The following is a 57,671-nucleotide window of genomic DNA, read 5'->3' on the forward strand; positions in this document are numbered from 1 at the left end:
GGTTTGGGGGCCTGCCATGATGAAATTTGGTGCGGCAATGATGATTGGCGGCGTGGTTCAAATGCTCTCACCGCAGGCCAAGGGCCTCGCTTCTCGTCAGGATCCGGACAACATGCCGTCATATGCGTTCGGTGGCCCGGTGAATACGGTGGCAATGGGTAATCCGGTTGGTGTGGCTTACGGGTTACGTGAGCGCGGCGGGGCCATTATCTCAGCCGGGATTTATACCGACGATTACAAATAACCTTCTCAGTCCCCAATAATCTGAGGTTCGCCAATGTTAAAGCACAAAACTATCGAGGCTACAGTCATAGAAGCCGCCAGGCTGAGTGGCCATGAGCTTAACGGGCAGGAAAAATTGCTGATTCGTACGGGTGTGTCTGCATCACTGACGGCTAAAGAACGGCACCGCCAGCGGATGAGTGCTAGACCGTACCAGTGGAAGAAGCCGGAGCCTGTGCGACAAAAAACTAAATAGCGATCTGTTATTTAAGTGTGCCTTTGTTCGTCGATGTTCACAGTTATGTGCAGTCAGTGGTGCAGTCAATTCGTTAAAAAAGGCGCTTCCCCATGCCGAGTAGCGCCTTTTTAAACAACAAGTTAACTGATTAATATCAGTTCATGCCGTATTTTTTCAATTTTTTACGCAGCGTGCCACGGTTGATGCCCATCATCAGGGCAGCGCGGGTTTGGTTGCCACGGGTGTATTGCATCACCATGTCCAACAATGGCTGCTCTACTTCAGCCAATACCAGCTCATACAGATCGTTAACATCTTGACCATTCAGTTGAGCAAAATAGTTCTTCAGTGCTTGTTTCACGGAGTCACGAAGAGGTTTTTGGGTAACCTGATCCTGTGAGTTAACGGTAGAAACGGTTAGTACGTCAGAATTTACGCGTTGTTCGAACATAGTTCTGTCAGCTCTTTATTTCTAATTACGCAAGATTTTCGAAGTATGCCTCCAACGCCTCAAGCTGTTCGCTTGCATCCTCAATGGCGTTGAATGTGCGCCGAAACTGGTCATTTGGAGCGTGTTCCTGTAAGTACCAGGAGACGTGTTTGCGAGCAATTCGGTATCCCTTAGCATGACCATAAAAGTCATGAAGTTCTCCAATATGCCCACAAAGTAAGCGCTTCACCTCTGCCAGAGGCAGTGGAGGAAGCAGCTCTCCAGTGTCCAGATAATACTGGATTTCCCGAAAGATCCAGGGTCTTCCCTGAGCCGCGCGTCCTATCATAAGAGCATCAGCCCCTGTGTAGTCGAGCACAGCTCTGGCTTTAAGCGGGTCAGTAATGTCACCATTCGCGATTACCGGAATGGAAACTTTCTGCTTAACTGCCCGAATGCTGTCGTATTCAGCATCTCCCTGAAATAAACAGGCGCGTGTGCGTCCATGAATTGTCAGAGCCTGAATGCCACAGTCTTCAGCCAGTTGGGCAATCTCTTCACAGTTACGGTGCGCCGTATCCCAGCCAGTGCGAATCTTCAACGTTACAGGTACTTCAACTGCGTTAATTACCGTCGTCAGGATAGACTTCACCAGAGTTGGGTATTGCAGCAATGCAGAGCCTGCGAGTTTACGATTCACTTTCTTAGCAGGGCATCCCATATTGATATCAATAATCTGGGCGCCATTAGCCACGTTAATGCGTGCGGCCTCTGCCATCTCATCAGGGTCACTACCGGCAATTTGCACGGTGCGGATACCTGGTTCATTCACGTGCACCATTCGTAAACGTGATTTATCACTCGCCCAAACTTCAGGGTTGGAGGACATCATCTCGGAAACAGTCAGCCCGGCTCCCATCTCGTAACACAGCGTCCTGAATGGCCTGTCAGTGATGCCAGCCATAGGTGCTGCTATCAGTCGATTTCTGAGCTGGTGTTGTCCAATGCGCATGAGTTAAGAAATGACCATACTTGCCTGCAAGGCGGCGTATATTACGCATTTTTAGCCTGAGATGAAAGGCCAAACTTTGAACAATCAGCTGTCGTAGATCAATGAATCCTTATCTCGTGCAGTGACAAAAATAAATTAACTATATTTTTCAGATTGTTATGAATTATTGGTTGATTTGTGCGCTTTTGTTTTTTCACCACATTCAGGGGTAATTCATTATTTTTTACGTATAAGACACCAGATAAAGTGCTGCTTAAATCACCAAACTTAGTGTTTTTCTGCGATCGGCATCTCATTTTGCTGCGAGTTATCACTGGGATGAATTGTTGTAAACGGAGTGTTGCTTGGGGAATTTAGAAGTCAGTAACGTGGCCTGATACCACGTTACTGAGAGGAGTATTTTAGAGTTTGATACCGGTAATTCGGCACCATTCTTCTTTTTCTGCGACTGGGTCGAGCGTGAATTTATCCTGATATGCTTCGCAAACACCCTCGGCTTGGCTTGCCAGAACGCCAGAAAGTCCAAGGAAACCGCCCTGGACAGGCAGCACGCTGATTAGCGGGGCTAGCTCACGCAAAGGGCCTGCCAGGATGTTAGCAACGACCACATCGGCGCTCATGACTTCTGGCTGGTCTTTTGGCAGATACAGTTCCAGGCGATCAGAAACACCATTGCGTTCTGCGTTATCGCGGCTGGCCTGAATCGCCTGCGGGTCGATATCAATACCAATTGCTTTCACTGCACCCAATTTCAGTGCGGCAATAGCAAGAATGCCGGAGCCACAGCCGAAATCGATAACGGTTTTGCCTGCTAAATCTAAGCTATCAAGCCACTCAAGACATAAAGAGGTGGTTGGGTGAGTGCCGGTACCAAACGCAAGACCCGGATCCAGCATCACGTTCACCGCGCTAGCGTCTGGCACATCGCGCCAGCTTGGGCAAATCCACAGGCGTTGACCAAAGCGCATCGGGTGGAAGTTATCCATCCATTCACGTTCCCAGTCTTTGTCTTCAAGCTGTTCGATTTTATGTGGGAAACCGATGCTCAGAAGAGGGCAGTTTTCAAGAATTGCGACCACTTCTTCCATGTCAGTTTCTGCATCGTACAGACCAATGACATCGGTATCGCCCCATAGACGGGTTTCACCAGGCAATGGCTCGAATACCGGTGTGTCATGGGTATCCTGAAAGGTTACGGAAACCGCACCGCTTTCGATCAGCGCATCGCCGAGCTCTTCAGCATTTGAGCCTGAGGTATTAATTTTCAGTTGAATCCATGGCATAGCGAAACTCTTTATTTATCAGTAGTTGAAACGAGTGCTGGAACAGGTAGAGGCTGACCAAAACGGTTGCCTACCAGGAACGCCAGCAAACTTAATAATAAGGATGGCACAATTGGGTGGAAGCCCAGGAACTGGATTTTGAAGCTCGCCAGCACTGCATACAACCCGCCACCGACAATCATTGCGCTTAACGCGCCCGCGGCATTAGCTCGTTCCCAATAAAGACCGAGCACTAAAGGCCACAGGAATACAGCTTCTAAACCACCAAACGCCAGCAAATTCAGCCAGATGATCATCTCAGGTGGACGCCATGCTGCAAGTAGCAGTAACGCACCTAAAATCAGCGTGATCACCGATGACATTCTTTTCAGACGCTTTTCGTTAGTGATCTGATCCGGTCTCATATTCAGATAAAGATCTTTGACGATCGTAGCTGATGATTGAAGCAGTTGGGCATTAATTGTCGACATGATTGCTGCCATTGGTGCCGCGAGGAAAATCCCCGCCGCGAACGGTGGCAGAACTGTGACCATTAATGTTGGGATAACTAAATCCGGTACTTTCAAATCCGGTATCACTGCGCGGCCTAACGCCCCCGCCAAATGCATACCAAACATCAAAATCGCCACTACAATCGTGCCGAGGATAATCCCACGGTGCACGGCTTTGCTGTCTTTATAAGAGATGCAACGGACCGCCGTGTGAGGCAAACCAATCACGCCGAAACAGACCAGCACCCAGAACGAGGTCATGAATGTTGGCGAAAGGATGTCATCGGCACCCTGCGGTGAAACAAGTTTAGGGTCGATATGCTGTAGCGTATCGACCGCGTTGTGTAAGCCACCCGCAGCGTGAACGATACCCACCAACAGCAGAATCGTTCCAACCAGCATCACCATTCCCTGCATAGCATCGTTGAGAACGCTGGCACGGAAGCCACCGAATGCAGTGTAAAGCGCGATACTGATACCAAAAATCAGCAAGCCAGTTTCGTAAGGAATACCCGCAGCGGTTTCCAGCAAGCGGGCTCCGCCAATGAACTGCACGGTCATGGCACCGATAAATGCTACCAACAGGCTAATACTTGCCAGCCACACCAGAAGGCGGCTTTGGTAGCGCGCATACAGCATGTCGTTCAGGGTAACGGCGTTATAGCGACGCGCCAGAATGGCAAACTTTTTACCCAAAATCCCCAGTGATAACCACACCGCGGGAAGCTGAATCATTGCTAGCAAAACCCAGCCCAAGCCATATTTATAAGCAGCTCCAGGCCCGCCAATAAATGAGCTGGCGCTGATATAGGTGGCGGTGAGCGTCATCGCTAATACGAAGCCACCCATGGAACGGCTACCGAGGAAATACTCGTTAAGGAAATTTCCTGTCGTACGACGCCTCATGGCATACATTGAAATGCCAAAAACGACTAACAGATAGGCTACCAGCGGCAGTATGACTTCAAGCTGCATGATCATCCTCCAATGGGATATCGCGGAAGATGAACTTCACCATCGCCCAGCACAGCAAAATGAACAGCAAAGGTACCAGCAGGCACGCCATTTCAAACCAGTGTGGGAGACCTGTTGGGCCGATATCGTTACCAGGTAAGTAAGCAGCCACTAACCATGCTGCGAGGTAGAGAAGGGTTAGCCAAAGCGCCCAGCGGGCTTCTTTATGGGCCTGAACAAAACGCGCGTCCATTATTATCCCTTGAGTTGGCGGAAAGCGGCGATTGTAACGCATAGCGACAAATTGAGGATCAAAAAAGAAAAAGGCCGGATATCCGGCCTTTTAACGATGTAACTTCGTAAGAAAACTTAGTCCTGAAGACCCAGTTTTTTCTCCAGATAGTGGATATTAGTCCCACCGTGCTGGAAGTTTTCATCGTTCATGATGCGAGTCTGCAAATCAACATTGGTTTTGATGCCATCGATGATCAGCTCAGCCAGGGCGTTCTTCATACGTGCAATCGCTACTTCACGGGTTTCACCGTAACAGATAAGTTTTGCGATCATTGAATCGTAGTATGGAGGAACAGTGTAGCCGGAATAAATATGCGATTCCCAACGTACACCAAAACCACCCGGCACATGGCAGCGAGTAATTTTGCCAGGGCTTGGCAGGAAGGTATTCGGGTCTTCGGCGTTAATACGGCATTCAACCGCATGGCCTTTAACCTGAACATCTTCTTGCTTGATAGACAGTGGCTGTCCTGCAGCAATGCGAAGCTGCTCTTTAATCAGATCAACACCGGTGATCATTTCTGTTACCGGGTGTTCAACCTGAATACGGGTGTTCATCTCGATAAAGTAGAATTCACCGTTTTCGAACAGGAACTCGAACGTACCTGCACCGCGATAGTTGATATCGATACACGCTTTAGAACAGCGCTCACCGATGAATTTACGCAGCTCAGGCGTGATGCCTGGCGCTGGCGCTTCTTCCACAACTTTCTGGTGACGACGCTGCATAGAGCAGTCACGTTCAGCCAGATAGATCGCTTTACCCTGGCCATCAGCAAGAACTTGAATCTCGATGTGGCGTGGGTTTTCCAGGTACTTCTCCATATAGACCATGTCGTTGTTGAAAGCAGCTTTTGCTTCCGCACGGGTCATGTTAATGGATTGTTCCAGATCGGCATCGTTACGTACGACACGCATACCACGACCGCCGCCGCCGCCAGACGCTTTGATAATTACCGGGTAACCGATGCGTTTAGCATGGGCACGGTTTTTATCCATATCGCCGTCAAGAGGGCCGTCAGAACCTGGTACGCAAGGTACGCCAGCTTTCTTCATTGCGTTGATTGCAGAAACTTTATCGCCCATCAGACGGATAGTTTCAGCACGTGGGCCAATGAAGATAAAGCCTGAACGCTCAACCTGCTCAGCAAAGTTGGCATTTTCAGACAGGAAGCCATAACCCGGGTGAATCGCAACGGCGCCAGTAATTTCTGCCGCAGAGATGATTGCCGGGATATTCAGATAGCTTTTTACAGACGGAGCAGGACCGATACAAACAGTCTCATCCGCCAGCAATACGTGTTTTAGATCGCGGTCGGCAGTTGAGTGCACAGCAACAGTCTTGATGCCAAGTTCTTTACAGGCACGAAGAATACGCAATGCAATCTCACCACGGTTAGCGATGACAATTTTATCCAGCATGTTCGCCTCGTTACTCGATGACGACCAGCGGCTCGTCAAATTCAACCGGTTGACCATTTTCAACCAGAATGGCTTTCACCACACCGGCTTTGTCAGCTTCGATCTGGTTCATCATTTTCATTGCTTCAACGATACACAGAGTGTCGCCAACGTTAACCTTCTGGCCAACTTCAACAAATGACTTAGCATCCGGGCTTGGGGTGCGGTAGAAAGTACCTACCATTGGGGAACGCACGATGTGACCACTGATTTCAGCAGCCGCCGGTGCTTCTGCCGGAGCGGCAGGTGCAACAACGTTAGACAGGCCAGCCTGCGGCTGTGGCTGGTACATTGGCGCAGCATAAGCCTGTTGCATCATCGGGTAGCCGGTGTTTGCCGGTGCACGACTGATGCGTACAGATTCTTCGCCCTCAGAAATTTCCAGTTCAGAAATGCCTGATTCTTCAACCAGCTCGATCAGTTTTTTAATCTTACGAATATCCATGAGTGGGTTCCGTACTCTTGTTTAGATGGATTTTGACAAGCGTTTTACCGCCGTCTGTAGTGCATATGAATAGCCGTCAGCGCCTAATCCGCAGATGACACCAACCGCTTTATCAGAAAGATATGAATGATGGCGGAACGGTTCGCGCGCATGCACATTGCTCAGATGGATCTCGATAAACGGAATATCCACCGCTAACAAGGCATCACGCAGCGCAACGCTGGTATGCGTAAACGCGGCCGGATTAATCAGAATAAAATCAACAGTGTCTTTAGCCTGATGAATTCGGTCGATCAACTCATATTCAGCATTAGATTGCAGGTGGCTGAACGAGACATTTAGCGTTTTTGCTTCTTCTTCGAGCGAGTTAACAATTTGCGCTAAAGTCAGCGTGCCGTACTTCTCAGGCTCGCGTGTTCCCAGCATGTTAAGATTCGGACCGTTCAAAAGCAAAATGTGAAAATTAGCCGACATCGTGCTGCCATCTCCTGCAATTTGTAGGTATTTTACAAAATATACCTAAGTTGCTCGGTTGTCACCTTCAGAGCCAGAAAATGGCCTGTCAGAAAAACCAAAGTCGCACATTATAACGATTTCGTAGCATTTGGCAGCTAAATACTGGTCTTATCAGGGAAGATGATCAACTCATATCCTTTTTAGGGGCACGGTTGATCACTTTTATGCGGAGAAGAACACATATCTGGTGTTAACGCAGCCACATCCGGAATTTCTTATAGCGCAAGACCAAAAGGATGAATGCGCCCAGAGCATACAGCAACGGTTGCGGGGAAATAACCTTTACCGACCATAAATAATGTATGGGGGCAATAATTGCGACCAGATAGACGAAGTTATGCAGTTTTTGCCAGCGTGAACCTAATTTTCGTTGTAAAGATTGGGTCGAGGTTGCCGCCAATGATAGCAGCACCAGCCAGCTGATTATTCCTAAAGTCAAATAGGGGCGCGTGACCAACTCCTTGCCAAGCAGTGCCAGATTGCTGATTCCCAGTTCCAACATGGCATAGCTAGTTAAATGAAGAGTGGCCCAGGCAAAACACCACAACCCCAGCAGACGACGGGTACGAATCAGCAGTGGCTGTTTACCGTATCGCGCTAAAGGTGTGACCAGGAGAGTCGCTAGCAGTAACTTGAGCGCCATCCTGCCGGTAAAATGCTGGATATCCTTCGCCGGATCGGCGCTCAAAAAGCCCTGGTTTGCGGCATAAAATAGCCAGACAAAAGGTAAGAACGCCGCGAGATGTAACCCCACTTTAAGCCACATGATTTGCTTCGCAGTTAATCTCACTTAGAAATTCTCCTTAAGATTTAAACCGCGGTACAGCGAAGCAACCTGATCGGCATACCCATTAAACAGCAATGTAGGCTGGCGTTTTACGTCAAGCACGCCACCTGAACCAATGAATCGTTCACTCGCCTGCGACCAGCGTGGGTGATCAACATTCGGGTTCACGTTGGCATAAAACCCATATTCATTCGGTGCAGCCATATTCCAGGTGGTGGGAGGTAGTTCACTAACGAGTTTGATACTGACAATCGACTTTATCCCTTTAAACCCATATTTCCACGGTACGGTCAGGCGGATTGGCGCGCCGTTTTGCGGCGGTAGCGCTTTGCCATAAACACCTACAGTCAGCAAAGTTAGCGGATGCATCGCTTCATCAAGTCTCAGTCCTTCAACGTAGGGATATTTCAAACCGCCGCCAATAAATCGATCTTTCTGTCCGGGCATTTGCTCCGGGTCGTAAATTGTTTCGAAGGCGACATATTTTGCATTGCTGGTGGGTTCAACCAAAGCCAGTAACTTGCTGAGCGGGAAACCAATCCACGGCACGACCATTGACCAGGCTTCAACACAACGCATGCGATAAATCCGCTCTTCAAGCGGGAATTTTTTGTAGAGATCGTCGTAATCCAGTGTCAGTGGCTTTGCCACTTCACCACTAATGGTGATTTTCCACGGATCGGTTTTCAGGCCCCCGGCGTTTGCCGCAGGGTCGGCTTTATCCAGACCAAACTCGTAGAAGTTATTGTAGCCAGTGACTTTATCTTCCGGGGTCATGGCGAGCTTAGCCTGCCATTGTTCGGGTTTACTAAATTGCAAAGGTTTCCCTGAAGGTGCTGGTGGCCGGTCATTACCTTTAAACCAGGAAAGAATATCCGCATTTGCAGTCTGAGGAAGCGAGAGGGCAGCCGCACTGATACCTAGTGCTTTCAGTACCTGGCGGCGTTTCATCATAAAAACGGATTCAGCTGTGACATCAGCTTCTGTGAAGCGGGCGACCTTCTTCATCTTATACTCCAGCGTGGCTTTATTCCCTAAGCATGACGGAGAACGCTAAACCCTGCGAATTTGTCACAAAAAATTGAAACTTAAACATAGTTCTAGGTTTGTTGAATATTTGTTAATAGGGGGAGGGTTGTCAGCAGCTATACTAGAGTTTCAGTGTGCAAAACACTCGCTTTGCAACAAAGGGTGAGAATATGTTCACTGTGTTTGCCAGGGCACCTCTTTTGCTATGTAATGCCGCATCAGGTCAGGCTTGGTATATCTTCACCAAACGGAGTTAACACAAGGATGCGATTAACGACGAAACTTTCTGCTTTTATGACATTGCTGACGGGGCTCGCTATTTTTGTGACGCTCGTTGGTTGTTCATTAAGCTTCTTCAATGCGATGCATTATAAAGTGCATCAGCGTGTGGTTGCTGTTGCCACCATTATTGATAACGATTTAGTTTCCAGCTCACCAGAAGCTTTGATCAAGCGCCTCAATGAAGTGATGGTTCCGATTGATATCACCGAGGTCGATTTCAAAATTGGCGATAACACCGTTTATCAGCACCACTTGACTCAAACCTATCACTTGCTTGGAAATAGCCACAGTTTCCGCACCGTGACTGTTGAGTTAATGAAGCATCCTGGCATGTTTCTCAATCTTACCTATCGCGATCCGGTAGCGGATTACTACAACTCTCTTTTCGCGACGGTACCTCTTTCTATCACGATTGGATTCATGCTTATCGTGCTGTTTTTTGCTATCCGCTGGATGAAAAAACAGCTCTCCGGGCAAGAGTTATTGGAAAGCCGTGCGCGACGAATTCTGAATGGTGAAAGAGGTGTTGAGGTGCGTGGCTCGGTGCTGGAATGGCCGCCACAGGCAAGCGGTGCGCTTGATGTAATGCTTTCAGATCTGCAAAACGCCAGCGAACAACGTAGTCGAATGGATACTCTAATTCGTGCTTTCGCCGCGCAAGATGCGAAAACGGGTCTGAATAATCGCCTGTTCTTTGATAACCAATTGGCAACTTTACTCGATGAGCAGGAGCAAGTTGGCGCGCATGGTGTGGTGATGATTATTCGTTTACCGGATTTTGAAACGCTGCACGAAACGTGGGGGCGCAACGCGGTAGAAGAGTATTTGTTTACGATTATTAATATGTTATCGACATTTGTGATGCGCTATCCGGGGGCTTTGCTGGCACGCTATTTCCGTAGTGACTTTGCCGTTTTGTTGCCGCACCGCACATTGAAAGAAGCCGATAGCATTGCTAATCAATTACTGAAGGCTGTCGATTCGCTGCCTCCAACGCGGATGCTTGATCGTAATGACATGATGCATATCGGTATTTGTGCATGGCGTAGCGGGCAAAGCAAAGAGCAAGTTATGGAGAATGCAGAGGTGGCGACGCGTAATGCTTCCCTGCAAGGAACCAACGGCTGGTCGGTATATGACGATAGTTTGCCGGAAAAAGGGCGTGGTAACGTTAAATGGCGTACGCTCATTGAGCAGGTGTTGCAACGCGGCGGTCCACGCTTCTACCAAAAACCGTCTGTGAAGCGCGATGGCTATGTGCATCATCGGGAAATTATGTGTCGGATTTTCGACGGTCAACAAGAAGTATTGGCGGCAGAGTATTTGCCGATGGTTAAGCAGTTTGGTTTATCGGAGCAATATGACCGACAAATCATCGCTCGGCTATTGCCGTTAGCAGGATTCTGGCCTGAAGAAACGCTAGCCATTCAAGTGTCGGTTGAATCATTGATTCGGGCACCTTTCCAGCGTTGGTTGCGTGATGCGTTAATGCAATCTGAAAAATCACTTCGACGACGTATTCTTTTTGAACTTGCAGAGGCAGATGTTTGTCAACACATCAGCCGTTTGCAACCTGTGATTCGTTTGATCAAAGCATTGGGCGTACGTATTGCAGTTTCCCAGGCAGGTTTAACCGTAGTGAGTGCGTCTTATATTAAAGAGTTGGATGTAGAGTTGATAAAACTGCATCCAGGGCTTGTGCGTAACATTGAGAAACGAACCGAAAATCAGCTGTTTGTACAGAGTCTGGTTGAGGCTTGTAACGGGACTCAGACACAAGTTTTTGCGGTCGGTGTAAGAACGCGAAGTGAATGGCAGACACTGGTAGAGAAAGGCGTGGCGGGTGCTCAGGGGGATTTTTTTGCGGCCTCTGAACCGCTCGATAGCAACGTGAAAAAATATTCGCAAAGATACTCGGTTTAACCTGCCGTTTATAAATATTTCACGTAGAATAACGCGCGCTGCATCTCAAGGGGGCGGATACGCCTGCTGACCAGATTGTTAAAGCACGAATGAACCCAGTTTGCTTCCTTGCACTGTTCGTTTAACCTACAGCGTTTGTTTAATTCCTCTGCGGTTCGAGGATAGACGTGCCGAAAGTGTAACGGTCGTAGTAAACTGCACAATTTTTCACCATTGCAGAACATTTATGCGCCTTGTCGCTGCAATGAGTGGTTGGTAAAGTAAGCGGATTTTGTTTCCGCCCCAGCTTTCAGGATTATCCCTTAGTATGTTGAAAAAATTTCGTGGCATGTTTTCCAATGACCTGTCCATTGACCTGGGTACCGCGAATACCCTGATTTATGTAAAAGGACAAGGCATCGTACTGAATGAGCCATCTGTCGTGGCCATCCGCCAGGATCGTGCCGGTTCACCTAAAAGTGTTGCGGCCGTAGGTCATGATGCTAAACAGATGCTGGGTCGTACCCCTGGCAATATCGCAGCTATCCGTCCGATGAAAGATGGCGTTATTGCCGATTTCTTCGTGACCGAAAAAATGCTGCAACACTTCATCAAACAAGTGCATAGCAACAGCTTTATGCGCCCAAGCCCGCGTGTTCTGGTTTGTGTGCCAGTTGGTGCAACTCAGGTTGAACGCCGTGCTATCCGTGAATCTGCGCAAGGTGCAGGTGCACGTGAAGTATTCCTGATTGAAGAGCCAATGGCTGCGGCTATTGGTGCTGGCTTGCCAGTTTCTGAAGCAACCGGTTCTATGGTTGTGGATATCGGTGGTGGTACTACTGAAGTTGCCGTTATCTCTCTGAACGGCGTGGTTTACTCCTCTTCCGTTCGTATTGGTGGTGACCGCTTTGATGAAGCCATCATTAATTATGTGCGCCGTAACTACGGTTCACTGATTGGTGAAGCAACCGCTGAACGTATCAAACACGAAATCGGTTCTGCTTACCCAGGCGATGAAGTGCGTGAAATCGAAGTTCGTGGTCGTAACCTGGCTGAAGGTGTTCCACGCGGCTTTACTCTGAATTCCAATGAAATCCTCGAAGCCCTGCAAGAGCCTTTGACCGGTATCGTGAGTGCGGTAATGGTTGCACTGGAGCAGTGCCCACCAGAATTGGCTTCTGACATTTCTGAGCGCGGTATGGTTCTGACTGGTGGTGGCGCATTGCTGCGTAACCTCGACCGTTTGCTGATGGAAGAAACAGGCATTCCGGTAGTAGTTGCAGAAGATCCATTGACTTGCGTAGCCCGTGGTGGTGGCAAGGCACTGGAAATGATCGACATGCACGGCGGCGACTTGTTCAGCGAAGAGTAATCAGCCACACGTAAAAGGCAGTGACTATCACTGCCTTTTCCTTGCTGGCCCTGGAATACGCATAGCCTATGAAGCCAATTTTTAGCCGTGGCCCTTCGTTGCAGTTTCGCCTCATTCTGGCGGTGCTGGTGGCGATTGGTGTCATTATTGCCGATAGCCGTCTGGGTACGTTTAGTCAGATCCGAACGTATATGGATACTGCCGTCAGCCCTTTCTATTTTGTCTCAAATGGTCCCCGTGAATTGCTCGACAGCGTCTCGCAAACACTGGCATCACGCGATCAGCTAGAACTCGAAAATCGTGCACTGCGTCAGGAACTGATCCTGAAAAACAGCGAATTACTGATGATGGGTCAATATCGTCAGGAAAACGCACGTCTGCGCGAATTGCTTGGCTCACCGTTGCGTCAGGACGAGCAAAAAATGGTGACTCAGGTTATCTCTACCGTTAACGATCCTTACAGTGACCAGGTTGTCATTGATAAAGGGAGCGTGAATGGGGTCTATGAAGGTCAGCCAGTCATTAGTGATAAAGGTGTCGTAGGTCAGGTCATTGCGGTGGCTAAACTCACCAGCCGTGTTTTGCTGATCTGTGATGCGACTCATGCGCTACCGATTCAGGTACTGCGCAATGACATCCGCGTTATCGCGGCGGGCAACGGCTGTACTGACGATCTGCAACTGGAACATTTACCCGCAAATACCGATATTCGTGTAGGCGATGTATTGGTGACGTCTGGTTTAGGTGGTCGCTTCCCTGAAGGTTATCCGGTGGGTGTCGTTTCCTCTGTGAAACTTGATACTCAACGTGCGTACACAGTTATTCAGGCTCGCCCAACGGCTGGTTTACAACGTCTGCGTTATTTGCTGCTGCTGTGGGGAGCGGATCGTGAAGGCAAAACCCCAATGCCACCGGAAGAGGTTCATCGTGTAGCTAATGAGCGTTTGATGCAAATGATGCCGCAGGTATTGCCTCCGGCTGATTCTGTTGGCCCGCCAGCCCCAGCTCCGATTCCACCTCCGGCAACGGGAATGACTCAGGCTCCTGCAGGGAACTCCGCTTCTCCTGCATCTGCTACCCAGGGAGGGCAGTAGTGGGGAGTTACCGTAGTCAGGGTCGTTGGGTAATCTGGCTCTCTTTCCTTGTCGCCTTGTTGTTACAGGTAATGCCTTGGCCTGACGATTTAAAAATCTATCGTCCGGACTGGGTTTTACTTATTCTGCTGTACTGGATTCTGGCGTTGCCCCACCGCGTAAATGTTGGCACAGGTTTTGTGGTGGGTGCCATACTGGATCTGATCAGCGGTTCCACCCTGGGCGTGCGAGCGTTATCTCTGAGTATCGTTGCTTACCTGGTGGCGTTGAAATACCAGCTATTCCGCAATCTCGCGCTTTGGCAACAGGCTTTAGTGGTTATGCTGTTGTCATTGATGACAGATGTCATTGTTTTCTGGTCTGAATTTTTAGTCATCAACGTATCTTTCCGTCCGGAAATTTTCTGGAGTAGCGTGGTTAACGGCGTGCTGTGGCCATGGATATTTTTGCTGATGCGTAAAATTCGCCAACAATTTGCTGTGCAATAGGATTTAACATGACATCTTTGTATCTGGCATCGGGTTCTCCACGTCGTCAGGAGCTTCTGACTCAGTTGGGTGTGTCATTTGAGCGCATTATTACCGATGTAGAAGAACAGCGTTTTAGCGGCGAGAGTGCGCAACAATATGTTGTGCGCCTGGCGCGAGATAAAGCGCGAGCAGGTGTTGCATTAGCGCAACATGACTTACCGGTTTTAGGTGCAGATACTATTGTTATCTACAATGGCAACGTGTTGGAAAAACCTAAAGATGAACAACATGCTGCGCAGATGCTGCGCATGTTGTCCGGGAATCAGCATCAAGTGATGACGGCAGTTGCGTTAGCCGATCGCGAATCGTTACTGGATTGCCTAGTGACGACTGAAGTGACATTTCGCGCATTATCAGAACAGGATATCGCCGGCTACGTGGCCTGCGGTGAACCCATGGATAAAGCAGGTGCATACGGTATTCAAGGGCTTGGTGGTTGTTTTGTCAGGAAGATTAATGGCAGCTACCATGCTGTAGTCGGTTTACCGCTAGTTGAAACCTATGAATTGCTGAGTAATTTTCACGCTTTGCGTGATGGACGAGGAAAACATGACGGCTGAATTATTAGTCAACGTGACCCCATCGGAAACTCGGGTGGCTTACATTGATGGTGGAATACTGCAAGAGATCCATATTGAACGCGAAGCACGTCGCGGGATCGTAGGGAATATCTACAAAGGTCGTGTAAGCCGGGTACTTCCGGGAATGCAGGCGGCATTTGTAGATATTGGCCTTGATAAGGCAGCGTTTCTTCACGCTTCTGACATCATGCCACATACCGAATGTGTGGCTGGTGAAGAGCGAAAAAACTTCACAGTACGCGATATCTCCGAACTGGTGCGCCAGGGGCAAGACCTGATGGTTCAAGTGGTGAAAGATCCGCTGGGTACTAAAGGTGCGCGCCTGACTACTGATATCACACTGCCGTCTCGTTACCTGGTCTTTATGCCAGGAGCCTCGCATGTGGGTGTTTCGCAACGCATTGAAAGTGAAGCTGAGCGTGAACGCCTTAAACGCGTGGTTAACGCATATTGCGACGAGCAAGGCGGATTCATCATCCGTACTGCGGCAGAAGGTGTATGTGAAGATGATTTGGCCGCAGATGCAGCTTACCTAAAGCGTGTCTGGACAAAAGTCAGCGAACGCAAAAAGCGTAACAAAACTCGTTGTCAGCTTTACGGTGAACTGGCGCTGGCACAACGTGTATTGCGTGATTTTGCTGATGAGGCACTCGATCGAATTCGTGTCGACTCACGCCTGACTTTCGACATGCTGCTGGAGTTCACCGCAGAATACATGCCGGAAATACACAACAAGATCGAACACTACAGCGGTCGCCAGCCAATTTTTGACCTTTTCGATGTTGAAAATGAAATTCAGCGGGCGCTGGAACGAAAAGTTGAACTGAAGTCGGGTGGCTATTTGGTCATCGATCAGACTGAAGCGATGACTACCGTGGATATCAACACGGGTGCATTTGTTGGTCATCGCAATCTCGACGATACTATTTTCAATACTAATATTGAAGCGACTCAGGCGATTGCCCGTCAGTTACGTTTGCGTAACCTGGGCGGCATTATCATTATTGATTTCATTGATATGAGTAATGAAGATCATCGTCGTCGTGTGTTGCATTCTCTTGAACAAGCGTTAAGCAAAGACCGGGTAAAAACCAGTATCAATGGTTTCTCGCAGCTTGGCCTGGTTGAAATGACACGTAAACGCACGCGCGAAAGCGTTGAACATGTGCTGTGCAACGATTGTCCAACTTGCCACGGCCGCGGTACCGTGAAAACGGTTGAAACGGTCTGTTATGAAATTATGCGTGAAATTGTCCGCGTGCATCATGCTTACGATTCTGACCGCTTCCTGGTTTATGCCTCACCTGCTGTGGGGGAAGCACTGAAAAGTGAAGAGTCCCATTCACTGGCCGAAGTTGAAATTTTCGTCGGCAAGCAAGTCAAAGTACAGATCGAGCCGCTCTATAATCAGGAGCAGTTTGACGTCGTTATGATGTAGCTCTCTGTGCGGTTGGCGCAGGTTCGAGTTCCGCTCCGGCGGCTAACAAGGAGATATACGTGAGGCGACTGCCCGGCATTCTGCTACTCACTGGCGCAACGCTTATCGTTATCGTCGCACTGCTGGTGAGTGGTTTGCGGCTGGTTTTGCCGCATCTCGATGCCTGGCGCCCGGCTTTGTTAGATAAAATTGAAGCGATGACTGGCACGCCTGTCGATGCCAGCCAGATAAAGGCAAGTTGGGAAAACTTTGGCCCTACTCTGGATGTGCGCGATGTTAAAGCTGGTCTGAAAGACGGCGGTGAGTTGAGCGTTAAGCGCGTGACGCTGGCGCTCGACCTTTGGCAAAGTATTTTGCATGCGCGCTGGCAATTCCGCGACCTCACTTTTTACCAGTTACAGATGCGCACCAATACCCCACTGAGCCAGAATCAGGGGGACGGTAAGTTTGAGCCGGGTAAAATCAGCGATCTCTTTTTACGCCAGTTCGATCACTTTGATCTGCGCGACAGCTCCCTTAGTTTCCTGACTCTATCTGGCCAACGTGCCGAACTCACGATCCCACAACTTACCTGGCTTAACACCAAAAACCGTCACCGTGCTGAAGGACTGGTCAGTCTGTCGAGCTTTACCGGACAGCACGGTCTGGCAAAAGTACGGATGGATTTACGGGATGAAAATGGCCTACTGAATATCGGCAAAGTCTGGCTACAGGCTGATAACGTTGACGTAAAACCGTGGCTCGGCAGCTGGATGAAGGACAATGTTAATTTACAGACTGCCAAATTCACCCTCGAAGCATGGATGGATGTCAAAGAGGGCGATATTGCTGGTGGTAATATCTGGCTGAAGCAAGGCGGTGCAAGCTGGGCGGGGAAAAGCGCTGCACACCAGTTATCAGTAGATAATTTGATGGCCCATGTCGAACGTTCAGAAGCAGGCTGGAATCTTGCTATTCCCTCAACCAATATCACCCTTGATGGTAAAACCTGGCCAAAAGGTTCGCTATCGTTAGCGTGGATTGCTCCGCAGGATGTGGGGGGGAAAGGGAATACTCGTGGTGACGAATTGCGGGTACGCGCCACAAATATGGAACTGGAAAGCTTCACTGGTTTACTGCCGATTGCCGAGAAAATCTCACCTGATATAGGCGATATTTGGACCTCCTTGCAACCTCGCGGGCACATTGATGTGCTGGCACTGGATATCCCGCTCCAGCAAACGGAAAACACCCGTATGCAAGGGCGCTGGAAAGATGTGAGTTGGAATCAATGGAAAATGCTTCCCGGTGTCGAACACTTCGCAGGTTCAATTACCGGTAGCGTTGCCCACGGGCAGCTTAATGCACAGATCCTCGATGCTAAAATGCCTTATGAAGGTGTATTCCGCGCGCCGCTGGAGATTGAACATGGCGCCGCAACGCTTGAGTGGCGGAAAAATGCTTCTGGTTTCCAGCTTGATGGCAAAAATCTTGATGTAAAAGCTCGCTCGGTATGGGCGGCAGGCGATTTCCGTTATTACCAGCCTGAGGGTGGTGACCCATGGTTAGGCATTTTAGCCGGAATCAGTACTAACAACGGTGCTGATGCCTGGCGTTATTTCCCTGAAAATCTGATGGGCAAAGAACTGGTTGATTACCTCAGTGGCGCTATTCAGGGCGGTGAAGCTGAAAACGCGACGCTGGTCTACGGCGGTAATCCTCATCTCTTCCCGTATCTGCATAACGAAGGGCAGTTTGAGGTCTACGTTCCGCTACGCAATGCTAAATTTGCTTTCCAGCCTGGCTGGCCGGCATTAGAGAACCTGAATATCACGCTTGATTTCATCAATGACGGTTTATGGATGAAGTCTGATGAGGTGAAACTCGGGGGGGTTACTGGGCGCAACCTCACGGCGATTATCCCGGATTACTCGAAAGAAAAACTGTTGATTGATTCTGATATCAGCGGCCCTGGAAGTGCAGTTGGTCCGTATTTCAAAGAAACACCTCTAAAAGATTCGCTGTCTGCTGCTCTTGATGAACTCCAGATAGGTGGGGATGTGAATGCTCGCTTACATCTGGATATCCCATTCAATGGCGATATGACCACCGCTTCAGGTGACGTCCAGCTTCACAACAATACGCTGCTGATAAAACCGCTCTCCAGCACTCTGAACAACCTGACGGGTAAATTCAGTTTTGTGAACGGCGATTTGAAAAGCGAACCATTAAAAGCCACCTGGTTTAACCAACCCGTCGGTATTGATTTTAATACCAAAACTGGTGAGAAAGATTACAAGATTGGCGTCAATTTACTGGGCGACTGGCAGCCAACAAAAATGGGTGTTTTGCCTGAGCCTGTTAATAAAGAGTTGAGCGGTAACGTCCCATGGAAAGGTGATGTGGCGATTACGCTTCCTTATCGCGGAGAGGCAAATTATCAGGTCAATGTGGATGCAGATCTGAAAAATGTGAGTAGCCACTTACCTGCCCCAGTGAATAAATCAGCGGGCCTTTCACTGCCATTGAAAATCGCAGTGAAAGGCGACCTGAATAGCTTTAATTTGACAGGTAATGCCGGACCGACAAATCACTTCTCCAGCCGCTGGCTACTGAATAAGAAACTGACGCTGGATCGCGCTATTTGGGCAACGAACAGCCACACAATTCCACCGTTACCTGACAATCCGGGTGTTGAGCTTGATCTCCCTGCGATGGACGGTGCGCAATGGTTAGCGCTCTTTAGCCAAGGGGCGGCGGAAAGTGTTGGTAACTCTGCATCATTCCCATCAGATATTACGTTACGCACGCCTTCGCTGACTTTCGCTGGGCAGCAGTGGAATAACCTGAGTCTCGTTTCCCACGCGATACCTGGCGGTACGCGTGTTGAAGCACAGGGTCGTGAAGTGAATGGCTCGTTGACGATGCAAGATAATGCGCCGTGGCGTGCAGCAATCAAATACCTCTATTTCAACCCTGATTGGGGTAATAGCACTGCCAAAACGACCAGCGCTTCTCCACTGGGAGACAATACTTCAATTGATTTCCGCAACTGGCCTGATCTGCAACTGCGTTGTGCCGAATGTTGGCTGTGGGGGCAAAAATATGGCCGTATTGAAGGTGATCTCGCTGTTAAAGGGAACACACTGGAATTAGAAAATGGCTTAGTCGATTCAGGGTTTGCAAGACTAACCGGCAGTGGTCAATGGGTTAACAGCCCAGCAGAAGAGCGTACCTCCATAAAAGGTAAACTTCATGGTAGTAAGCTTGATGCCGCAACCAATTTCTTTGGGGTTAAAACGCCAATTCAGGGTTCATCATTTGATGCGGATTATGATTTGCACTGGCGTGATAAACCCTGGCAGCCAGACTTTGCTTCACTTAACGGAATCCTGCATACCAAATTGGGTAAAGGTCAGATTGCGGATCTGGGCACAGGACACGCCGGGCAATTGCTGCGGTTGGTGAGTGTTGACGCGCTAATGCGTAAGCTGCGTTTCGATTTCAGCGATACCTTCGGTGATGGTTTCTATTTTGACTCCATTCGCAGTACGGCCTGGATCAAAGATGGCGTGCTGCATAGCGACGATACGCTGGTGGATGGCCTGGAAGCCGACATCGGCTTGAAAGGTTCTGTCGATTTGGTTAGACGCCGCGTCGATGTTGAAGCAGTTATAGCACCTGAAATTTCCGCGACTGTCGGGGTGGCAACAGCCTTTGTGGTTAACCCAATTATTGGTGCCGCTGTGTTTGCGGCCAGCAAAGTGTTAGGGCCTTTGTGGAGCAAAATCTCCGTGTTGCGCTACCACATCACTGGTCCGGTCGACCAACCACAAATCAACGAAGTGCTTCGTCAGCCGAGAGTTAACGACGCTAAGTGATTTGACGGGAGTCTTGAATTACCTCAAGCTCAATAGATATCTCCAATCGATAGACAATTAAGAGTAGCGAAACGATGAGTCTGAACCTGGTAAGTGAGCAGTTGCTGTCTGCGAATGGCTTAACCCATCAAGATCTGTTTTCCATTTTGGGGCAATTGTCTGAGCGCCGACTCGACTATGGTGATCTTTATTTCCAGTCCAGTTATCACGAATCCTGGGTGCTGGAAGACCGCATCATTAAAGATGGTTCTTACAACATCGATCAGGGTGTTGGCGTGCGTGCGGTCAGCGGTGAGAAAACCGGTTTTGCTTATGCCGACCAGGTCAGCTTACTGGCACTAGAACAAAGTGCTCATGCGGCACGAAGCATCGTGCAGGATAAAGGAAATGGCCGTGTACAGACGTTAGGTGCTGTGCAACATAGCGCGCTTTATACCAGTGCTGACCCGCTACAAAGCATGACCCGTGAAGAGAAACTCGACATCCTGAAGCGTGTAGATAGCGTTGCTCGTGCGGCAGACAAGCGTGTTCAGGAAGTGACTGCCAGCCTGACTGGCGTTTATGAATTGATTCTCGTGGCGGCAACTGACGGCACTCTGGCGGCAGATGTTCGCCCATTGGTTCGTCTTTCTGTCAGCGTTCAGGTTGAAGACAACGGCAAACGCGAGCGCGGTTCAAGCGGTGGTGGCGGTCGTTTCGGTTATGACTATTTCCTCGAAACAATTGATAGCGAAGTTCGTGCAGATGCCTGGGCTAAAGAAGCCGTGCGTATGGCGCTGGTGACTCTTTCTGCCGTTGCTGCTCCTGCCGGTACGTTCCCGGTGGTGCTGGGTGCAGGTTGGCCGGGCGTGCTGCTGCATGAAGCAGTCGGTCACGGTCTGGAAGGTGATTTTAACCGTCGTGGTACTTCGGTATTTAGCGGTCAAATGGGCCAGTTAGTTGCTTCCGAACTTTGTACAATTGTCGATGATGGCACCATGGCAAACCGCCGTGGCTCGGTGGCCATTGACGATGAAGGTGTGCCGGGTCAGTACAATGTGCTTATCGAAAACGGCATCCTGAAAGGCTACATGCAGGATAAGCTTAATGCTCGCTTGATGGGTGTTGCGCCAACAGGTAATGGCCGTCGCGAATCTTATGCGCACCTGCCAATGCCGCGCATGACCAATACTTATATGCTGGCCGGTAAGTCTACTCCGCAAGAGATCATCGAATCCGTTGAGTATGGTATCTATGCTCCTAACTTTGGTGGCGGTCAGGTAGATATCACTTCTGGTAAGTTTGTGTTCTCAACTTCCGAAGCCTATCTCATCGAAAATGGAAAAGTGACTAAGCCGGTAAAAGGCGCAACGTTAATTGGTTCCGGTATCGAAGCCATGCAGCAAGTTTCCATGGTCGGTAATGACCTGGCGCTGGATAACGGCGTCGGCGTTTGTGGAAAAGAAGGGCAGAGTCTGCCAGTCGGAGTTGGCCAGCCAACGCTTAAAGTCGACAATCTGACCGTTGGCGGCACAGCTTAACAGCTCATTCCTACAGTCCAACAGCCGGGTAAATCCCGGCTGTTTTGTTTCAATTTCTCGCCATTTATTTGATATCTTTTACACGTCTTTTGTTCTCGCGAACTCCTTGAAAAAGATGCGAAACCTTCACGAAATATTCGGTCAGGTAGTTTATACAAACCTGCACTTTCAAAGGCAATTTGTCCTTTTCGGTATACAGTGCGTACACCGGACGCGGATCGGATTGATAGCTCGGCAATAAGATCTCAAGCGTTCCGTCATTGATCTCATCGATCACCCACATCAGTGGAACATAGGCGATCCCGGCGCCGACTTTTAGCCAGCGGCTTAAGGTCATAGGATCATTTGTGACGAAACGACCTTGCGGGATCATGCGCGTGGTGAGGCCTTCCGGGGCGATCAACTCAAATTCATTGTGCGGGCGAATGCTGTATTCAAGCCAGGAATGGCTGGCAAGATCGGCGGGTTTTTCTGGCGTGCCGTTTTGTTGCAGGTAACTTTTCGCGGCGCAAATCACCATCGGCATCGAGCCGAGGCGTGTTGAGAAGAGGCTTGAATCCTGCAAAGCGCCAACACGAATCACCACGTCCAGACCATCGGCAATTAAGTCCGGGGCCGGGATGCCTGTCACCAGATTTACCGTCAACTCCGGGTATTCTTTGAGCATGTCAGCCGTCATGGACGCGAGGACATTTTGTGCCATAGTTGAAGAACTACCTATTCGCAGTGTGCCAATAGGCGTGTTGTTAAAAGCGTAAAGTTGCTCATGCACCTCTTTCGCTTCGTGCAGCATTTTGCGGCAGCCCAGATAGTAAATTTTACCGGCTTCAGTGAGCCCAATGCTGCGAGTACTGCGGTTTAGCAGCTTGACCTGTAACTCGTCTTCTAATTTGGAAACGGTTTGGCTTATAGACGATACGCTCATTTCCAGCTGTCTGGCGGCGGCGGTAAAAGAACCGAGTTCGACAACTTTTGCAAAAACTGACATGCGTTTAAGTCTTTCCATTGTTCACTCTGGCTTAAAAGTGATTTAGATCACATATTATAGATAACCGGCTAACAATTACGGTAATATATTATTCTCAGCACAACCTGTACCACTCGTTAGCTCAGCGTTTCTGGCTGAACCAGGGTTTGTGTCTTCTGTATTTTCTGCAAGGTTAACATGAGTCTATTTCCCGTTATCGTGATATTCGGTCTTTCTTTTCCGCCGATATTCTTCGAGCTAATTCTATCGCTGGCGTTGTTCTGGTTGGTTCGCCGTCTGCTGACTCCGACGGGAATTTATGATTTTGTCTGGCACCCGGCATTATTTAATACAGCGCTTTATTGCTGTCTGTTTTATCTGATCTCGCGCCTGTTTGTTTGAGGTTGATGTGAAAGCACTAACAAGAAAAATAACCCGTACTGCCATCACACTGATTCTGGTACTGCTGGCTTTCATCGCTATCTTCCGTGCATGGGTGTTCTATACCGAATCCCCGTGGACGCGTGACGCTCGTTTTACCGCAGATGTTGTCGCCATTGCGCCAGATGTATCGGGTTTAATCACCGATGTGAAGGTTCGTGACAATCAGCTGGTGAAGAAGGATCAGATTCTCTTCACCATCGACCAGCCGCGTTATCAGAAAGCGCTCGAGCAAGCACAGGCCGATGTTGCTTACTACCAGGCTCTGGCCGGGGAAAAACGCCGTGAAGCAGGGCGTCGTAATTCATTAGGGACTCAGGCGATGTCGCGTGAGGAGATTGAACAATCGAACAACGTGCTCCAGACCGTTTTGCATCAGTTAGCGAAAGCTGAAGCGACCCGTGATTTGGCTCAGTTGGATATGCAACGCACTATTATTCGTGCGCCAGCCGAAGGTTGGGTAACAAACCTTAATGTTTATACCGGTGAATTTATTACCCGTGGTTCCACGGCAGTTGCACTTGTTAAACGCGGTACTTTCTACATTCTGGCCTATATGGAAGAAACCAAACTGGATGGCATTCGCCCGGGTTACCGTGTGCAAATCACGCCACTTGGTAGTAATCGCGTATTGCGCGGAACCGTAGACAGCATTTCTGCCGGGGTAACCAACGCCAGCAGTACGCGAGACACTAAAGGGATGGCGACAGTTGATTCCAACCTGGAATGGGTGCGTCTGGCGCAACGTGTGCCGGTGCGAATCCATCTTGATGAGCAAGAAGCTAACCTTTATCCCGCTGGGACAACGGCAACGGTCGTAGTGACTGGAGATAAAGACCGCGATACCGACCACGACTCGGTATTCATCAAATTCATGCATCGTCTGCGTGAGTTCGGCTAAGCATAGGTTGATATGTATTTTATCTCGCGGTTACATCTGCGCTTTGCCATCAAGCTGGCCTTTGCCATCGTATTGGCAATGTTTGTCGGGTTCCATTTCCAGCTTGAAACCCCGCGCTGGGCGGTGCTGACAGCAGCTATCGTTGCGGCAGGCCCGGCGTTTGCCGCAGGCGGTGAACCCTATTCCGGCGCAATTCGCTACCGCGGGATGCTACGTATTGTCGGCACCTTTATCGGTTGTTTTGCTGCTCTGTTTATTATCACCTTACTGATTCGTGCACCGGTAGTGATGCTGCTGGTATGTTGTATCTGGGCTGGTTTTTGTACCTGGATTTCTTCACTGGTTAAAATTGAAAACTCCTACGCATGGGGGCTTTCTGGTTACACAGCGCTGATTATTATCGTCACCATTCAGGCTCATCCGCTTTTGACCCCGCAGTTTGCGGTCGAGCGGTGTAGTGAAATCGTGATTGGTATTGTTTGCGCGATTCTTGCTGACTTGCTCTTTTCCCCACGCTCCATCAAACAAGAGATTGATCGCGAGTTAGATAATTTGCTGGTGGACCAATATCGGCTGATGCAGCTGTGTATTGCTCACGGGGATAAAGAGGTGGTTGATAAAGCGTGGGCAGGGCTTGTTCGCCGCACCACAGCTCTCGAAGGGATGCGTACCAATCTCAATATTGAATCTTCTCGTTGGGGCCGGGCGAACCGCCGTCTGAAGGCAATCAATACAATTTCGCTCACGCTCATCACGCAGGCTTGCGAAACCTATCTGATTCAAAACACGCGGCCGGAATTCGTCACACCAGAGTTCCGTACGCTGTTTGAGGCGCCCGTGGAAACCGCTGCTGATGTCCATAAGCAGATGAAGGTTATCCGCAAATTCATTTCCTACGCCGGTGAGAAAAATACTCCCGTTACTATCAGCAGTTGGACTGGCGCAATCACCCGCTACCTTTTGCTCAAACGCGGTGTGGCCAGCAACACGCGTATAAGCGTAGTGGAAGAGGAAGTATTGAACCAGGAAGTGGTGGTCAAAGTGCAGTCTGCCGAAGGCCATCACGCAATGATCAACTTTTGGCGCACAACCGTTTCTTGCCTGCTTGGTAGCTTGTTCTGGCTGTGGACAGGCTGGACATCAGGAAGCGGCGCTATGGTTATGATTGCCGTCGTGACATCACTGGCGATGCGCTTACCCAATCCGCGTATGGTGGCTCTCGACTTCTTATATGGGATGCTGGCGGCATTACCGCTAGGCGCTTTCTACTTCCTGGTTGTTATTCCTTCTACGCAACAAAGTATTCTACTGCTGTGTATTAGCCTCGGTTTGCTTGGTTTCTTTATCGGGATTGAAGTACAGAAACGACGTCTGGGCTCGATGGGCGCATTGGCTGGGACAATCAACATCATTGTTCTTGATAACCCGATGACGTTCCACCTCAACACTTTCCTGGACGGCGCGTTGGGGCAAATCGTGGGCTGTTTCCTGGCATTGATGGTGATATTGCTGATTCGCGATAACTCGAAAGAACGCACCGGTCGTACATTGTTGAACCAGTTTGTCTCGGCTGCGGTTTCAGCACTCACTACCAATAAAAATCGCCGTAAAGAGAACCATCTTCCTGCACTGTATCAGCAACTTTTCTTGCTGCTTAATACCTTTCCGGGGGATATCGACCGCTACCGTTTAGCGCTGATCTTGATTATTGCTCACCAGAGATTGCGCGATGCGCCGATTCCGGTGAATGACGATCTTTCTGCTTTCCATCGCCAACTACGCAAAACGGCAGATCGCGTGATTTCAGCATCCAGCGACGACAAAAGGCGGCGTTACTTCCAACAACTGCTGGAAGAATTAGATATCTACCAGGAGAAATTGCGGGTCTGGGAGGCACCGATACAGGTTACCGAACCGGTGAAACGCCTGGCGCATGTGCTGCATAAATACCAGCACGCATTCATCGCCGCCTGACCCGAGCCGACGCAATGCGTCGGCTTTTTTGTATCTATACTTATACCCGTCATACTTCAACTTGCAGATGCGTTGGCTGCGTTTGCTCACCCGAATCACTTACCAGAGTAAGCTCATCGGGATTCACTCGCTTGCCGCCTGCCTGCAACTCGAATTATTTTGGGTATATCAGATGCCCAATTCATAACAGGAGAAAACTATGACAAATCAGGCACTCCAGGACAGTGAATTATTCAACACTGGCTATCTCGTAAATGGTGAATGGCGCAAGCTGAGTGAAACTTTCGATGTTCTTAACCCCGCAACGGGCGAGGTTGTCGCCAAAGTCGCAAAGGCTGGTAAAAAAGAGGCTGAAGAAGCTATCGCCGCTGCCGCTAAAGCCTTTCCCGCATGGCGTGCAAAAACTGCCAAAGAACGCTCCACCATTCTCTACCGCTGGTTCCAGTTGATTATTGAGAACAAAAGCTGGCTCGGTCGCTTGATGACTACCGAACAAGGCAAACCGTTGAAAGAGGCTGAAGGGGAAGTCGAGTACGCCGCGAGTTTTATTCAGTGGTTTGCGGAGCAGGCTAAACGGGCAAATGGTGAAATTATTCCTGCTATCAAACCAGGTTCACGCATCCTGGCAACCCGTGAGCCGATTGGCGTTGTAGCCGCCATTACGCCGTGGAATTTCCCGATGGCAATGCTGACCCGCAAACTTGGCCCGGCGCTTGCTGCGGGCTGTACCGGTGTTATCAAGCCTGCTAATAACACGCCGCTATCGGCATTTGCTTTACTGGCTCTGGCGAAAAAAGCAGGCGTGCCTGATGGCGTGCTAAATGCTGTTGCCGGTAATACGCAAGAAATCAGCGACGCGATTATGGCGAGCCACGAAGTCCGGAAAATTTCATTCACCGGTTCCACCGCCGTTGGCAAAACTCTGGTGCGCAATGCCGCTGAAACCATGAAAAAAGTCTCCATGGAATTAGGCGGTAACGCGCCGTATATCGTCTTTGATGATGCTGATATCGATGAAGCCGTGAAAGGTGCGATTGCCAACAAATTCCGCAACGCAGGTCAGGTGTGTGTCAGCGTTAACCGTTTCTTCATTCAGGAAAAGGTTTACGACCAGTTCGTCGCCAAGCTGGCGGAGGCGGTTAAAGCCCTGAAAGTTGGGAATGGCCTGGAAGAGGGCGTCGTCGTCGGGCCATTAATTGAGAAATCCGCAGTCGATAAGGTCCGTGAACACGTGGAAGATGCGCAAGCGAAGGGTGGCAAAGTACTGGTGGGTGGCAAAAATCATGAGCTGGGTGGCAACTTCTGGCAACCCACGGTGATTGTCGACGCTAATGAAGACATGAAACTGGCACAGGAAGAAACTTTTGGCCCGGTGGCCGCCTGTTTCCGATTCAAAACGGAAGAGGAAGTCATTGAGCGGGCGAACAATACGCCATTTGGTTTGGCAGCCTACTTCTATACTCAGAATCTGTCGCGCGTATTCCGTGTCTCTCAGGCGCTTGAAAGCGGGATGATAGGTATTAACGAATGCGCAGTTTCGACTGAGCTGGGACCATTTGGCGGCGTGAAAGAGTCAGGTCTTGGCCGTGAGGGTTCGGTATTGGGTCTGGATGAGTTTCTGGAAGTCAAAACCTTGCATATTGGTGGGTTGTAGAACGATTCGTTCTGGTTAAGGTGGCAAGCAATGAAAAAATACACCTTTGATTTTAGTCAGATAGATGACCAGCCTGGATTCTATCGTCACTTTATCCAGGCATTTCAACTCGAGAAAAAACAGATTCACGATCTCGATAGTTTATGGGATGTGGTCGTCGGGGGCACTTTACCGCTCCCGGCGGAAATCGAGTTTGTTCATTTACCAGAAATGCAAAGGCGGCGTTACGGGGCTTTGATTTTGCTTTTTGACGAAGCAGAGGAAGAGCTGGAAGGGCAGTTGCGCTTTAACGTGCGCGGCTAACGCTATTTTAGATATAAAAAAGCCCCCGCGAGCGGGGGCAAAGTCGTCAGAATTTGACGACGAGGGTTTATTTATACAGTTCAGCGGTGGCGTGCCAGGTATCGCCAGTACGTGCTTCGGTTATGCGATAAGCCGATGCACCTTCTTTAGTCGCTTTCTGTGATAATTCTTGACGCATATCCATTGGCGCACTGCCAGTCTGACTGACAGAAATGCTACCCATAGACTGCATGTTTTGTGCTTGTTCGCTGTTTACCTGATGCGCGGCTGCGTTAGCGCCGAAAGAGATAACAGAGAAAAGGCTCAGTGCTGCGATGGTTAATTTGGTTTTCATGATGTCTACTCCTGAATTATGTTCTCAACGACCGGAAGGGCTTAACTGCTTTTATTGTTCTTGGGGCCGTCGTTTTGATTAATCGGTGTTACTTATACCCGTTAGGCTTATTTATACAGCTCAGCGGTGGCGTGCCATGCATCACCAGAACGTGCTTCAACGATGCGATAAGATGATGCACCTTTCGCTTCAGCTTTTTCATTCAGCATTTGGTGCATATCCATTGGTGCACTACCTATCTGGCTTACAGAAACTGTGCCCATCGGCTGAAGATTCTGTGCCTGTTCTGCGTTAACAGATGTGGCTGCGAAAGCACCAAATGACAGCATTGAAAGCAGGCTAGCGGCTACTACTGTTGATTTCATGTTCATAATTTTTACCTCGTCGTATTCTTTTATTTGGGTCCTCATTCCGTGACCCTCATCACAAAATCAAGTATACACTAATAACGTGGAAAATTAATACCACGCTAATTATTCTCTATGAAACTTTACAATAATAGAGGTTTTCTTTATTACGTAAAGTTATTAAAAATGATCTTTTATTGCTTTGTTTATGTTAAATATAAGTAAAAACAATGAGATATCAGACTTTGACTTTTTGTGCGGTTCATCACATAACTTGCTGATGGATTCGGTTTTTAAAGCAGGAGGAGATGTGAAAAATGAGATTTGCAGGCAGGCATAAGGAAGTAGAAGAATGTTACTAGCACGTTGTTCCCGCCATTCAATAACAGCGGGAACAGCCGTTTTAAGACTTAAAGTTCTTGTTCGAAGAGCACCAGAATCGCTTCATAAAGCTCTTTAACCGTGAAGTCTTTGGCAGGCGTAGTAAAGATAGTGTCGTCTCCGGCAATCGTGCCCAGGATCCCTTCAGCTTTACCTAAAGAATCCAGTAGGCGTGCAATCAACTGTGCAGCACCCGGGCTGGTGTGGATAACGACAACGGCATCGTTGTAATCAATATCCAGTACCAGATTTTTTAACGGACTGGATGTGGTCGGCACGCCCAATTCAGCAGGCAAACAATACACCATTTCCATTTTTGCATTGCGAGTACGCACCGCGCCAAACTTGGTCAGCATGCGGGATACTTTGGACTGGTTAATGTTTTCGAAACCTTCATTTTGCAAGGCATGGACGATCTCGCCTTGAGAACTAAATTTCTCTTCTTTCAATAATGCTTTGAATGCTTTGACTAATTCTTCTTGTTTTGAGGAAATACGCATAGGTCACCCATATTCAGGTCAGCAAAGATAACATTATTATGCATTTAAATGAATTTTTATGCAAATCAATGGCTGGGTGTAAGCTTGAAATAATGTTATGAAAGGGGCTGATTTTATCAAATTTTGTTATCGAGAAACATGCCTTCGTCACGACTCGAAAATAAGATGTTAGGTAAATTAAATGTTATCAAAATGATGTTGTTTTGCTGCGTAGGGAGGGGTAATGTAACCGCCTGTTGATGTGACAACATCAGGTTGTGACCGGGCGCTAAGGCGTCATTTCCACCCGGCGAGTAAATGCAGCAGTAACGTTTCAGGATTGCGTAACTTCGCAAACCTTGAGCGGGAATATTGTAATTACCCCTTCTCTGGATTATGGTCGCCACCGCATGGAGTTACGGCACCTATTTGCTAACCATAATAAGGAGTTTAGGATGAAAGTTGCAGTCCTCGGCGCAGCAGGCGGAATCGGCCAAGCGCTTGCCCTTCTACTCAAGACCCAACTGCCTTCAGGTTCAGAACTCTCTCTGTATGATATTGCACCTGTAACCCCAGGTGTTGCAGTCGATCTGAGTCATATCCCGACCGATGTAAAAATCAAAGGTTTCTGTGGTGAAGATGCAACTCCTGCACTGGTTGGTGCGGATGTGGTGCTTATCTCTGCCGGTGTAGCACGTAAACCAGGTATGGACCGTTCTGATCTGTTTAACGTCAATGCGGGAATCGTGAAGAATCTGGTTCAACAGATTGCTAAAACTTGCCCTAAAGCCTGTATCGGTATTATCACAAACCCTGTGAATACCACCGTTGCTATTGCAGCGGAAGTGCTGAAAAAAGCAGGTGTGTACGATAAAAACAAATTATTTGGCGTCACTACGCTGGACATCATCCGCTCCAACACCTTTGTTGCGGAGCTGAAAGGCAAACTGCCGACCGAGATCGAAGTCCCGGTTATTGGCGGACACTCTGGCGTGACTATTCTGCCACTGCTGTCTCAGATCCCAGGCGTAAGCTTCACTGAGCAGGAAGTTGCTGATTTAACTAAGCGTATTCAGAATGCGGGTACTGAAGTCGTAGAAGCGAAGGCTGGTGGCGGGTCTGCAACCCTGTCAATGGGTCAAGCTGCTGCACGTTTTGGTCTGTCTCTGGTTCGCGCGCTGCAAGGCGAAAGCAATGTGGTGGAATGCGCGTATGTTGAAGGGAATGGCGAGCATGCTCGTTTCTTCTCTCAGCCGCTGCTGCTGGGTAAAAATGGTATTGCAGAGATCAAATCTTACGGCAAACTGAGTGCGTTTGAGCACCAGGCGCTGGAAGGTATGCTGGATACCCTGAAGAAAGATATTACTCTTGGTGAAGAGTTCGTTAACAAGTAAACACCAGGCTTCAGAGATAAAAAAACCGGAACTAAGTTCCGGTTTTTTATTGCCTGCGATTCACCATTTATCAGTTAGTGGCTGGATATTCCTGAATCGTCACTTGTAATGTCAGCTTCTTATCATCGCGCATCACTTCAACCGGAATGACTGAGCCTGGGCGAATTTCTGCCACTTGGTCCATAGTGCCTAATGCTGAAATGGCTGGTTTATTGTTCACTGAAATAATCACGTCGTTAACCAGAAGACCTGCTTTCGCTGCAGGACCGCCAGGTGAAACTTCGTTAACGATAATCCCCTGAATCTGATCAATGCCGGTAGCCGGGCCATGCAATGGTGTTATCTCACGCCCGCCAATACCTATGTAGCCACGAATCACGCGGCCATCGCGAATAAGCTTATCCATGATTTTGGTGGAAAGTTGAGTCGGGATTGCAAAGCCGATACCTTCCGGTGTTTCGCCATCATTACTTTTATCAAACGACAACGTGTTAATACCCATTAACTCACCTAGCGAGTTAACTAGCGCGCCGCCGGAGTTGCCGTGGTTAATTGAGGCGTCAGTTTGCAGGAATGATTGGCGTCCTGAAGGGCTAAGGCCAATACGACCTGTCGCGCTGATTATCCCCTGCGTAATGGTTTGCCCAAGGTTATACGGGTTGCCAATCGCCATGACGACATCACCAATATGCGGCACCCGCTTATTGTTGATAGGAATAACGGGGAGGCTGGTGGCATTGATCTTCAATACAGCCAGATCGGTAAGGCTGTCGGAGCCAACCAGTAGCGCTTCAAACACACGGCCATCTTGCAGTGCAACGATGATTTGCTCGGCATCATTAATGACGTGTTTATTGGTAATGATGTAACCACGCTCGTCCATGATGACGCCTGAACCGAGAGTTTTAATTTCTAGCTGATTTTGCGAATTGTTACCGATGCTGCGGTTGTATACGTTCACCACAGCAGGCGCAGCGCGTCGCACCGCAGAGTTGTAGCTCACCGGTGTTTCATCAGCACTGTCAAACTTTGAGGGGGCTAAAGGGACGATTTTCTGGCGCAGTGTTGGTAATGCAACCAACAACAATCCAGCCACAATCAGGCCAATTACCACCGAGCGTAATATCTTTAGAAACATGGATTTGAATTAGTTAATAATAAGCCGGAAGCAGAATAGCATGAGTTAATCGGACATCGTACACAGATGTCCGATTACTGAGCAGATTAACGAACTAACAGATATATGCTCTCTTCACCACGCGCCACATGTAATGCAATGACGTCTGGTTTGCTTTCCAGAACTTTACGCATTTCCGCGATACTTGAGACCCGCTCGCGATTCACGCCAATAATGAAATCATCTTTGTGTAAGCCGGCTTGTGCCGCAGGCGTACCTTTTTCAACGCTGTCGAGTTTAATGCCCTTGGTACCATTTTTTAGCTGGCCATCACTCAGGGTTGCGCCTTGTAAGGCTGGTATAATCAGTTCTGCGTTAGCTGATGATGCCGTGCTTTTATCCAGAGTCACGCTCACCTCCAATGGTTTCCCATCGCGCAGCAAGCCCAGTTTCACTACAGTTCCAGGTTCAGTTGTGGCGATTTTAGCTCGCAATTCAGCAAAACTGCTGATGGCTTTACCATTCAAACTGGTAATCACATCACCGGCTTTCACGCCTGCTTTTGCTGAACCTGATTGCGGTAAGACTTCGCTGATAAACGCGCCACGCTGAGTTGTGAGGTTGAAGGCTTTAGCGATATCCGCACTCATCTCAGTACCTTTAATACCGAGCAAGCCGCGTTTGATTTCACCAAATTCCATCAGTTGTTTAGCCAGGGTTTGCGCCATATTACTTGGAATAGCAAAACCGATACCGACACTGCCGCCGCTTGGCGCGAGAATCGCGGTATTAATGCCAATAAGCTCACCGTTCAAATTCAGCAACGCGCCACCGGAGTTACCACGGTTAATGGAAGCATCTGTCTGGATAAAGTTTTCCAATCCTTCAAGATTAAGGCCACTACGACCCAGTGCTGAAACGATACCTGATGTGGCTGTTTGCCCAAGGCCGAATGGGTTACCCACGGCTACCGCGAAATCACCAACGCGCAACTTATCTGAATCAGCCACGGCGATTTGCGTCAGGCCACTCGCATTCTGGATTTGAATCAGTGCGATATCACTTTGGTCATCACCGCCAATTAATTTGGCATCAAACTCACGCCCATCATTTAACTGCACGCTGATTTTCTCGGCGTGGTTGATGACGTGATTATTGGTTAACACATAGCCTTTCTCTGCATTAATAATGACGCCAGAGCCCAGACCTTCAAATGGCTGAGCTTCCGATGGTGGCATGTCATCACCAAAGAACTTTTTAAACTCTTCTGGGACCTTCTGGCTCGGTGCTGCAGCTGTGCCTTCTACCTGCACGCTAACTACAGCGGGTAATACTTTTTCCAGCATTGGTGCAAGGCTTGGTATTGCTGCCTGGCCCGGAACTTGTGCTGGCAACGCCGCATTTACCTGCGATGCAATACCGAACGTTAGTCCGACACTTATCGCTAATGCACTCAACAACAGTGTTTGTTTCTTCATTGGTGGCTTGCTCTCGTAACCTGGAAAAAGGAAAACCCGACCGACCTGTCATCTAACAAGCTACAGGGGGTGACACTCTGATGTTATTGAAATATCAACCGGGTAACAATGTTGTTATAGAGTGATGAGATACTAGTAAATGATAGCTGTGCGTGAGAGAGATTGGGGTACGAAAACCGTACCCCAGGAAAAAAATACAGAATTGTGATTAGTCGCGTTTTGCGCGTTCGGTACGCAGCAAACCGGATGCGCCATCAGAATAGTCACGCGGCATTTGCACCGGTGCCTGATCGTTGCTGGCTTCAGACTCAGCGAGGCGGTTACGGAATGGATTCGCTTCTGCTGACATTTCTGGCAACAAGCTGCTGGAGCTTTTTGCCATGTGTTGATAAAGCTGGCGGTAATCATCAGCCATGTTATCGAGCAATTCGGCACTACGTGCAAAATGGCTAACTAACTCTTCACGATACTCTTCAAGTTCTGCTTTGTTTTTCTCAATCTCGTACTGCATAGCTTGCTGCTGACGCAGCTTGCGGTTGCCGAAACGCATAGCAACTGCACCAACGATGATGCCAACAACTAACCCAATTAGCGCATATTCCCAGGTCATGAACTTCTCCCGTTGTATTGTGTTTCCGTAGGGTAATGTAGCCACTATAACCGTTAACCTAAGAGAAGTGGAATCCTGACGCAGCATCGCTTAGGGTAGAACGGCCTTTTTTTCGACAACCGTCCTTTTTTGAGCATTAAGTAAACGGCAATCCGATTTTTAAGGGAATACCATAATACCATGCAAAATCTCTCCCCTGCATCGCGCTACCAACAAGCCCTGACCCAGGGCAGCTATCAACCGGATGATGTGCAACGTGAGGCTGTCGCCAGACTGGACGCCATTTGGAAGGCATTAACCAGTCAAACGCCAGCTGTGGCAGCAAGCGGTAGTTTCTTTGGCAAGCTCTTTAGTAAACGTAGCGTTTCGGCAAATCAGGAGCCTGTCCGTGGACTCTATATGTGGGGGGGCGTGGGGCGAGGGAAAACCTGGTTAATGGACATGTTTTTTCAGAGTTTACCTGGCGAACGCAAGCTGCGGTTGCACTTTCATCGATTCATGCTGCGCGTACATGAAGAACTGGCTGAGTTACAGGGGCAAATAGATCCACTGGAAGTCATTGCAGACCGCTTCAAATCCCAGACGGACATTCTTTGCTTTGATGAGTTTTTCGTGTCGGATATCACCGATGCGATGTTGCTCGGCACGCTAATGCAAGCGCTGTTTGCTCGCGGTATTACGCTTGTGGCTACATCCAATATTCCGCCGGATGATCTGTATCGTAACGGTCTACAGAGGCCGCGATTTATCCCTGCGATTGACGCGATAAAGCGCCACTGTGAAATCATGAACGTTGATGCGGGTATCGATTACCGCTTGAGAACACTGACCCAGGCCCATTTATGGCTTTCTCCACTTAACGACGAAACCGCAGGGCAAATGGAAAAACTCTACTCAGCTCTGGCCGGTGCGGTGCGGGAAGGGGAGCCAGTGCTGGAAATTAATCATCGTCCATTAGCCACTTTAGGTCTTGCCAATCAGATGCTTGCAGTTGATTTCAATACGTTGTGTGTCGATGCTCGCAGTCAGCATGACTACATCGCACTTTCGCGTCTATTCCATACCGTAATGTTGTTTAATGTACCGATAATGAATACGCGTAATGAAAATGAAGCGCGTCGCTTCATCGCACTGGTAGATGAGTTTTACGAACGTCACGTCAAGCTGGTGGTATCAGCGCAAGTTTCTCTATTCGAGATTTATCAGGGAGAAAGATTGCGCTTTGAGTTCCAGCGCTGCCTGTCGCGCTTGCAGGAAATGCAAAGTGAGGAGTATTTGCGTTTGTCGCATATGCCTTAAACCGCAATTGAGGCCGGGGCTAACTACAAAGTGAGACAAAAACGACAAAAAGGTTCGACCTTTAGGGGCGACTTCCCTATAATCTTGCGACCCCACGTTACAACCAAAGTTTTTTTCCCAAAACTTGGTCGTGCTGGCATTGGCTATTCGAAGGGGTAGGTTTGCCGGACTTTGTCGTGTGAACCTTGAACTGATTTTAAACGTTTGGGTGAACACCTACGTGTAACTATATATTGGGTAAGCTTTTAATGAAAACTTTTACAGCTAAACCAGAAACCGTACAGCGCGACTGGTTCGTTGTTGACGCTGACGGTAAGACCTTAGGTCGTCTGGCTACTGAATTGGCTAGCCGTCTGCGCGGTAAGCACAAAGCGGAATACACTCCGCACGTTGATACTGGTGATTACATCATCGTTCTGAACGCAGAAAAAGTTGCTGTAACCGGCAACAAGCGTACTGACAAAGTGTATTACCGCCACACCGGCTACGTCGGTGGTATCAAACAAGCGACCTTTGAAGAGATGATTGCTCGCCATCCTGAGCGTGTGATTGAAATCGCGGTTAAAGGCATGCTGCCAAAGGGCCCGCTGGGCCGTGCTATGTTCCGTAAACTGAAAGTTTACGCGGGCACCGAGCACAACCACGCGGCACAGCAACCGCAAGTTCTGGACATTTAATCGGGATTATGGCAATGGCTGAAAATCAATACTACGGCACTGGTCGCCGCAAAAGTTCTGCAGCTCGCGTTTTTATCAAACCGGGCAGCGGTAAAATCATCATCAACCAACGTTCTCTGGAACAGTACTTCGGTCGTGAAACTGCCCGCATGGTAGTTCGTCAGCCGCTGGAATTGGTTGATATGGTTGAGAAATTCGATCTGTACATCACTGTTAAAGGTGGTGGTACTTCTGGTCAGGCTGGTGCGATCCGTCACGGTATCACCCGCGCTCTGATGGAGTACGACGAGTCCCTGCGTGGCGAACTGCGTAAAGCTGGTTTCGTTACTCGTGATGCTCGTGAAGTTGAACGTAAGAAAGTCGGTCTGCGTAAAGCACGTCGTCGTCCTCAGTTCTCCAAACGTTAATTGTCCTCTGCTTTTGCAGAATACAATTTGCGAAAAAACCCGGTCTTGTACCGGGTTTTTTTATGCCTGAAAATTATATTTAGTGTTGCTAACTTTTTGATAACACTAGCTTTTCATTCAAAATCCAGATCCGTCCCCCACAAAACCCGTAAAATCTGGTAAACTATCAACCAATTTTCTGCCCTCATGTCGGCATCAGTTTGTTTTCGCCTCGTTTTCTGGCAACTGGTGGTGTTCCGGCGTCGTTGGGTATCAAACGGTCAGGTTAGTTGCCGCTTGCGGCTATTAGCAGTAATTTTCTGATAAACTTGGAGGTTTTCATGGCTGTCGCTGCCAACAAACGTTCGGTGATGACGCTGTTTTCCGGTCCTACTGACATCTATAGCCACCAGGTGCGTATCGTACTGGCTGAAAAAGGTGTTAGCGTTGAAATTGAGCATGTGGAAACGGATAACCTGCCTCAGGATCTGATTGACCTCAACCCAAATCACAGCGTACCGACCCTGGTTGACCGCGAACTTACCCTGTGGGAATCCCGCATCATCATGGAATATCTTGATGAGCGTTTCCCGCACCCACCATTAATGCCGGTTTATCCGGTTGCTCGTGGTGAAAGTCGCCTGTACATGCATCGTATCCAGAAAGACTGGTATTCACTGATGCACATCGTGATGAATGGTTCTGCTCAAGAAGCTGATGCTGCACGCAAGCAATTACGTGAAGAACTGCTGGCCATCGCACCTGTATTTACTCAGAAACCGTTCTTCCTGAGTGATGAATTCAGCCTGGTAGATTGCTACCTGGCACCGTTGCTGTGGCGTTTGCCGCAGATGGGTATTGAGTTGACAGGCGCGGGTTCTAAAGAGATGAAAGGTTATATGACTCGCGTGTTTGAGCGTGATTCATTCCTCGCTTCTTTGACCGAACCTGAGCGCGAAATGCGTCTTCAGACCCGGGGCTAATTGATGGAAATGTCGCAATTGTCACCACGTCGTCCTTATCTGCTTCGTGCTTTTTACGAGTGGCTACTGGATAACCAGCTCACACCGCACTTGGTTGTGGATGTGACATTGCCAGGCGTGCATGTGCCTATGGAATATGCACGTGACGGGCAAATTGTCCTCAATATCGCGCCGCGTGCGGTAGGAAACCTGGAGTTAGCCAACAGTGATGTGCGTTTTAATGCGCGTTTCGGTGGTGTGCCACGTCAGGTGTTTGTTCCTATGGCTGCGGTTCTGGCTATTTACGCGCGTGAAAATGGTGCTGGCACCATGTTCGAGCCGGAAGCCAGCTATGACGAAGATGGCGAAAGTCATAACGATAATGAGCAGCAACCATCGGATTCAGAAATGGTGATGCAGGTGATCGATGGCTCACGCCCCGATCATGATGAAGATGACGATGGTCCGGATGACGAACCCCCTCCACGTGGTGGCCGTCCGGCATTACGCGTAGTGAAGTAACTCGCGAAATCATGCCCGTCAAAGAGCAAATCGAAGCCAGTCTTATGACTGGCTTTTTATTGTCTTAAACAAGCCGACAGACTGCATCTTTACGTAAGACATGATTTGCTGTGTTATGATTCGGCTATATTATTTGCGATGCTTCTTCCATAAACGGCCGATTCTGACGCTATGAGTACATTTGACGAGCAACCACCTGAGACGACTGAAACCATCGGACATACGATGCGACGTCGCCCGCTTGCACGTAAAAAACTCTCTGAAATGGTGGAAGAAGAGCTTGAGCAAATGATTCGCAGACGAGAGTTTGCTGAAGGTGAACAACTGCCTTCCGAACGCGAACTTATGGCCTTTTTCAATGTTGGTCGTCCTTCAGTTCGTGAAGCACTGGCGGCACTTAAAAGAAAAGGTCTGGTGCAAATTAGTAACGGAGAGCGCGCTCGCGTTTCTCGTCCTTCTGCAGATACCATCATTGGTGAGCTGTCTGGTGTAGCAAAAGATTTCCTTTCGCGCCCAGGCGGGATTGCGCACTTTGAACAACTGCGTATGTTCTTTGAATCTAGCCTGGTTCGCTATGCCGCTGAGTTTGCCACAGACGAGCAAATTGCTCGGCTTGGAAAAGCGCTGGAGATGAACAACCAGGCTCTGGATGATAACGATCTGTTTATTCGATCCGATATCGAATTCCACCGGGAATTAGCGGAGATCCCTGATAATCCGATCTTTATGGCAGTACATGTCGCATTGCTAGACTGGTTGATTGCGGCACGCCCAACGGTTTCTCAGGACGTTCTTCATGCTCACAACAATATTAGCTATCAACAGCACATTGAGATTTATAACGCGATTCAGGCTCGTGATCCTGATGCTGCTGACGCGGCATTAAAAGCTCATTTGAAAAGCGTATTCGCCTCCTACTATCCCACGCCGCGCAAACGCACTTCCAAAAAGTAGCCAACTTTAATCTGAGATCCCTCGCACGAATTTTTAGTACGTCTCATTAGCCATCATAATTTCATATGACCAAGATCTCATCCTGAGCGCTTAGTGATGTGGTGTTTACTTTTTGATCTGGTATAACAGGTATAAAGGTATATCGTTATGTTAAGAAACCAGACAACAATAGAGGCGTATATGACACAGAATCTTCGCGGTGTGATGCCCGCACTGCTTACTCCATTCAATCAGCAACAACAGGTAGATACCGGCAGCTTGCGCCGTCTGGTTCGTTTCAATATTGAGCAGGGTATTGATGGTATCTACGTAGGTGGTTCGACCGGAGAGGCCTTTCTACAAAGTGCACAGGAACGTGAGCAAGTGCTGGAAATCGTTGCTGAAGAAGCCAGAGGGAAAGTAACTCTGATTGCGCACGTAGGCAGTATCAGTACTCATGAGAGCCAGGCACTGGCGAGTGCCGCACACCGCTACGGTTTTGATGCCGTCTCTGCCGTAACACCATTCTATTATCCGTTTAGTTTCAATGAACATTGCGATCATTACCGCGCAGTAATTGATGCATCTGACGGTTTGCCAATGGTGGTCTACAACATCCCAGCATTAAGTGGCGTGAAACTCACTCTTGAGCAAATTGATACCTTAATCAATTTACCGGGTGTGGGAGCATTAAAACAGACATCTGGCGATCTCTACCAAATGGAACAGATCCGTCGCGCTCATCCGGATCTTGTGCTCTACAACGGCTATGACGAGATCTTCGCATCTGGCCTGGTTGCAGGAGCCGATGGTGGGATTGGTAGTACTTACAACGTAATGGGATGGCGCTACCAGGCAATTAAGCAAGCGGTTCAGAGCGGTGATATAAAACGTGCCAGCCAGCTTCAAAGTGAATGTAATAAAGTTATTGATGTACTGATTAAAGTGGGTGTTTTCCGTGGACTGAAAACTTTACTGCATTACATGGATGTTGTTGCTGTACCGCTGTGTCGCAAACCATTCTCGCCAGTGGAAGAGCATTATCTGCCAGAGCTTAAAGCACTCGCAGTCCAGCTTCAGGAAGAACGTGCAGCGTTCTGAATGACATAAATAAACCATGGTGCTGTAAACCATACCTAATCAGACCCAACAAAAGGACGGGTTTTAACGAACTCGTACCGGGAGTGCTTTATGAACAACACTGCCCAACGGATCCCGTGGTATCGCCATTTGACTAAGCCGCAATGGAAAGCATTTTCAGCTGCCTGGATTGGCTACTTATTGGATGGTTTTGATTTTGTCTTGATAGCATTAGTACTAACTGAAATTCAAAGTGAATTTGGCCTTACCACTGTTCAGGCGGCGAGCTTGATCTCTGCGGCCTTTATCTCGCGCTGGTTTGGTGGCCTTGTTCTAGGTGCAATGGGCGATCGTTATGGCCGCAAGCTTGCGATGATAACCAGCATCGTATTGTTTTCGTTCGGTACGCTGGCGTGTGGCTTTGCTCCGGGTTTTACGACGATGTTTCTTGCTCGTCTGCTGATTGGCATGGGGATGGCTGGCGAATATGGGTCTAGTGCCACCTATGTCATCGAAAGCTGGCCGAAACATATGCGTAATAAGGCGAGTGGCTTTCTTATCTCAGGCTTCTCTGTAGGAGCAGTGATTGCAGCTCAAGTATATAGCGTTGTGGTACCGGCATGGGGCTGGCGTGCGCTGTTCTTCATCGGCATTTTGCCTATTATCTTTGCGCTCTGGCTGCGTAAAAATATTCCGGAAGCAGAAGACTGGAAAGAGAAGTTTGCTGATACAAAACCAACCAAAACCATGGTGGATATTTTGTACCGCGGGGAGCATCGGTTTATTAATATTGGCTTGACAGTTGTCGTCGCAACGGCGCTTTACTTCTGCTTTGCTGGTAACCTTGGCAACGCGGTACTTATTGCTGTACTGGGTTTGATATGTGCTGCGGTGTTCATCAGTTTCATGGTTCAGAGCAGTGGCAAACGCTGGCCGACGGGTGTCACACTGATGGTCGTGGTGTTCTTTGCCTTCCTTTATTCATGGCCTATTCAGGCATTGTTACCAACATATCTGAAAACTGAGCTCGCCTACGACCCAAAAACCGTTGCACATATTCTGTTCTTTAGCGGTTTTGGTGCTGCAGTTGGTTGCTGTGTAGGTGGTTTCCTCGGTGATTGGTTAGGAACACGCAAAGCTTATGTCTGCAGCCTCCTGGCGTCGCAATTATTGATTATTCCGGTATTTGCCATCGGTGGCGGTAACATTTGGGTGCTGGGTCTGCTGTTGTTCTTACAGCAGATGTTGGGGCAAGGGATCGCGGGGATTTTACCAAAACTGATTGGTGGTTATTTCGATACCGAACAGCGTGCCGCGGGTCTGGGCTTTACCTATAACGTTGGTGCGCTGGGTGGTGCACTGGCTCCGATAATTGGCGCCACTATTGCTCAGCATCTCGATTTAGGCACTGCACTGGCGTCGCTCTCATTCAGCCTGACATTTGTAGTCATTCTGTTGATTGGCCTGGATATGCCATCACGGATTCAGCGCTGGATTCACCCTGAAGCAGTACGGACTCACGATGCCATAGATGGGAAGCCGTTTAGTGGGGCTGGTGTTGTTAAAGAAGGGGCGGTTAAGGGGCCGATGATGCACAAAGCAGTGAAATAAAGCAGTCTGATAAAACATAAAAAGCCCGGTGATTTTCATATCACCGGGCTTTTCGTATTGATAAGTCAGGTAAGCGAATAGCTACCTGACAGACAAATTACACTTCGAGGAAGTTCAGGATCCCGTCAGCTGCTTTACGGCCTTCAGCAATTGCAGTTACCACCAGATCGGAACCACGAACGGCGTCACCGCCAGCAAAGATTTTCGGGTTGCTGGTCTGGAATGGATTATCACTACCTTCCGGTGCCAGAATACGGCCCTGGCTATCGAGCTCAACACTGTGTTTTTCCAGCCACTGCATGGCATGCGGACGGAAACCAAACGCCATAATCACCGCATCAGCAGGCACAACGTGTTCTGAACCAGCCACAATTTCTGGACGACGACGGCCATTGGCATCTGGTGCACCCAGCTCAGTACGAGCCACTTTCACACCCGATACGCGACCGTTGCCATTCACTTCAACACCCAGTGGCTGCACGTTGAACTGGAACTCGACTCCTTCTTCACGCGCGTTTTTCACTTCGCGTTTAGAGCCTGGCATGTTCTCTTCATCACGGCGGTAAGCACAGATGACGTGCGTTGCACCCTGGCGAATAGAACTACGCACGCAGTCCATCGCGGTATCACCACCGCCAAGTACCACAACGCGTTTGCCTTCCATATTCACATACGGCTCTTCTGGTGAGTCGCCGAAGCCCATGATCTTTTTGGTATTAGCGATGAGGAACGGCAGCGCGTCGAATACACCTGTCGCATCTTCATTCTCTAAACCACCGCGCATTGACTGATAAGTGCCAACACCCAGGAACACGGAATCATACTCTTTCAGCAAGTCGTCGATCTGAACGTCACGGCCCACTTCGGTGTTCAGCTTGAATTCGATGCCCATGCCACCGAAGATTTCGCGGCGTTTGGTCATCACTTCTTTTTCCAGCTTGAACGCTGGAATTCCGAAGGTGAGAAGGCCACCAATTTCTGGGTGACGGTCATAAACCACAGCTTTCACACCGTTACGTGCCAGCACATCAGCACATGCAAGCCCAGCAGGGCCAGCACCGATGATGGCAACACGCTTGCCGGTTTGCTTAACGCCGGTCAGGTCTGGTTTCCAGCCCATCTCAATCGCTTTATCGTTGATATAGCGCTCGATATTACCAATGGTGACGGCACCAAACTCGTCGTTCAGCGTACAAGAACCTTCGCAAAGACGGTCTTGTGGGCAAACACGTCCACACACTTCCGGCAGGCTGTTTGTCTGGTGAGACAGTTCAGCCGCTTCAATAATGCGCCCTTCGTTGGCAAGTTTCAGCCAGTTTGGAATGTAGTTATGAACCGGACATTTCCATTCACAGTATGGGTTGCCGCAGGACAGGCAGCGGTCTGCCTGTGCTTTGGCCTGGCCTTCTGAGAACGGCTCGTAAATTTCCACAAATTCAATTTTACGGATCTTGAGCGGTTTCTTTGGCGGATCAACGCGCTGTAAGTCGATAAATTGATAAACGTTTTGACTCATCGTGACCTCTTACTGCGCCTGCACCCGCAGCTCAGCTGCGGAACGACTGCGGTGACCCAACAATGCTTTAACATCACTGGACTTCGGTTTAACCAACGTGAATTTCGAGGCAAATTCCGGCCAGTTAGCCAGTATTTCTTCGCCGCGCTGGGAACCCGTCAGTTGCACATGCTCGGTAATCATCCCGCGCAGGTGTTCTTCGTGAATAGCCAGTTCATCAACGTTGAGCAGTTCAACCAACTCAGGGTTAACGCGTTTACGGAAATCACCATCTTCATCAAGCACGTAAGCGAAACCACCGGTCATACCTGCACCAAAGTTCACGCCCGTCTTGCCGATGACACAGACAATACCGCCAGTCATGTATTCACAACCGTTATCGCCAATGCCTTCTACAACGGTAATCGCACCGGAGTTACGCACAGCGAAACGCTCACCCGCACGGCCTGCAGCATAAAGTTTGCCGCCTGTTGCACCGTACAAGCAGGTGTTGCCTATGATGGTTGCCTCGTGGCTGCGGAAGAATGAACCTACCGGAGGACGCAGCGAGATCAAACCGCCAGCCATACCTTTACCGACATAGTCGTTGGCATCGCCAGTCAGGTGTAACTCAACACCACCGGCGTTCCATACACCAAAGCTTTGCCCGGCAGTACCGCTGAAATGCGCTTTAATCGGATCGGCAGCAAGCCCCTGGTCGCCGTTGTGCTGTGCAATATAACCAGACAATGTCGCACCCACTGAACGGTCAGTGTTGCGGATATCAAACCAGAACGTTTTGCTCTGCTTATCATCCACATACTGCTTCGCCTGAGCGAGCAGTTGAGCGTTCAGGTCGCCTTTATCGAATGGCGGGTTCGTTTCGGTCCAGTAAACCGCTTTGCCCGGCATTGGCTCAGCTGTTTTCAGCAGACTCGACAGATCCAGGTTTTGTTGTTTGGCAGTGAAACCGTCCAGCTCTTTGAGCAAGTCAGTACGGCCAATCAAGTCAACCAGGCGCTTCACGCCTAACTGCGCCATCAACTCACGCGTTTCACGGGCAATAAATTCAAAGTAGTTTGTCACTTTAAATGGCAGGCCGTGATAGTGGTTTTTACGCAGTTTTTCATCCTGAGTTGCAACACCGGTTGCGCAGTTGTTCAGGTGGCAAATACGCAGGTATTTACAACCCAATGCAACCATTGGACCGGTACCGAAACCAAAGCTTTCTGCGCCAAGAATCGCGGCTTTGATAATGTCTAAGCCAGTTTTCAGGCCGCCATCAACTTGCAGGCGAATCTTATGACGCAGGCCGTTCGCAACCAGTGCCTGTTGTGTTTCCACCAGACCCAGTTCCCACGGGCAACCCGCATATTTCACTGATGACAACGGGCTTGCGCCGGTACCACCGTCGTAACCGGCGATAGTAATCAGGTCGGCATAAGCTTTTGCCACACCCGTTGCGATAGTGCCAACGCCTGGTTCGGAAACCAGTTTGACGGAGATCATCGCTTTAGGGTTGACCTGTTTCAGGTCGAAAATCAGCTGCGCCAAGTCTTCGATAGAGTAGATATCGTGGTGCGGCGGAGGTGAAATCAGCGTAACGCCAGGTACTGAATAACGCAGTTTTGCGATATACGGCGTAACTTTATCACCCGGCAACTGACCACCTTCGCCAGGCTTAGCACCCTGAGCGACTTTAATCTGGATAACATCGGCGTTCACCAGGTAAGCCGGGGTCACACCGAAGCGGCCAGAAGCGACCTGTTTGATACGGGACACTTTATTGGTGCCGTAACGCGCAGGGTCTTCTCCACCTTCACCGGAGTTGGAGTTGCCGCCGATGCTGTTCATCGCTTCTGCCAGCGATTCGTGTGCTTCCGGGCTCAATGCACCGATAGACATCGCAGCAGTATCGAAACGTTTATAAAGCTCAGTGGCAGGCTCAACATCTTCAATCTTGACTGTTTCATCTTGCGGGTTCAGAGCAAGCATATCGCGCAGTGTTGCCACCGGGCGCTCGTTCACAAGCTTCGCGTACTCTTGATAATCTTTGTAATCACCGCTGTTTACGGCTTTTTGCAGCGTTTGAACCACGTCTGGGTTGTAGGCGTGATATTCGCCACCGTGGACGTATTTCAACTGCCCGCCCTGGTCCAGCGGCTTGCGAGCGAGCCATGCGCGCTTGGACAGATTCAGCAAATCTTGCTGGAAGTCGTTGAAACCTGCACCACCAATACGGCTGACAACGCCCTGGAAGCACAGCTCAGAAACTTCTTTATGCAGGCCAACCGCTTCAAACAGCTTCGAGCAACGATAAGAGGCGATAGTCGAGATGCCCATTTTGGACATGATCTTGTACAGGCCTTTATTGATGCCGTTGCGGTAATTCTGCATCACTTCACGGTACGGCTTTTCGATAGCAGTGCTGTCGACTAACTTCGCCAGTGTTTCGTAGGCGAGGTATGGATAGATCGCCGTGGCACCAAAACCGAGCAGAACAGCGAAGTGGTGCGGGTCACGCGCGCTTGCGGTTTCGACAATAATGTTTGCATCGCAGCGCAGATTTTTCTCGACCAGGCGAGTCTGTATCGCGCCAACCGCCATCGGAGCCGGAACTGGCAGGCGATCTTTCGCGATGTTACGGTCAGACAGCACCAGCAAAACGGTGCCATTGCGAACCATGCGTTCAGCTTCATCGCACAGCGCATTTACGGTTTCGTGTAGTGACTGGGTGGAAGCATCGTAAGTGATGTCCAGCGTGTCAGCGCGGTAATGCTCTTCTTCAAGCGTTGTCAGCTGCTGGAAATCAGACCACAACAGAATTGGCGATTTGAAACTCAGGCGGTGTGCCTGGCCTTCTGCTTCACAGAAGACGTTCATTTCACGGCCAATGCTGGTTGCCAGTGACATGACGTGCGCTTCACGCAGCGGGTCGATTGGCGGGTTAGTTACCTGCGCAAACTGCTGGCGGAAGTAGTCATAAATAATGCGTGGCTGGCTAGAAAGTACGGCAAACGGGGTATCGTCACCCATTGAACCCACAGCTTCCTGGCCATTTTCACCCAGCACACGAATCACAGAATCCAGTTCTTCTACGCTGTAGTTAAACTGTTTCTGGAAGCTTGCGAGGGTATCGTCGTCCATTTCACGGGAGCCAACTTCTTCGTCTGGTAAATCTTCAAACGGCACCAGGCGGCGGACGTTGTTTTCCATCCACTCTTTATACGGGTGGCGGCTCTTCAAATCGGCATCGGTTTCAGCTGAATGCAGAATTCGGCCAATACGTGTATCGATAACCATCAACTCGCCAGGACCGACACGGCCTTTCTCGATGACTTCGTCAGGCTGGTAATCCCAGATCCCAACTTCAGAAGCACAAGTGATCAGCTTATCTTTAGTGATGACGTAGCGCGCCGGGCGCAGACCGTTACGGTCCAGGTTACAGGCAGCGTAACGCCCGTCGGACATCACGATTCCTGCTGGACCATCCCATGGCTCCATATGCATGGAGTTAAAGTCGAAGAAGGCGCGCAGCTCCGGGTCCATGTTCGGGTTGTTCTGCCAGGCTGGTGGAACCAGTAAACGCATGGCGCGAACGATATCCATACCGCCTGCTAACAGCAGCTCGAGCATGTTATCCATGGAGCTTGAGTCGGAACCGGTTTCGTTCACGAATGGCGCTGCGTCATGCAAGTCCGGAATCAATGGAGTCTGGAACTTGTAGGTACGGGCGCGTGCCCATTGGCGGTTACCAGTTATGGTGTTGATTTCACCGTTGTGCGCCAGGTAGCGGAACGGCTGAGCTAGCGGCCAGCGTGGCACGGTGTTGGTGGAGAAACGTTGGTGGAACAGGCAAATAGCTGATTCCAGACGTAAGTCCGCAAGGTCCAGGTAAAAGCGCGGCAAATCTGCCGGCATACACAGACCTTTATAGATGTTAACCAGGTTGGAGAGACTACAAACGTAGAATTCTTTATCCTGGATGCGTTTCTCAATGCGGCGACGGGCGATAAACAGGCGACGTTCCATATCACGTGGACGCCAGCCAGCCGGAGCATTAACAAAAATTTGTTCGATGCGAGGTTTTGAGGAGAGGGCGATTTCACCGAGTACGTCTTCATTGGTTGGCACTTCGCGCCAGCCGACAATCGACAAGGTCTCGTTTTGCAACTCTTCTTCAACGATGCGGCGGCTTGCACTTGCCAGCGCGTCGTCTTTATTTAAGAAAATCATGCCTACCGCATAATTTTTTGCCAAACGCCAACCACGTTCTTCCGCAACGATTCGGAAGAAACGGTCAGGTTTTTGCAACAGCAGGCCACAACCATCACCGGTTTTACCATCGGCGAGGATTGCTCCACGGTGCTGCATTCGGGCCAGTGCGTGAATAGCTGTACGCACTACCTTGTGGCTAGGTTCGCCTTCTATGTGGGCGATCAGGCCGAAACCACAGTTATCCTTCTCAAGGGATTTATCGTACAACATATCAGTGAACCTCCCCAGGCTCTACGTGATTCCCGATACCGATTGCGTCCAGACGCAGCAAGGGCATGGCGACGGGGTTTGCGCATCTACGCTCACCTCGCGTGTCGCCCTCTTTATGTCTAACGCATCCGGTTGCACAAGTATTGAGGACTTGCTTTAGAGGGAATCTTAATTACTGCATAAATATGGTGGGCACAGAACCCACCCAGAAAGCTTCCAGCGGATTTCCAAGTTATCGGGAAAGCGCACACAGGTCAAATGGCATTCTTATTTATACGATTATGTGCTAAATGCTATTTAACATCATGAATATAAACATTTTATTATCATTTTTATCGTATTTAAGCGGCAGGAGGATCGCCTGGGTATTGTGATCTCTCTCACTATCTGGCGGGCTGCAAAATTCCAGACCGTGCTGGCAATGCTTAAGTTGGCAGGATCTTATGCTATCAATGAGGTCTGGCGTGTTGTATGCCACTGTTTTTCACAAGGGCACATATTCTTTAAAAATAGAGGGTCAATATAAGGAAAAGTAATCATCTTTTGCGTGCGTAAAATTGCACTAATTTTGCATTATTATGCAATGGATAAAGCTGCGCCAAAGCGATTGATCCAGGTCATCGCGAAATTGGACAGATAATGGCAGGCTACGTCCCTTTTACAGGGCGGCCCATCAGATTATGCAGTTACAAAAATTAGTCAATATGTTTGGTGGCGATCTTCAGCGTCGTTATGGCCATAAGGTCCATAAACTCGTGCTGCATGGCGGTTTCAGTTGCCCAAACCGCGACGGCACCATCGGGCGTGGGGGGTGTACTTTTTGCAATGTGGCCTCTTTTGCCGACGAAACCCAACAAAACCACTCTATCGCCGATCAACTGGAGCGCCAGTCGCAGTTGGTGAATCGCGCGCAGCACTACCTTGCTTATTTTCAGGCGTACACCAGTACGTGGGCGGAAGTACAGGTGCTGCGTTCGATGTACCAACAAGCCGTCAGTAAGGCATCTATTGTTGGGCTATGCGTTGGCACACGCCCGGATTGTGTACCGGACAGCGTGTTGGATTTGCTCAGTGAATATCACGATAAAGGCTACGAAGTTTGGCTGGAGTTAGGTTTACAGACGGCTCATGACAAAACATTGCATCGTATTAATCGTGGGCATGATTTTGCCTGTTACCAGGAAACGACTCATCGCGCCCGCGCCCGTGGCCTGAAAGTCTGTAGCCATCTGATTGTCGGCTTGCCGGGTGAAGGACAGGCGCAGTGCATGGAGACGCTGGAAAAAGTCGTTGAGACCGGTGTTGATGGCATCAAACTTCATCCATTACACATTGTTGACGGCAGCACGATGGCCAAAAGCTGGCAGGCAGGGCGCTTACAGGCTATTGAATTAGAAGAGTATGCGTCCATCGCCGGGGAGATGATTCGCCATACCCCGCTTGATGTTGTGTTCCATCGCATTTCGGCGAATGCCCGACGGCCCACGTTGCTGGCACCGCTGTGGTGTGAGAACCGCTGGAGCGGAATGGGGGCGATTGACCGCTATCTGAATGAGCACGGTACGCAAGGTTCGGCACTCGGTACGCCGTGGAACCCGACAATTCTGTTGTAATTCCTGAGCGTGTGATCTTTTTGCGGTATATTTAGCAGATTGTAAGCGAGGGAAACGTTCCATGAAGCAAATCCGGTTACTGGCACAATATTACGTTGATTTGATGGTGAAGCTCGGATTAGTGCGCTTCTCTTTGTTACTGGCCTCAGCCCTTGTGGTGTTGGCTATCGTGGTACAAATGGCCGTGACGATGTTATTACGCGGCCAGGTTGAAAGTATTGATGTCGTCCGTTCTATCTTTTTTGGCTTGCTAATTACCCCCTGGGCTGTCTATTTCCTTTCTGTGGTGGTTGAGCAACTCGAAGAGTCGCGTCAGCGGCTTTCAAAGCTGGTGCAAAAACTCGAGGAGATGCGCGAACGCGATCTAAAACTCAATGTGCAGCTCAAAGACAACATTGCGCAGTTGAACCAGGAAATCGCCGATCGCGTTAAAGCGGAAAATGAACGCCAGACAATGCTGGAACAGCTTAAGGTCGAGATGCAGGAGCGTGAAGAAACGCAACTCCAGCTTGAGCAGCAGTCGTCATTCTTACGCTCATTCCTTGATGCTTCCCCGGACCTGGTTTTCTATCGTAATGAGGACAAAGAGTTTTCCGGCTGTAACCGTGCGATGGAACTGCTGACGGGCAAAAGCGAAAAACAGCTGATAAGCCTGAAACCGGAAGATGTCTATTCGCCAGAAGCGGCGCAGAAGGTTATCGAAACGGACGAAAAAGTTTTCCGTCATAATGTTTCCCTCACCTACGAACAATGGCTGGATTACCCCGACGGGCGCAAAGCCTGCTTTGAAATTCGTAAAGTGCCTTATTACGACCGTGTCGGCAAACGCCATGGCTTGATGGGCTTTGGTCGCGATATTACTGAGCGTAAGCGTTATCAGGATGCGCTTGAGCGCGCCAGCCGTGACAAAACTACCTTTATTTCTACGATCAGCCACGAACTACGTACACCGCTGAACGGTATAGTCGGTTTAAGCCGTATCTTGCTTGATACTGAACTGAATCCTGAACAAACAAATTATCTCAAGACCATTCACGTTTCGGCGATCACGCTCGGTAATATTTTCAACGATATCATTGATATGGATAAGCTTGAGCGCCGTAAGGTTCAGCTTGATAACCAACCAATTGATTTCACCAGTTTCCTTGCTGATCTCGAAAACCTCTCCGGCTTGCAGGCGCAGCAAAAAGGGCTGACGCTTGAAATGAACCCAACCTTGCCGTTGCCGCATAAAGTGGTGACGGACGGTACGCGTTTGCGCCAGATCCTGTGGAACCTCATCAGCAACGCCGTGAAGTTCACCCCGAAAGGCGGGTTAGTCGCTGTGCGTGTGCAGTATGAAGAAGAGAATACACTGCGCTTCGCAGTGCAGGATTCCGGCATTGGTATTCCGCAGGATGAGCAGGACAAGATCTTCGCCATGTATTATCAGGTGAAAGATAGCCACGGTGGTAAACCAGCAACCGGTACGGGGATTGGTCTTGCGGTATCGCGCCGTCTGGCTAAGAGCATGGGTGGCGATATTACCGTTAGCAGTAAGCCGGGTGAAGGCTCTCTGTTTACCCTGACCATTCAGGCACCGCGTGTGGCGGATGAAGTTGAAGATACCCTCGAAGAAGACGAAATGCCGCTGCCAGCATTACACGTGTTGCTGGTGGAAGACATTGAACTCAATGTGATTGTTGCACGCTCGGTGCTTGAGAAGCTCGGTAATAGCGTAGATGTCGCAATGACGGGCAAAGAGGCGTTAGAAAAATTCACCCCAGGAGAATATGACCTGGTGCTGTTGGATATTCAGTTGCCTGATATGACGGGGCTGGATATTTCCCGTCAGCTGACAACACGTTACGCCCGCGAAGATTTACCGCCGCTGGTGGCCTTGACTGCTAACGTATTGAAAGATAAAAAAGAGTATCTGGATGCTGGCATGGATGACGTGCTGAGCAAACCACTCGCAGTTCCGGCGTTGATGGCGATGATCCAAAAATTCTGGGATAACCAAAAGTCAGAGTCTGAAAAGGAGTCTCCAATGTCTCAAGTTAATAGTGAAAAGCAACAAGCCTTGCTCGATATTCCGATGCTTGAGCAGTACATGGACTTAGTAGGACCAAAACTGATTACTGATGGACTGGCGATGTTTGAAAAAATGATGCCGGGTTACCTGAGTGTGTTGGATTCCAATATGACCGCTCGCGACCAGAAAGGTGTGGTGGAAGAAGGCCATAAAATTAAAGGTGCAGCGGGTTCTATTGGGCTACGCCATTTGCAGCAAGTTGCTCAGCAAATTCAGTCGCCGGACTTACCAGCCTGGTCAGAAAATGTGGGTGAGTGGATTGAAGAATTGAAGCACGAATGGCAACACGATGTTGATGTTCTGAAAGCCTGGGTTGCGAACGCCCCCAAAAAATGACCCCGGATAAACCGGGGTGCGCGAATTCTGCGCCAACACCAGGGAAAAGTCCGGTTGCGCCGTAAGTTATAAGTTTTTATCCAGTCGGCGCAGCCGATAATCTCGTATGCTGCTCAGGCATTAAGATAGCAAATCTTAAATGATTTGTTACGTGAATCAGTAAAATGTGTGAAGCATAGCGATCAAATCATAATAACTGATGATAACTATCGCATGATCAATAGGAATGGCCGAATGAAGAAGATTGGTGTGGTGCTTAGTGGCAGTGGGGTTTACGACGGTAGCGAGATTCAAGAAGCTGTTATTACTCTATTGGCAATCGCTCGCTCTGGCGCTGAAGCTGTTTGTTTTGCACCTGATAAACCTCAAGCAGATGTTATTAATCACCTGACTAATAATAAGTCTATTGAGCATCGTAATGTACTGGTTGAAGCTGCTCGAATTACCCGTGGAGCTATTACTCCCCTGGAGCAGGCCGATGCCAACGAACTGGATGCGTTGATTGTTCCAGGTGGCTTTGGTGCGGCAAAAAATCTGTGTGATTTTGCCAGTAAAGGCAGTGAGTGTCAGATAGATAGCGATTTACGTCGCCTTGCCAGGGATTGTCACGCGCAGGGTAAGCCTCTTGGTTTTATCTGTATTGCTCCTGTGATGTTGCCAAAGATTCTTGATGTACCAGTGCGTTTGACTATTGGCACGGATATCGACACCGCAGAAATAGTTGAAGAGATGGGGGCAGAACATGTCCCTTGCCCGGTCGATGATATCGTGGTTGATGAAGAGCAAAAAGTAGTGACTACACCAGCTTATATGTTGGCAACACGCATTGATGAAGCCGCATTGGGCATCGAGAAACTGGTCGCTCGCGTTGTGGATATGACTGCATGAAGAAAGGGCGAATTGCGCTCTTGAGTACCCTGAGGCGCTGGCTATTTCGCGGTGTACTGGCTTTCGCCGGAGTCTGGCTGGCGGGGATTATTCTGTTTAGCTTTTTGCCTGTGCCGTTTTCAGCCGTAATGGTAGAGAGGCAGCTCAGCGCTTGGTTTAGCGGTGATTTCGGTTACGTAGCTCATTCGGATTGGGTGAGTATGGATGAGATCTCACCGCTGATGGGGCTTGCCGTTATTGCGGCAGAAGACCAGAAATTTCCCGACCACTGGGGATTTGATGTTAATGCTATCGAAAAGGCCATTGCCCATAATGAACGTAATGAAAATCGCGTTCGCGGCGCATCGACACTTTCTCAGCAAACTGCCAAGAACTTGTTCTTGTGGGATGGACGTAGCTATGTCCGTAAAGGTCTTGAGGCTGGGTTAACGCTGGGTATGGAGGCCGTCTGGACTAAACGCCGCATTCTCACGGTTTATCTAAATATCGCGGAATTTGGCGAGGGGATTTTTGGTGTGGAAGCCGCTTCACAACGCTATTTCCACAAACCGGCAAGCCGTCTGACGGCATCAGAAGCGGCATTGCTGGCTGCTGTCTTGCCCAATCCGATTCGCTTTAAAGCGAATGCACCTTCTGGCTATGTACGCCAGCGGCAGCAATGGATATTGCGCCAGATGCGCCAGTTGGGTGGCGAGTCATTCATGGCGCAGAATGAGCTGAAGTAAATTAGTCTTCGTCAAAACCTGAATTAAACAGGGCGATAACCGCATTCAAGGCTTGCTCTTCTTCAGGGCCGGTAACTTCAATTTCGATGTGTCCACCTTTAGCGGAATCCAGCATCAGCAATGCAATCACGCTGTTGGCTTCCGCCTCCGTGCCTGCCTCGTTACGCAGCATCACCTCGGCATCAAAGCTTTGCACTAATTCGAACAGCTTCATCGCTGGGCGCGCGTGCATGCCCAGTTTGTTGGTGATCTCAACGGTCTGTTTTACGGTCATGTTTTGCGTTTTTCCAGCGTACGGTGACGGGATTGCACATTTTTGCCGCGCGAACGGAAATAGTCTGCCAGTTGCTCAGCAATATAAACTGAACGGTGTTTACCGCCTGTACAACCAATTGCCACAGTCAAATAGCTGCGGTTGTTGGTCTCCAGCATTGGTAACCACTGCTCAAGATAGCTGCGTGTCTGGTAGATAAAATTGTGCACTTCGGTGTGACGGTCAAGGAACGCAGCGACGGGTCTGTCGAGACCGGTCATCGGACGAAGTTTAGGATCCCAGTGCGGGTTTGGCAGGAAGCGCACGTCGAACACGTAGTCAGCATCGATTGGAATACCGTGTTTGAAGCCGAAGGACTCGAACACCATAGTCAATTCGCGTTCACGCTTGCCGAGCAGACGCGTACGCAACATTTCCGCAAGTTCGTGCACTGACATTTCAGAGGTATCGATAATCAGATCAGCTCTGGATTTCAGTGGCTCCAGCAGGTCACTTTCTTCATCAATAGCACTTTCTAACGAAAGATTTTTGCTGGAAAGTGGATGCAATCGACGCGTGTCGCTATAACGACGGATCAGCGTATTGCGATCGGCGTCGAGGAATAACAATTGTGGCGAGAATGAGTCAGGCAGATTACTCATCGCCTGTTCAAAAATTTCCGGGTTTTCCGGCATGTTACGCACGTCGATGCTCACTGCCGCAGAAATTTTTCGCTCTGCGAGAGTTTTGGCAAGATCAGGTAACAGCACCACTGGTAGATTATCTACGCAGTAGAATCCCATATCTTCTAGTGCACGCAAGGCTACAGACTTCCCTGAACCAGAGCGGCCGCTGACGATCATCAGCACCATTTTTTCACTCCCCCAACTTCTCTTGCTGTGATGTCAACACAACCACAGCCAGATTATTCACTTTCACTACCATTTTCTGTTTCGGTAATGATCTGATAAAGCTCTTCATCGCTTTGCGCAGAACGCAGGCGTCGACAAATTGTTTTGTCTGCCAGACGCTTTGCCACCAGAGATAAAGTGTGCAAATGCGTTTTTGTTTGATCCGCCGGTACAAGCAGCGCAAACATGAGGTCTACCGGCTGGTTATCAATCGCATCAAATGCGATAGGGGTCTCCAGTTTAATAAACACCCCAACGGCGCGGGTGGTATCTTCTTCCAGCTTCCCGTGAGGTATAGCGATACCGTTACCGATACCGGTACTCCCCATACGTTCGCGCGTCAGCACGGCTTCAAAAACCACTTGTGGTGGCAGACCGAGTTGCTTTGCTGCCAGCTCACTGATGATTTCCAGTGCACGTTTTTTACTCTGGCAATGTACGTTGGTACGAGTACATTCCTTGTTCAGGACATTACTAAGTTGTAGAGCAGAATCGTTGTTCATCATAAGTTCACCTAAGCACCCTGTTATGCTAACGGCCCGTTAAGTAACGAGCCGTCTATGCTGGAACAGTTGCCCGGATTATCAGTGTTGTTTTAGTTTATCTTTATGTTTGGTTAACTGGCGCGCCAGTTTATCAATTAAGCCATCAATTGCCGCATACATATCCTGGCCATCAGAGCTTGCATGGATTTCACCACCATTCACATGAAGCGTCGCATCGGCAATATGCGTGACCTTTTCCACCTTTAACACAATGTAGACCTGGTTAATTCTATCGAAGTACTGCTCCAGTTTGGCAAACTTCGTACTCACAAAATCGCGCAGTGCGTCAGTGATTTCGACGTTATGTCCTGTAATGTTGAGCTGCATAGTGTCTTCCTTATCGGTTAAGTCATACCAGCTGTTTACGCTGATTTGACGGTGGTATGGATAAAGACTCTCGGTACTTCGCAACAGTGCGGCGTGCCACCATGATCCCCTGATCGGATAGCATAGTCGTTAACTTGCTATCACTGAGAGGTTTCGCAGGGTTTTCCGCAGCAATTAATTTCTTCACCAGTGCCCGAATCGCCGTAGAGGAGGCCTCGCCTCCGCCTTCGGTATTCACATGGCTGGAGAAGAAATACTTCAATTCAAAAATGCCGCGTGGACTGTGCAAATATTTTTGCGTGGTCACACGGGAAATAGTCGATTCATGCATTTCGACTACCTGGGCGATATCAGCAAGAACCATCGGTTTCATGTGCTCTTCGCCGTGCTCAAAAAAACCTTGTTGCTGCTCAACGATACAGCGACTGACACGCAGCAGCGTATCGTTGCGACTTTCAAGACTTTTAATCAACCACTTCGCTTCTTGCAGGTTACTGCGAATAAATTGCGAGTCGCTGTCATTGCGGGCATTGGTGCCCATCGCAGCGTACTGCTGATTAATTTTAAGGCGTGGAATGCTGTCGGCGTTTAATTCTACCGTCCAGCGCCCCTGAAGCTTTTTGACCAGAATATCGGGAATGACATATTCGGGTTCACTGGTTTGAATCGATTGGCCTGGGCGTGGATCCAGAGACTGAATCAGGCACATTGCCTCTTTCAGAACTTCTTCTTTCAGGCGAGTGACGCGCATCAGGCTACGGAAATCATGATTGGCGAGCAGATCCAGATGATCGCTGACAATCAGTCGTGCCTCGGTCAGCCACGGTGTTTCACGGGCAAATTGAGAAAGCTGGATGAGTAAGCAATCGCGTAGATCGCGTGCGGCAACTCCAACAGGATCAAAACGCTGGACGCGTTTAAGTACCGCCTCCACTTCGTCGATGGTGATTTCTTCATCGCCCATGCTTTCCAGAATTTCTTCCAGCGAAACCGTGAGATAGCCCATTTCGTCAACGGCATCAACAATAGATGTCGCAATGGCGGTGTCGGTATCAGAGAACGGGGTTAAATCGACCTGCCACATCAGGTAATCCTGGAGTGACTGAGTCGTTTCCCCCTGATAAATCGGCAACTCATCGTCACTATAATCTGAACCGGCGCCCGATGGGGAACCGGCGGTATAGATTTCGTCCCAGCTGGTATCTAACGGCAATTCGTCAGGCATCTCTTTTTGTTCAAGCGCCTCACGAGTGTCTAAAGCTTCATTTTCGCGAACTTCCTGAGTTTCAATTTCTTCATGCAGATCGGTTTGCTCAAGCAGTGGGTTACTTTCCAGGGCTTGTTGGAGTTCTTGCTGCAGCTCTAACGTTGACAGCTGCAACAGGCGAATTGCCTGCTGTAACTGTGGAGTCATAGCAAGTTGTTGGCTAAGCCGTAATTGCAAACCTTGCTTCATATTCAGAGCGAGCTTCCTCAGGTGTATACCCGGCATACTTCAAGTTGCAGGAACGTGGGCAACTCGAATTACCCAGAGTATTAATAATTATACTTCCTACCCTATCAGAGTCTGAACTCTTCGCCCAGATAGACGCGCTTAACATGCTCATCTTCCAGGATTTCCGCAGGCGTGCCATGGGCAATTAACTGGCCCTGGCTTACGATGTAAGCTCGTTCACACACGGCCAACGTTTCGCGTACGTTATGGTCAGTAATCAGCACACCAAGCCCGCTATCGCGCAAGTGCTCGATAATCCGCTTGATGTCGATGACGGAGATTGGGTCAACACCTGCAAAAGGTTCGTCCAAAAGAATAAATTTCGGGTTTGCAGCCAAAGCGCGGGCAATTTCAACACGACGGCGCTCACCACCAGACAGAGACTGCCCGAGGTTATCGCGCAGATGCTCAATGTGAAACTCTTCCATCAACTCATTCGCGCGGTCTTCGCGCTGTTCAGCGCTAAGGTCATCACGAATTTGCAGGACTGCCATCAAGTTATCGAACACGCTCAAGCGACGGAAAATTGACGCTTCTTGCGGTAAATATCCAATCCCACGACGGGCGCGAGCATGGAGCGGCAGAAGACTAATGTCTTCGTCATCAATAATGATGTTGCCAGCATCACGTGGAACAATGCCAACAACCATGTAAAAAGTCGTGGTTTTGCCTGCACCGTTAGGGCCAAGTAAACCGACAATTTCACCTGATTTAACGGTCAGGCTGACATCTTCAACAACGCGGCGGCCTTTGTAGGCTTTGGCGAGATGTTTTGCAATTAAAGTAGCCATAACGAATTAGTTACTCTTTTTCGGGGCAGGTGCTGGAGCAGCTTTGCCGTCTTTCTTCTGCAACTGAGAAGGAACCAGAACGGTGGTGACACGTTTACCTTTTTCGCTAAAGGCCTGCATCTTCTGTTCTTTAACCAGA

The 57,671-nt window shown here is 49.3% G+C and carries 53 protein-coding genes and 1 pseudogene (1 of these 54 running past the window's edge); 28 read left to right on the plus strand and 26 right to left on the minus strand.

The annotated features are described in order from the left end of the window. Nucleotides 1-244 (plus strand): annotated as a pseudogene (locus GC128_RS02290) (tail assembly protein); the annotation flags it as partial. A gap of 33 nt (nt 245-277) precedes the next feature. After that, complete coding sequence (locus tag GC128_RS23040) at nt 278-478, plus strand: hypothetical protein (RefSeq protein WP_151992940.1); 201 nt, start codon at nt 278-280, stop codon at nt 476-478. A gap of 136 nt (nt 479-614) precedes the next feature. On the opposite strand, the gene fis is transcribed toward GC128_RS23040, so the two are convergent. The 10 genes from fis to msrP all read right to left on the minus strand — a co-directional run bounded on the left by fis (nt 615) and on the right by msrP (nt 9,141). Next, entirely contained in the window at nt 615-911 is a 297-nt protein-coding gene (gene fis, locus GC128_RS02300) for a DNA-binding transcriptional regulator Fis (protein ID WP_000462905.1), read from the minus strand. A gap of 25 nt (nt 912-936) precedes the next feature. Next, entirely contained in the window at nt 937-1,902 is a 966-nt protein-coding gene (dusB, locus tag GC128_RS02305; protein WP_151992941.1) for a tRNA dihydrouridine synthase DusB, read from the minus strand. A gap of 401 nt (nt 1,903-2,303) precedes the next feature. Continuing rightward, nucleotides 2,304-3,185 (minus strand): 50S ribosomal protein L11 methyltransferase, encoded by an 882-nt coding sequence (prmA, locus tag GC128_RS02310; RefSeq protein ID WP_151992942.1) that lies wholly within the window; start codon nt 3,183-3,185, stop codon nt 2,304-2,306. A gap of 11 nt (nt 3,186-3,196) precedes the next feature. Continuing rightward, complete coding sequence (gene panF, locus GC128_RS02315) at nt 3,197-4,651, minus strand: sodium/pantothenate symporter (protein WP_151992943.1); 1,455 nt, start codon at nt 4,649-4,651, stop codon at nt 3,197-3,199. After that, the gene (locus tag GC128_RS02320; protein WP_034459862.1) at nt 4,641-4,883 is read right to left on the minus strand and encodes a YhdT family protein; all 243 of its coding nucleotides are present in this window, start codon (nt 4,881-4,883) and stop codon (nt 4,641-4,643) included. The genes panF and GC128_RS02320 overlap by 11 nt, the downstream gene beginning before the upstream one ends. Nucleotides 4,884-4,999: 116 nt before the next feature. Further along, nucleotides 5,000-6,346, minus strand: coding sequence for an acetyl-CoA carboxylase biotin carboxylase subunit (accC, locus tag GC128_RS02325; protein ID WP_151992944.1), 1,347 nt, complete (start codon nt 6,344-6,346; stop codon nt 5,000-5,002). A 10-nt stretch (nt 6,347-6,356) separates the two neighbouring features. Continuing rightward, entirely contained in the window at nt 6,357-6,830 is a 474-nt protein-coding gene (accB, locus tag GC128_RS02330) for an acetyl-CoA carboxylase biotin carboxyl carrier protein (RefSeq protein WP_034459857.1), read from the minus strand. A gap of 21 nt (nt 6,831-6,851) precedes the next feature. After that, nucleotides 6,852-7,304, minus strand: a complete 453-nt coding sequence (gene aroQ, locus GC128_RS02335; protein WP_034459855.1) for a type II 3-dehydroquinate dehydratase — start codon at nt 7,302-7,304, stop codon at nt 6,852-6,854. 232 nt (nt 7,305-7,536) lie between these two features. After that, on the minus strand, nt 7,537-8,136 hold the full coding sequence (msrQ, locus tag GC128_RS02340) for a protein-methionine-sulfoxide reductase heme-binding subunit MsrQ (protein ID WP_151992945.1): 600 nt from the start codon (nt 8,134-8,136) through the stop codon (nt 7,537-7,539). After that, on the minus strand, nt 8,137-9,141 hold the full coding sequence (msrP, locus tag GC128_RS02345; RefSeq protein ID WP_151992946.1) for a protein-methionine-sulfoxide reductase catalytic subunit MsrP: 1,005 nt from the start codon (nt 9,139-9,141) through the stop codon (nt 8,137-8,139). A 285-nt stretch (nt 9,142-9,426) separates the two neighbouring features. Here msrP and csrD point away from each other — a divergent pair, with 285 nt between their 5' ends. From csrD to tldD, 8 genes are all read left to right on the plus strand, one after another. Continuing rightward, nucleotides 9,427-11,367 (plus strand): RNase E specificity factor CsrD, encoded by a 1,941-nt coding sequence (csrD, locus tag GC128_RS02350; protein WP_151992947.1) that lies wholly within the window; start codon nt 9,427-9,429, stop codon nt 11,365-11,367. 307 nt (nt 11,368-11,674) lie between these two features. Beyond that, nucleotides 11,675-12,718 carry a rod shape-determining protein MreB gene (gene mreB, locus GC128_RS02355; protein ID WP_000913396.1) on the plus strand — a complete coding sequence of 348 codons (1,044 nt, stop codon included), beginning with the start codon at nt 11,675-11,677 and terminating at the stop codon, nt 12,716-12,718. Nucleotides 12,719-12,786: 68 nt separating this feature from the next. Then, a complete protein-coding gene (gene mreC, locus GC128_RS02360; protein ID WP_151992948.1) occupies nt 12,787-13,812 on the plus strand; it encodes a rod shape-determining protein MreC in 1,026 nt (341 codons plus the stop codon). Further along, nucleotides 13,812-14,300: a rod shape-determining protein MreD gene (gene mreD / locus GC128_RS02365; RefSeq protein ID WP_034459838.1), complete on the plus strand. Its 489-nt coding sequence runs from the start codon at nt 13,812-13,814 to the stop codon at nt 14,298-14,300. Before mreC ends, mreD begins: the two co-directional genes overlap by 1 nt. Before the next feature lie 8 nt (nt 14,301-14,308). Continuing rightward, the gene (locus GC128_RS02370) at nt 14,309-14,902 is read left to right on the plus strand and encodes a Maf family protein (protein ID WP_151992949.1); all 594 of its coding nucleotides are present in this window, start codon (nt 14,309-14,311) and stop codon (nt 14,900-14,902) included. Beyond that, nucleotides 14,892-16,361, plus strand: a complete 1,470-nt coding sequence (rng, locus tag GC128_RS02375) for a ribonuclease G (protein ID WP_151992950.1) — start codon at nt 14,892-14,894, stop codon at nt 16,359-16,361. The genes GC128_RS02370 and rng overlap by 11 nt, the downstream gene beginning before the upstream one ends. Before the next feature lie 59 nt (nt 16,362-16,420). Further along, a complete protein-coding gene (gene yhdP, locus GC128_RS02380) occupies nt 16,421-20,221 on the plus strand; it encodes an AsmA2 domain-containing protein YhdP (RefSeq protein ID WP_151992951.1) in 3,801 nt (1,266 codons plus the stop codon). Between the two features lie 74 nt (nt 20,222-20,295). Further along, nucleotides 20,296-21,741 (plus strand): metalloprotease TldD, encoded by a 1,446-nt coding sequence (tldD, locus tag GC128_RS02385; protein WP_151992952.1) that lies wholly within the window; start codon nt 20,296-20,298, stop codon nt 21,739-21,741. A 64-nt stretch (nt 21,742-21,805) separates the two neighbouring features. On the opposite strand, the gene aaeR is transcribed toward tldD, so the two are convergent. Then, complete coding sequence (gene aaeR / locus GC128_RS02390) at nt 21,806-22,747, minus strand: HTH-type transcriptional activator AaeR (RefSeq protein ID WP_151992953.1); 942 nt, start codon at nt 22,745-22,747, stop codon at nt 21,806-21,808. Between the two features lie 159 nt (nt 22,748-22,906). Here aaeR and aaeX point away from each other — a divergent pair, with 159 nt between their 5' ends. The 5 genes from aaeX to GC128_RS02415 all read left to right on the plus strand — a co-directional run bounded on the left by aaeX (nt 22,907) and on the right by GC128_RS02415 (nt 27,981). Beyond that, nucleotides 22,907-23,110 (plus strand): p-hydroxybenzoic acid efflux pump operon protein AaeX, encoded by a 204-nt coding sequence (gene aaeX / locus GC128_RS02395; RefSeq protein ID WP_034498893.1) that lies wholly within the window; start codon nt 22,907-22,909, stop codon nt 23,108-23,110. Between the two features lie 7 nt (nt 23,111-23,117). Continuing rightward, nucleotides 23,118-24,050, plus strand: coding sequence for a p-hydroxybenzoic acid efflux pump subunit AaeA (gene aaeA, locus GC128_RS02400; protein WP_151992954.1), 933 nt, complete (start codon nt 23,118-23,120; stop codon nt 24,048-24,050). Nucleotides 24,051-24,062: 12 nt separating this feature from the next. Next, nucleotides 24,063-26,024: a p-hydroxybenzoic acid efflux pump subunit AaeB gene (aaeB, locus tag GC128_RS02405; RefSeq protein WP_151992955.1), complete on the plus strand. Its 1,962-nt coding sequence runs from the start codon at nt 24,063-24,065 to the stop codon at nt 26,022-26,024. 199 nt (nt 26,025-26,223) lie between these two features. Continuing rightward, nucleotides 26,224-27,678, plus strand: a complete 1,455-nt coding sequence (locus GC128_RS02410) for an NAD-dependent succinate-semialdehyde dehydrogenase (protein WP_151992956.1) — start codon at nt 26,224-26,226, stop codon at nt 27,676-27,678. A gap of 30 nt (nt 27,679-27,708) precedes the next feature. Beyond that, nucleotides 27,709-27,981, plus strand: coding sequence for a barstar family protein (locus GC128_RS02415; RefSeq protein WP_151992957.1), 273 nt, complete (start codon nt 27,709-27,711; stop codon nt 27,979-27,981). A 67-nt stretch (nt 27,982-28,048) separates the two neighbouring features. Here GC128_RS02415 and yhcN (GC128_RS02420) read toward each other — a convergent pair whose 3' ends face one another. The 3 genes from yhcN (GC128_RS02420) to argR form a co-directional block, all read right to left on the minus strand. Next, complete coding sequence (gene yhcN / locus GC128_RS02420) at nt 28,049-28,315, minus strand: peroxide/acid stress response protein YhcN (RefSeq protein ID WP_064555458.1); 267 nt, start codon at nt 28,313-28,315, stop codon at nt 28,049-28,051. Nucleotides 28,316-28,422: 107 nt separating this feature from the next. After that, nucleotides 28,423-28,686 carry a peroxide/acid stress response protein YhcN gene (gene yhcN, locus GC128_RS02425; protein WP_034459813.1) on the minus strand — a complete coding sequence of 88 codons (264 nt, stop codon included), beginning with the start codon at nt 28,684-28,686 and terminating at the stop codon, nt 28,423-28,425. Between the two features lie 386 nt (nt 28,687-29,072). Continuing rightward, nucleotides 29,073-29,543: a transcriptional regulator ArgR gene (gene argR, locus GC128_RS02430; RefSeq protein ID WP_034459812.1), complete on the minus strand. Its 471-nt coding sequence runs from the start codon at nt 29,541-29,543 to the stop codon at nt 29,073-29,075. Nucleotides 29,544-29,977: 434 nt separating this feature from the next. Here argR and mdh point away from each other — a divergent pair, with 434 nt between their 5' ends. Further along, complete coding sequence (gene mdh, locus GC128_RS02435; RefSeq protein ID WP_151992958.1) at nt 29,978-30,916, plus strand: malate dehydrogenase; 939 nt, start codon at nt 29,978-29,980, stop codon at nt 30,914-30,916. A gap of 70 nt (nt 30,917-30,986) precedes the next feature. Here the strand turns inward: mdh and degS are convergent, their stop codons facing one another. The 3 genes from degS to zapG form a co-directional block, all read right to left on the minus strand. Next, nucleotides 30,987-32,054, minus strand: coding sequence for an outer membrane-stress sensor serine endopeptidase DegS (gene degS / locus GC128_RS02440; protein WP_064514134.1), 1,068 nt, complete (start codon nt 32,052-32,054; stop codon nt 30,987-30,989). A gap of 86 nt (nt 32,055-32,140) precedes the next feature. Beyond that, nucleotides 32,141-33,511 (minus strand): serine endoprotease DegQ, encoded by a 1,371-nt coding sequence (degQ, locus tag GC128_RS02445; protein WP_151992959.1) that lies wholly within the window; start codon nt 33,509-33,511, stop codon nt 32,141-32,143. A 208-nt stretch (nt 33,512-33,719) separates the two neighbouring features. After that, complete coding sequence (gene zapG, locus GC128_RS02450) at nt 33,720-34,121, minus strand: Z-ring associated protein ZapG (RefSeq protein ID WP_064514130.1); 402 nt, start codon at nt 34,119-34,121, stop codon at nt 33,720-33,722. Between the two features lie 180 nt (nt 34,122-34,301). Here zapG and zapE point away from each other — a divergent pair, with 180 nt between their 5' ends. From zapE to GC128_RS02490, 8 genes are all read left to right on the plus strand, one after another. After that, nucleotides 34,302-35,420 carry a cell division protein ZapE gene (zapE, locus tag GC128_RS02455; RefSeq protein WP_151992960.1) on the plus strand — a complete coding sequence of 373 codons (1,119 nt, stop codon included), beginning with the start codon at nt 34,302-34,304 and terminating at the stop codon, nt 35,418-35,420. A gap of 248 nt (nt 35,421-35,668) precedes the next feature. After that, a complete protein-coding gene (gene rplM, locus GC128_RS02460; protein ID WP_064514126.1) occupies nt 35,669-36,097 on the plus strand; it encodes a 50S ribosomal protein L13 in 429 nt (142 codons plus the stop codon). A 14-nt stretch (nt 36,098-36,111) separates the two neighbouring features. Further along, a complete protein-coding gene (gene rpsI, locus GC128_RS02465) occupies nt 36,112-36,504 on the plus strand; it encodes a 30S ribosomal protein S9 (protein WP_034459799.1) in 393 nt (130 codons plus the stop codon). Between the two features lie 320 nt (nt 36,505-36,824). After that, complete coding sequence (gene sspA, locus GC128_RS02470) at nt 36,825-37,466, plus strand: stringent starvation protein SspA (RefSeq protein WP_034498882.1); 642 nt, start codon at nt 36,825-36,827, stop codon at nt 37,464-37,466. A 3-nt stretch (nt 37,467-37,469) separates the two neighbouring features. After that, entirely contained in the window at nt 37,470-37,967 is a 498-nt protein-coding gene (gene sspB / locus GC128_RS02475; protein ID WP_151992961.1) for a ClpXP protease specificity-enhancing factor, read from the plus strand. Between the two features lie 171 nt (nt 37,968-38,138). Then, nucleotides 38,139-38,921, plus strand: a complete 783-nt coding sequence (locus GC128_RS02480; protein WP_151992962.1) for a transcriptional regulator NanR — start codon at nt 38,139-38,141, stop codon at nt 38,919-38,921. 180 nt (nt 38,922-39,101) lie between these two features. Continuing rightward, nucleotides 39,102-40,001, plus strand: a complete 900-nt coding sequence (nanA, locus tag GC128_RS02485; protein ID WP_151992963.1) for an N-acetylneuraminate lyase — start codon at nt 39,102-39,104, stop codon at nt 39,999-40,001. A 90-nt stretch (nt 40,002-40,091) separates the two neighbouring features. Further along, nucleotides 40,092-41,591: an MFS transporter gene (locus tag GC128_RS02490; RefSeq protein ID WP_151992964.1), complete on the plus strand. Its 1,500-nt coding sequence runs from the start codon at nt 40,092-40,094 to the stop codon at nt 41,589-41,591. A gap of 97 nt (nt 41,592-41,688) precedes the next feature. On the opposite strand, the gene GC128_RS02495 is transcribed toward GC128_RS02490, so the two are convergent. Further along, nucleotides 41,689-43,107: a glutamate synthase small subunit gene (locus GC128_RS02495; RefSeq protein ID WP_151992965.1), complete on the minus strand. Its 1,419-nt coding sequence runs from the start codon at nt 43,105-43,107 to the stop codon at nt 41,689-41,691. A gap of 9 nt (nt 43,108-43,116) precedes the next feature. Further along, nucleotides 43,117-47,574: a glutamate synthase large subunit gene (gene gltB / locus GC128_RS02500; protein ID WP_151992966.1), complete on the minus strand. Its 4,458-nt coding sequence runs from the start codon at nt 47,572-47,574 to the stop codon at nt 43,117-43,119. A gap of 680 nt (nt 47,575-48,254) precedes the next feature. On the opposite strand from gltB, the gene GC128_RS02505 reads away from it, so the two are divergent. The 4 genes from GC128_RS02505 (at nt 48,255) to mtgA (ending at nt 53,210) form a co-directional block, all read left to right on the plus strand. Continuing rightward, nucleotides 48,255-49,187, plus strand: a complete 933-nt coding sequence (locus GC128_RS02505; protein ID WP_151992967.1) for a TIGR01212 family radical SAM protein — start codon at nt 48,255-48,257, stop codon at nt 49,185-49,187. A gap of 61 nt (nt 49,188-49,248) precedes the next feature. Continuing rightward, nucleotides 49,249-51,597: an aerobic respiration two-component sensor histidine kinase ArcB gene (gene arcB, locus GC128_RS02510; RefSeq protein WP_151992968.1), complete on the plus strand. Its 2,349-nt coding sequence runs from the start codon at nt 49,249-49,251 to the stop codon at nt 51,595-51,597. A 234-nt stretch (nt 51,598-51,831) separates the two neighbouring features. Then, a complete protein-coding gene (elbB, locus tag GC128_RS02515; protein WP_151992969.1) occupies nt 51,832-52,485 on the plus strand; it encodes an isoprenoid biosynthesis glyoxalase ElbB in 654 nt (217 codons plus the stop codon). Next, a complete protein-coding gene (mtgA, locus tag GC128_RS02520) occupies nt 52,482-53,210 on the plus strand; it encodes a monofunctional biosynthetic peptidoglycan transglycosylase (RefSeq protein ID WP_151992970.1) in 729 nt (242 codons plus the stop codon). Before elbB ends, mtgA begins: the two co-directional genes overlap by 4 nt. Before the next feature lies 1 nt (nt 53,211). Here mtgA and npr read toward each other — a convergent pair whose 3' ends face one another. The 7 genes from npr to lptA all read right to left on the minus strand — a co-directional run. Next, nucleotides 53,212-53,484 carry a PTS phosphocarrier protein NPr gene (gene npr / locus GC128_RS02525; RefSeq protein WP_034459769.1) on the minus strand — a complete coding sequence of 91 codons (273 nt, stop codon included), beginning with the start codon at nt 53,482-53,484 and terminating at the stop codon, nt 53,212-53,214. Beyond that, nucleotides 53,481-54,335 (minus strand): RNase adapter RapZ, encoded by an 855-nt coding sequence (gene rapZ, locus GC128_RS02530; protein WP_034459766.1) that lies wholly within the window; start codon nt 54,333-54,335, stop codon nt 53,481-53,483. Before rapZ ends, npr begins: the two co-directional genes overlap by 4 nt. Nucleotides 54,336-54,388: 53 nt before the next feature. Then, nucleotides 54,389-54,880: a PTS IIA-like nitrogen regulatory protein PtsN gene (gene ptsN / locus GC128_RS02535; RefSeq protein ID WP_151992971.1), complete on the minus strand. Its 492-nt coding sequence runs from the start codon at nt 54,878-54,880 to the stop codon at nt 54,389-54,391. A 78-nt stretch (nt 54,881-54,958) separates the two neighbouring features. Then, on the minus strand, nt 54,959-55,246 hold the full coding sequence (gene hpf, locus GC128_RS02540; protein WP_151992972.1) for a ribosome hibernation promoting factor: 288 nt from the start codon (nt 55,244-55,246) through the stop codon (nt 54,959-54,961). A gap of 22 nt (nt 55,247-55,268) precedes the next feature. Continuing rightward, nucleotides 55,269-56,702, minus strand: coding sequence for an RNA polymerase factor sigma-54 (gene rpoN / locus GC128_RS02545; RefSeq protein WP_151992973.1), 1,434 nt, complete (start codon nt 56,700-56,702; stop codon nt 55,269-55,271). Between the two features lie 104 nt (nt 56,703-56,806). Continuing rightward, on the minus strand, nt 56,807-57,532 hold the full coding sequence (gene lptB / locus GC128_RS02550; RefSeq protein ID WP_151992974.1) for an LPS export ABC transporter ATP-binding protein: 726 nt from the start codon (nt 57,530-57,532) through the stop codon (nt 56,807-56,809). A gap of 6 nt (nt 57,533-57,538) precedes the next feature. Further along, nucleotides 57,539-57,671, minus strand: the 3' portion of a protein-coding gene (lptA, locus tag GC128_RS02555; protein WP_151992975.1) for a lipopolysaccharide ABC transporter substrate-binding protein LptA. It continues 428 nt past the right edge of the window; 133 of the gene's 561 nt are visible here — the last part of the coding sequence; its start codon lies off the right edge, out of view; its stop codon occupies nt 57,539-57,541.

Source organism: Buttiauxella massiliensis (assembly GCF_902500225.1).
GTDB lineage: Bacteria > Pseudomonadota > Gammaproteobacteria > Enterobacterales > Enterobacteriaceae > Buttiauxella > Buttiauxella massiliensis.

Bases quoted from the DNA above. Each gene is read 5' to 3' on its own strand.
- GC128_RS23040 (WP_151992940.1), top strand. From the start codon at position 278: ATGTTAAAGCACAAAACTATCGAGGCTACAGTCATAGAAGCCGCCAGG.
- fis (WP_000462905.1), bottom strand. From the start codon at position 911: ATGTTCGAACAACGCGTAAATTCTGACGTACTAACCGTTTCTACCGTT.
- dusB (WP_151992941.1), bottom strand. From the start codon at position 1,902: ATGCGCATTGGACAACACCAGCTCAGAAATCGACTGATAGCAGCACCT.
- prmA (WP_151992942.1), bottom strand. From the start codon at position 3,185: ATGCCATGGATTCAACTGAAAATTAATACCTCAGGCTCAAATGCTGAA.
- panF (WP_151992943.1), bottom strand. From the start codon at position 4,651: ATGCAGCTTGAAGTCATACTGCCGCTGGTAGCCTATCTGTTAGTCGTT.
- GC128_RS02320 (WP_034459862.1), bottom strand. From the start codon at position 4,883: ATGGACGCGCGTTTTGTTCAGGCCCATAAAGAAGCCCGCTGGGCGCTT.
- accC (WP_151992944.1), bottom strand. From the start codon at position 6,346: ATGCTGGATAAAATTGTCATCGCTAACCGTGGTGAGATTGCATTGCGT.
- accB (WP_034459857.1), bottom strand. From the start codon at position 6,830: ATGGATATTCGTAAGATTAAAAAACTGATCGAGCTGGTTGAAGAATCA.
- aroQ (WP_034459855.1), bottom strand. From the start codon at position 7,304: ATGTCGGCTAATTTTCACATTTTGCTTTTGAACGGTCCGAATCTTAAC.
- msrP (WP_151992946.1), bottom strand. From the start codon at position 9,141: ATGAAGAAGGTCGCCCGCTTCACAGAAGCTGATGTCACAGCTGAATCC.
- csrD (WP_151992947.1), top strand. From the start codon at position 9,427: ATGCGATTAACGACGAAACTTTCTGCTTTTATGACATTGCTGACGGGG.
- mreB (WP_000913396.1), top strand. From the start codon at position 11,675: ATGTTGAAAAAATTTCGTGGCATGTTTTCCAATGACCTGTCCATTGAC.
- mreC (WP_151992948.1), top strand. From the start codon at position 12,787: ATGAAGCCAATTTTTAGCCGTGGCCCTTCGTTGCAGTTTCGCCTCATT.
- GC128_RS02370 (WP_151992949.1), top strand. From the start codon at position 14,309: ATGACATCTTTGTATCTGGCATCGGGTTCTCCACGTCGTCAGGAGCTT.
- rng (WP_151992950.1), top strand. From the start codon at position 14,892: ATGACGGCTGAATTATTAGTCAACGTGACCCCATCGGAAACTCGGGTG.
- tldD (WP_151992952.1), top strand. From the start codon at position 20,296: ATGAGTCTGAACCTGGTAAGTGAGCAGTTGCTGTCTGCGAATGGCTTA.
- aaeR (WP_151992953.1), bottom strand. From the start codon at position 22,747: ATGGAAAGACTTAAACGCATGTCAGTTTTTGCAAAAGTTGTCGAACTC.
- aaeX (WP_034498893.1), top strand. From the start codon at position 22,907: ATGAGTCTATTTCCCGTTATCGTGATATTCGGTCTTTCTTTTCCGCCG.
- aaeB (WP_151992955.1), top strand. From the start codon at position 24,063: ATGTATTTTATCTCGCGGTTACATCTGCGCTTTGCCATCAAGCTGGCC.
- GC128_RS02410 (WP_151992956.1), top strand. From the start codon at position 26,224: ATGACAAATCAGGCACTCCAGGACAGTGAATTATTCAACACTGGCTAT.
- GC128_RS02415 (WP_151992957.1), top strand. From the start codon at position 27,709: ATGAAAAAATACACCTTTGATTTTAGTCAGATAGATGACCAGCCTGGA.
- yhcN (WP_064555458.1), bottom strand. From the start codon at position 28,315: ATGAAAACCAAATTAACCATCGCAGCACTGAGCCTTTTCTCTGTTATC.
- yhcN (WP_034459813.1), bottom strand. From the start codon at position 28,686: ATGAACATGAAATCAACAGTAGTAGCCGCTAGCCTGCTTTCAATGCTG.
- argR (WP_034459812.1), bottom strand. From the start codon at position 29,543: ATGCGTATTTCCTCAAAACAAGAAGAATTAGTCAAAGCATTCAAAGCA.
- mdh (WP_151992958.1), top strand. From the start codon at position 29,978: ATGAAAGTTGCAGTCCTCGGCGCAGCAGGCGGAATCGGCCAAGCGCTT.
- degS (WP_064514134.1), bottom strand. From the start codon at position 32,054: ATGTTTCTAAAGATATTACGCTCGGTGGTAATTGGCCTGATTGTGGCT.
- degQ (WP_151992959.1), bottom strand. From the start codon at position 33,511: ATGAAGAAACAAACACTGTTGTTGAGTGCATTAGCGATAAGTGTCGGA.
- zapG (WP_064514130.1), bottom strand. From the start codon at position 34,121: ATGACCTGGGAATATGCGCTAATTGGGTTAGTTGTTGGCATCATCGTT.
- zapE (WP_151992960.1), top strand. From the start codon at position 34,302: ATGCAAAATCTCTCCCCTGCATCGCGCTACCAACAAGCCCTGACCCAG.
- rplM (WP_064514126.1), top strand. From the start codon at position 35,669: ATGAAAACTTTTACAGCTAAACCAGAAACCGTACAGCGCGACTGGTTC.
- rpsI (WP_034459799.1), top strand. From the start codon at position 36,112: ATGGCTGAAAATCAATACTACGGCACTGGTCGCCGCAAAAGTTCTGCA.
- sspA (WP_034498882.1), top strand. From the start codon at position 36,825: ATGGCTGTCGCTGCCAACAAACGTTCGGTGATGACGCTGTTTTCCGGT.
- sspB (WP_151992961.1), top strand. From the start codon at position 37,470: ATGGAAATGTCGCAATTGTCACCACGTCGTCCTTATCTGCTTCGTGCT.
- GC128_RS02480 (WP_151992962.1), top strand. From the start codon at position 38,139: ATGAGTACATTTGACGAGCAACCACCTGAGACGACTGAAACCATCGGA.
- nanA (WP_151992963.1), top strand. From the start codon at position 39,102: ATGACACAGAATCTTCGCGGTGTGATGCCCGCACTGCTTACTCCATTC.
- GC128_RS02490 (WP_151992964.1), top strand. From the start codon at position 40,092: ATGAACAACACTGCCCAACGGATCCCGTGGTATCGCCATTTGACTAAG.
- GC128_RS02495 (WP_151992965.1), bottom strand. From the start codon at position 43,107: ATGAGTCAAAACGTTTATCAATTTATCGACTTACAGCGCGTTGATCCG.
- gltB (WP_151992966.1), bottom strand. From the start codon at position 47,574: ATGTTGTACGATAAATCCCTTGAGAAGGATAACTGTGGTTTCGGCCTG.
- GC128_RS02505 (WP_151992967.1), top strand. From the start codon at position 48,255: ATGCAGTTACAAAAATTAGTCAATATGTTTGGTGGCGATCTTCAGCGT.
- arcB (WP_151992968.1), top strand. From the start codon at position 49,249: ATGAAGCAAATCCGGTTACTGGCACAATATTACGTTGATTTGATGGTG.
- elbB (WP_151992969.1), top strand. From the start codon at position 51,832: ATGAAGAAGATTGGTGTGGTGCTTAGTGGCAGTGGGGTTTACGACGGT.
- mtgA (WP_151992970.1), top strand. From the start codon at position 52,482: ATGAAGAAAGGGCGAATTGCGCTCTTGAGTACCCTGAGGCGCTGGCTA.
- npr (WP_034459769.1), bottom strand. From the start codon at position 53,484: ATGACCGTAAAACAGACCGTTGAGATCACCAACAAACTGGGCATGCAC.
- rapZ (WP_034459766.1), bottom strand. From the start codon at position 54,335: ATGGTGCTGATGATCGTCAGCGGCCGCTCTGGTTCAGGGAAGTCTGTA.
- ptsN (WP_151992971.1), bottom strand. From the start codon at position 54,880: ATGATGAACAACGATTCTGCTCTACAACTTAGTAATGTCCTGAACAAG.
- hpf (WP_151992972.1), bottom strand. From the start codon at position 55,246: ATGCAGCTCAACATTACAGGACATAACGTCGAAATCACTGACGCACTG.
- rpoN (WP_151992973.1), bottom strand. From the start codon at position 56,702: ATGAAGCAAGGTTTGCAATTACGGCTTAGCCAACAACTTGCTATGACT.
- lptB (WP_151992974.1), bottom strand. From the start codon at position 57,532: ATGGCTACTTTAATTGCAAAACATCTCGCCAAAGCCTACAAAGGCCGC.